Below are 48,181 nucleotides of genomic sequence, written 5' to 3'. Positions count from 1 at the left end.
GTCCCGGGCCGCCGCCGCAGCCGCGGCCCGGCGCTCGCAGGCGGCCACCGCCCCGCTCCCCCGGCCCGAGGCCACACCGGTGACCCGCCCGCTGCGGGAGCGGCCGCACACCCCGCCCCCCGGCCGGCCCGGCACCCGCGACCGCGGGCACCCCCGGGACCGCCAGCACACCCCCGCCCCCGGCGGGCGGCCCGGCAACGCGCGGCAGCGGCTGCTGCGGCAACGGCTCGTGGTCTTCGTCACCGTGACGCTCGGCGTCGCACTGGCCATCGCGGCCGCCCAGGGGTGCGAGAACCGCAGCAAGCAGGGCCAGCGGCCGTCCGGCGGGTCCAGCGCCAGTGCGCCCGCCGCGGGCGGCGCGCAGGCCGTGCCGGGGACCTCGGTGGACGGGGCCGCCGCCGCAGCCCCCGGCACCCAACCTCCCGCCGCCCAGCCTCCGGCCACCCCGCCCGCCGCGGCTGCGGCCGCACACGGCGGCACGGGCGACAGCCCGTTGGCGCCCCCGTACGGATCGGGGCCGGTGGTGGACTGGCCCAACCGCAGCTACCCCGACGGGACCGGCGGGCCCGGCATCGCGCTCCGGGACGGCCGGTCGGTCGGGGCCGGCCCGCAGGTCGTGCTCAGCTCCGTGCTGCCCGCCCGGTACAAGGGCGCCCCGGCTGCGGTCGTCGTCCTGCGGCGGGCCGAGGGCTCGGTGCCGGTCGACCTCGTCCAGCTCTTCTCCTTCATCGGGGACACCCCGGTCGCCGCCACCTCCCGCACCTCAGCCGCCGACCCGCAGGCGACGGCCACCTGGCGGCTCGACGGCGGGACGGTCGTCCGCGAGGAGCGGGTCGCCGCGACCGGCGCGACCACCTCCACCCGCTACACCGTCCGTACCGACGGCACCCTGGACGAGTCCTGGCCCGGCGCCTCCGGCCCCGCCACCCAGCCCCCGGCCGCCGCCCCGGCTCCGCCCACCGCTGCGGCGGGCTGAGCACGGGAGGGCGCGGCACAGGAAGTCGGCCTGGCCGACTTCCTGCTTCCCGCTTTCTACGTGGGGGCTCCTCCGGCGTGAGAGGGGAGGCCGACGTCCCCGTCAGGCGGTGGGGGCGGTGACGGCGTAGAAGGAGACGGCGGCGGCGGCGCCGACGTTGAGGGAGTCGATGCCGTGGGCCATCGGGATGCGGACGGCGTGGTCGGCGGCGGCGAGGGCGGGGCCGGTCAGGCCGTCGCCTTCGGCCCCGAGCATCAGGGCCGCCTTGGGGAGGCGGTGCGGGGCGAGGCCGGCGAGGTCGACGGCGCCGTCGGCCGGGGTCAGGGCCAGCAGGGTGAATCCGGCGGTGCGGACGGTCTCCAGGGCGGCCGGCCAGGGGTCGAGCCGGGCGTAGGGCACCGCGAAGACGGCGCCCATGGAGACCTTCACGGCGCGCCGGTACAGCGGGTCGGCGCAGTCGGGCGAGAGCAGGACGGCGTCCATGCCGAGGGCGGCGGCGCTGCGGAAGATCGCGCCGAGGTTGGTGTGGTCGACCAGGCCTTCCAGGACGGCGACCCGGCGGGCCCCGGCGAGCAGCTCCGCGGCCTGCGGCAGCGGCTTGCGTTCCATCGAGGCGAGCGCGCCGCGGTGGACGTGGTAGCCGGTGACGGCTTCGGCGAGCCCCGGCTCGACGACGTGGACGGGGGCGTCCGCCTCGGCGATGACGTCGGCCATCACCTCCAGCCACTTGGAGGTCAGCAGCATCGACCGCATCCGGTAGCCGGCGGCGAGGGCGCGGCGGATGACCTTCTCCCCCTCCGCGATGAACAGGCCTTCGGCGGGTTCGCGCCGACGGCGCAGTTCGACGTCGGTGAGGCCGGTGTAGTCGCCGAGGCGGGGGTCGGCGGGGTCGGTGATGGTGCTGGGTTCGGACACCCTGCGATCTTGCCAAGGCGGGGCGGGGAAGGCCAAACGGCCCAAGCCGCGGGGCGGGCTGGCCTTGGCCCTGTGCCAGCCATGGTGCAAACATGGCCGTATGGCCCGTTTTCCGGGCCGATCCTGGGCTCCGTCGGCCTCTGGTGCTACTGGTTCCGCCGGCTCCTCCGGTGGGCGCCCAAACGGTCGGCTACAGCTGCCACGCGCGAAGCGGCCGTGGCCCGTACGGCACCGGTCGGTGGCCGGGCAGGTGTTCGCGCTGCAGGTCCTCGTCGTCCTGCTGCTGGTGGCGGCGGCCGCGGTGGCGCTGGTGGTGCAGTCGCGCACCGACGCCGACCACGAGGCCCGCAACCGGTCGGTGGCGGTCGCGCAGACCTTCGCCAACTCGCCGGGCATCGTCGACGCGCTGCGCTCCCCCGACCCGACCGCGGTCCTGCAGCCCAAGGCGGAGGCCGCGCGGATGTCGTCGGGCGTCGGCTTCATCGTCGTGCTGAACGACGACGGCGTCCGCTACACCCACCCCGACCCGGCCCTGATCGGCCACAAGTTCGTCGGCACCTACCTGCCCGCGGTGCACGGGCAGGTGGTGACCGAGCGCGTCACCGACTCGCTCGGCCCGCTGGTCCAGGCGGTGGTCCCGGTGTACGCGCCGGACGGCTCGGTGGCCGGGCTGGTCTCGGCGGGCGTCACGGTGCGCAGCGTCAGCAGCGCGAGCGAGCGGCAGCTGCCGGTGGTGCTGGGCGCCGCCGCGGGCGCGGTCGGGCTGGCCACCCTCGGCACGGCGCTGATCAGCCGGCGGCTGCGGCGCCAGACCCACGGGCTGGGCCCGGCGGAGATGACCCGGATGTACGAGCACCACGCGGCCGTGCTGCACGCGGTGCGCGAGGGCGTCATGATCGTCGGCGCGGACGGTCGGCTGCTGCTCTGCAACGACGAGGCGCGGCGGCTGCTGGACCTGCCGCCGGACGCCGAGGGCCGGCCGGTGACCGAGCTGGGCCTGGAACCCGCGCCCGAGGAGCTGCTGACCGCCCAGCGCCCGGTGACGGACGAGGTGGTGCTGGCCGGGGAGCGGCTGCTGGCGGTGAACGTCCGGCTCACCGACCAGGTGGGCGGCCCGCCGGGCTGCGTCGCCACGCTGCGTGACTCCACCGAGCTGCTGGCGCTGTCCGGCCGGGCCGAGGGCGCGCAGCGGCGGCTGCGGCTGCTGTACGACGCCGGGGTGACGGTGGGCAGCTCGCTGGACGTGACGCGGACGGCGGAGGAGCTGGCGCAGGTCGCGGTGCCCCGGTTCGCGGACTTCGTCACGGTGGACCTGGCGGACCAGGTGCTGACGGGCGAGGAGCCGCCGCCGGGCACCTCGCTGGGGCGGATGCGCCGCGTGGCGCTCGCCGGGATCCGGGACGACGCCCCGTTCTACCCGGTGGACACGGTGCTGGACGTGGTGCCGGCCACCCCGCTGGCCGGGGCGCTGCACAGCGGGGAGTCGGGGCTGGAGCCCTGGCTGGCCCAGGCCCCGAGGTGGCGGGAGCAGGATCCGGAGCGGTCGGCCCGGGTGCTGGCGTACGGGGTGCACTCGATGGTGCGGGTGCCGCTGCGGGCGCGCGGGGTGCTGCTGGGGGTGGCCCGGTTCTGGCGGGCGGACCGCTCGGAGGCGTTCGAGGCGGACGACCTGGTGCTGGCCGAGGAGCTGGTGGCGCACGCGGCGGTGTGCATCGACAACGCGCGCCGCTACACCCGGGAGCACGCGATGGCGGTGACGCTCCAGCACAGCCTGCTGCCGCGCAACCTGCCGCCGCAGAGCGCGCTGGACGTCGCGCACCGCTACCTGCCGGCCCAGGCCGGGGTGGGCGGCGACTGGTTCGACGTGATCCCACTGCCGGGCGCGCGGGTGGCCCTGGTCGTCGGGGACGTGGTGGGGCACGGCCTGCACGCGGCGGCGACGATGGGCCGGCTGCGGACGGCGATCCACAACTTCTCGACACTGGACCTGCCGCCGGACGAGCTGCTGGGGCACCTGGACGACCTGGTGAACCGGATCGACCAGGACGAGGCCGGGAGCGGCGAGGGCGCGGCCCTGACCGGGGCGACCTGCCTGTACGCGATCTACGACCCGGTGGCACGGCGGTGCACGCTGGCCAGCGCCGGGCATCCGCCGCCCGCCGTGGTGGGCCCGGACGGGCGGGTGGTGTTCCCGGAGCTGGCGACCGGGCCGCCGCTGGGGCTGGCGGTGCTGCCGTTCGAGAACGTCGAGCTGGACCTCGCGGAGGGCAGCCGTCTGGTGCTGTACACCGACGGGCTGGTGGAGGACCGCGAGCGCGACATCGGTGAGGGGCTCGAACTGCTGCGGGCGGCGCTGACCGGGCCGCCGCGCACACCGGAGCAGACCTGCGCGGACGTGCTCGGGGCGATGCTGCCGGAGCGTCCGCTGGACGACATCGCGCTGCTGGTGGCACGGACCAGGGTGCTGGCGCCGGACCAGGTCGCGGAATGGGAGGTGCCGCCCGAACCGGCGGCGGTGGGCGCCGTCCGGGCCGAGGTCGCGGAGCGGCTGGCGGCCTGGGGGCTGGACGAGGCGGCGTTCGTCACCGAGCTGATCCTGAGCGAGCTGGTGACCAACGCCATCCGGTACGGCACCGGGCCGATCCGGGTGCGGCTGCTGCGGGACCGGGCGCTGATCTGCGAGGTGTCGGACGGCAGCAGCACCTCGCCGCACCTGCGGTACGCGGCGACCACCGACGAGGGCGGGCGCGGGCTGTTCCTGGTCGCGCAGTTCGCGGACCGCTGGGGGACGCGCTACACGGCGACGGGGAAGGTGATCTGGACGGAGCAGCCGCTGGAGTAGCCGGTCGGAGTGGCCGAGTGGCCGACCAGAGGGGGAAGTCGGAGTGGGAAGTCGACGGGCCCGACTTCCCACTCCGGGCGCTCAGCGCTCGAAGGCGGCCGCCAGGACGTTGACCACGTCGCCGACGACGATCACGGCCGGCGGCTTGATCCGCTCGGCCTCGACGGTCGCGGCGACGGTGGCCAGGGTGGCGTCCACCCGGCGCTGGGCGGCGGTGGTGCCCTCCTGGACGATCGCGACCGGGGTGTCGCCCGGGCGGCCGTGCTCGACGAGCTTCGCGGCGATCGCGCCGATCTTGTCCACGGCCATCAGCAGCACCAGGGTGCCGCGCATCTTCGCGGCGGCCTCCCAGTTGGTGAGCGAGCGCTCGTCGTCCGGGCCGACGTGACCGGAGATCACGGTGAACTCGTGCGTCATGCCCCGGTGGGTGACCGGGACGCCGGCCGCCGCCGGGACGCTGATCGAGCTGGAGATGCCCGGGACGACAGTGACCGGCAGTCCGGCCTCGGCGCAGGCGAGCAGCTCCTCGCCGCCGCGCCCGAAGACGTACGGGTCGCCGCCCTTGAGCCGGACCACGAACTTGCCGGCCCTGGCGTGCTCGATCAGCGTCCGGTTGATCGCCTCCTGGGCCATGAACCGGCCGTAGGGGATCTTGGAAGCGTCGATCACCTCGACGTGCTCGGGCAGTTCGGCGAGCAGCTCGCGCGGGGCGAGGCGGTCGGCGACCACCACGTCGGCGTCGGCCAGCAGGCGGCGGCCGCGCACGGTGATCAGATCCGGGTCGCCCGGGCCGCCGCCGACCAGGGCGACACTCCCCTGGCCCGGCTGGCCCGAGGCGCCGCCGACGCCGTGCGCGCGGAACTGGCGGACGGCCAGCGAGCCGTCCCGCAGGCCGTCCACGATGGCGTCGCGCAGAGCGGCGGAGTGGCGCGGGTCACCGGTGAGGACCGCGACGGTGGCACCCGCGTCGCGGCCGCTGGCCGGGGTCCAGGCAGTGGCGGCGGCGGCGTCGTCGCTGCGGGCGCAGAACACCCGCTCGCGCTCGGCCTCGGCGCTGACGGCACCGTTGACCGCCGGGTCGTCGGTGGCGACCAGGGCGTACCAGGCGCCGGCCAGGTCGCCGTCCCGGTACGGGCGGGCGTGCCAGGTGAGCTCGCCCGCGTCGGCCATCGCCTGCACGGCCGGGGTGGTGGCCGGCGATATCAGGTGCAGCTCCGCACCGGTGGCGATCAGCGCGGGGAGCCGGCGCTGCGCGACCTGGCCGCCGCCGACCACGACCACGCGGCGGCCGGCGAGCAGCAGGCCGACCGGGTACGGGGTACGGCCTTCGGTGCTGGGGTGCGGGGTGGGCGCGGTCATCGGCGGTGCTCCTGATCGGGGGTGAGGGTCCGGGGTGCGGGTGCGGCGTGACGCCGCTCCGCGGACCGGCGCGCCCTCGGGCCGGTCCGCGGAGTGGTGACGGAGGACGTCAGCCCTTCTCGGTGACCCCGGCGGAGTCGAAGGTGGCTACATCGTGCATCGCCCGGGCCGCGCTCTGCACCAGCGGCAGGGCCAGCAGGGCACCGGTGCCCTCGCCGAGCCGCAGGTCCAGGTCGATCAGCGGACGCAGGCCCAGCTTCGCCAGCGCGGCCTGGTGGCCGGGCTCGGCGGAGCGGTGGCCGGCGATGCAGGCCGCCAGCACCTCGGGGGCGATCGCCTTGGCCGCCAGCGCGGCCGAACCCGCGATGACGCCGTCCAGGACCACCGGGGTGCGCAGCGAGGCCGCGCCCAGCAGGAAGCCGGCCAGGGCCGCGTGCTCCAGGCCGCCGACGGCGGCGAGGACGCCGATCGGGTCGGCCGGGTCGGGCCGGTGCAGGGCCAGCGCGGCCCGGATGACCTCGATCTTGCGGGCGTGCGTCTCGTCGTCGATGCCGGTGCCGCGGCCGGTGACCTCGGCCGGGTCGAGGCCGGTGAACACCGAGATCAGGGCGGCCGAGGCGGTGGTGTTGGCGATCCCCATGTCGCCGGTGACCAGCGCCTTGTTGCCCGCCGCGACGAGGTCGCGGGCGGTCTCGATACCGACCTCGATGGCCTTGAGGGCCTCCTCGCGGGTCATCGCCGGACCCTGGGTCATGTCGGCGGTGCCGGGCTTGACCTTGCGCGGCAGCAGGCCGGTGGTGCGGCCCTGCTGGATGGCCTCCGGCAGTTCGGCGGCGACACCGACGTCGACCACGCAGACCTCGGTGCCGATCTGCTTGGCGAAGGAGTTGATCACCGCTCCCCCGGCCAGGAAGTTGCCGACCATCTGGGCGGTCACCTCCTGCGGCCACGGGCTGACGCCCTGCGCGTGCACGCCGTGGTCACCCGCGAAGATCGCCACGCAGGCGGGCTCCGGGATCGGCGGCGGGCACTTGCGGGACAGGCCGCACAGCTGGGCGGAGATGATCTCCAGCATGCCGAGCGAGCCGGCCGGCTTCGTCATCCGCTTCTGCCGGTCCCAGGCCTCGCCGAGCGCCTTGGCGTCCAGCGGGCGGATGCCGCGCAGGGTCTCGGCGAGCAGGCTCTGCGGCTCCTCGCCGGGCAGCGCGCGGTTGCCGTACTGCTCCTCGTGGACCACCCAGGACAGCGGGCGCTTCTTGGCCCAGCCTTGCTGCTCCAGCTCGGGCTCGTCCGGGAAGGAGTCGACGAAGCCGACGCACAGGTAGGCGACGACCTCCAGGTGCTCGGGCAGGCCGAGCTCGCGGACCAGCTCCTCGTCGTCGAAGAAGCTCACCCAGCCGACGCCCAGGCCCTCGGCGCGGGCGGCCAGCCAGAGGTTCTCGACCGCCAGCGCGGCCGAGTACGGGGCCATCTGGGGCTGGGTGTGCCGGCCCAGCGTGTGCCGGCCGCCGCGGGTGCGGTCGGCGGTCACCACGATGTTGACCGGCGTCTCGAGGATGGCCTCGATCTTGATTTCCTTGAACTGCTTGGCCCGGCCCTTGGGCAGCGAGTCCGCGTACACCTCGCGCTGGCGCTCGGCCAGGGCGTGCATCCGCCGGCGGGTCTTGGCCGAGCGGATCACCACGAAGTCCCAGGGCTGGGAGTAGCCGACGCTGGGCGCGGTGTGGGCGGCCTCCAGGACGCGGATCAGCACCTCGTGCGGGATCGGGTCCGGGCGGAAGCCGTTGCGGATGTCGCGGCGCTCGCGGATCACCTGGTGGACGGCCTCGCGTTCGGCCTCGCCGAAGCCGGGCGCGGCCGGGCCGCGGGGCTCGGCCGGCTCCTCGGCCTGCTCCTCGGCCGACGCTTCCTCGGCCGGCTGCTCCGCCTGGTCCTCCGTCGGCGGCTCCGCCGGCTCCTCCGTCGATGCCTCCGTCTGCGGCTCGACGGCCTGCTCGGCAGGCTCGGCCGGCTGCTGCTCGGCGGCGGGGGCCTCGGCTGCCACGGACGCGTCAGCGGCCTGGTCGGCGGCGGGGGCCTCCGGTGTGGCGGCCTCCTCGGCGACGGACTCGGCGGCCACGGGCTCGACGGTGGGGGCCTCGGCGGCGGGGGCCTGTTCGGCGGACTCTGCGGCCGGCTCGGTGACGGGCTGGGTCTGGTCCTCCGGGGTGGCCGGGGCAGCCTCGGCGACCGGCTCGGCGGCGGTCTCGGTGACCGGCTCGGCGGGTGCGGCAACGGGCTCGGTGGCGTCGGCAGCCTCGGTGACCGGGGTGGCGTCCGCGACCTGCTGCGGCGCGGTCTCCGCTGCGGCGGCCTCGGTCTCAGGCTCGACGACGGGCTCGACGACCGGCTCGACCGGGGCCTCGACGGCCTGGTCCACGACCGGCGCGGCCTCCTGCGGCTGCTCGCCCTCGGCGGGCTCGACAACGGGCTCGGCAGCGACCTCGACGGCAGGCTCGACGGGCTCGACGACGGCCTGGCCGGAGGGCATCTCGCCCGTGCCGGCGGCGGTCTCGGCGACCGCCTCGACGACCGTTTCGACGACGGGCTCGACGACCGCCTCCGGCGCGGGCGCCACGGCCTCGGCAGGCTCGCCGGGCTCGACCGCTCCAGCGGCCTCGACGGGCGGGGCGGCCTGGACCGGCTCCTCGACCGACTCCTCGGCCGCTATGGGAGCGGGCTGCTGCGGGGCGACCTCCTCGGCCACCGGGGCCTGCGCGGCCGCCGCGACCGGAGGCAGACCGGTGGGCGCGGCGAGGAATGCGGAGATGCGCCGCGGCGGGCCGGCCGGGGCGGGGGCCTCGGTCTGCTCCGCGGGCGCGGCCTGCGCGGCGGCCTCGACGCCAACCTCGGCGACGGGCTCGGCGACGATCTCGACCGGAGCCTCGGCGGGCGCCGTCACCACGGCCCCGGCGAGGGGCGTGCCGCTCGGGTCGACGACCGGCTGGCCGGACTCCGCCGGGACCGGCTCGGCCACGGCGGCCGGCGCCGCATCCACCACGGCCTCGGCGACGACGACGGCCTCCGGCAGTTCGACGACCTCGATCACCTCGATCGCCCCGACCGTCTCGACGGCCAGCTGGGCCTCGACCGGGTACGAGGCCAGCGGCACCTGCTGGAACTCCTGGGCCTCCGTCGCGGGAACCACGGGCGCCACCGAAGGCGCGGGCGCTGCCGGAACGGCCTGCGGCGCGGCGGCCGGCGCCGGGGCGACGGCCTCGGCCATCGGCGGCCGGCCTACCACCGGGATGCCGTGCGCGGGCGTGCCGCCCTGCGACGGGCCGCGGTCGGCGAGCGAGCGCACCGGGACCTGGCCGGTCATCAGCGACGGGTCCGGGATCGGCGGGCCTGCGTGCAGCGGGCGGCGCGGCGGCTGAGCAGCCGTCATCGCCTCCGTGGCCTGCGGGTGCGCCGGGGCGGCGTGGAACGGCTGCTGCGCCTGCTCGGCGCCGAGCGCCGGCGGCTCCAGCGGCGGCCACGAAGGCTCGACCGGCGTGCCGTCCTGCTGCGGGGCGAGCGGCGTCTGCTCGGTCGGGAGGGGCGCCAGCGGCTCGCCCCAGGAGCCCTGCGGACCGGGCATCAGCAGGACGTCGTCCTCGTCGTCCTGGTCGAGGAAGTGGAAGGCCGGACGCGGGGCGCCCGGGTCGATTCCCCAGCCCTCACCGGGCACACCGGGAGCCGGTACGCCGGAAGCCGACAGGCCGGGGGCCGGTACGGCGAAGCCGGACGCGCCCAGAGGCTGGCCCTGCGGCGGGATGACACCCGCGCCGGGGGGCATCGCACCACCGGCCGGGCCGTGGCCCGGCGCCGTCGGGTTCGGGATCACACCGCCGTCCGTCGCGACGCCCTGGAGGGGTGCAACGCCCGCGACGCCCTCCGGTCCGCCGAGCGTGTCCGGCCCGGCGTTCAGGTGCTCCGGCAGTCCCTCGCCCGGGACGTGGCCGCCATCGGTCATTGTCAAACGCTCCTTCCAGGCCGCTGCCGCGCCCTTGGCGACACGATCACCGACCGCAGCGCCCATCCGCACGGGCCGGGCCTGCACCGGCCCGTCCCTCAACCACACGCGGCCGCCGCGCCGAGGCGCTGCGGCCCAAGTCTTTCCGGCGCACTGCGGCACCCCGGCCTGCGCACCGCCCACACCGGGCGGCGCACCATCTGAAACAACGACAACCCGGAGCAACCGGCACGACCGCACCGGACCCTACGGCATTCTCCAGGTCCGGCACGCGGCCCGTCGAATTGCCCACACTCCGAGCAAAACCGGATTGCACCACGTCAAAAAGGCGACAAACCGACTGAATCGGGTGGGTCGCCGACCGCCGCAGCCGCCCAGGACGCCACACTACCGGCCCAGCACGGTCACCTCTCGAATCGGTGTCCGGATGCGACCTGGATCACCGCCCGGCCCCACCACGACCCCTCAGCAGCACAGCGCGGGAGCAGAATGCGCCCGGCGGATCAGGCCGAATCCACAGGACGCACCCCGGTCCTTCACGCGATCTGCTCACCCCAGAGCAGCAGCACGCCGGTTCCACCCGCCCCCAGAACCAGCCCGCCACCGGCGCCACCGGCGGCCGACAGCGGAGTGGACTGCAGCAGCACACCGTCCGCCCGGTAGCCGGCCTCGGTGATCGCCCGGTGGATCTGCTCCCCCTCCGCGAGGGTCCGGGGCACCGCGACGAACCGCTCAGGACGGCGGGCCAGCACCGCGCGCACCACGTCGAGGCCGCCGGACTCCACCACCGCCACGTCCGGCTCGGGCAGGCCGCCCAGCACCTCGGGGCCCTGCCCGTGCACGGTCTCCACCTCGACGCCGTACCGGCGCGCGTTCACCGCCAACCCGGCGCAGGCCGAGCGGGACGCCTCGACCGCGACCACGGCCGCGCCGAAGCGGGCCGCCTCCACCGCGAGGGCGCCGCTGCCCGCGCCGACCGACCAGACCAGGTCCCCCGGACGAGCACCCAGACGGGCCAGCACCAGGGCGCGCACGTGCGCGGGGAGCGCCTCCGATGCGCCGGGCTCGTCCCCCGCGCGCCCGGCGCCCGCGTAGGCGTCACCGGGGAGCGCCCAGCCGCGGTCCGCGCCGGGGAAGCCGACCGGGCGCCCTGCCAGCCAGCCGGCCTCCGTGTCGACCCCGCCGGCCTGGGGACCGCCGTGGCCGCCGATCACCAGCACCACGTTGGGGTCGCGCCACACGTGGTCGGCGATCCGGTCGGAGGTGAGGACGGTGACGTCCTCGTCCGGGGTGCCGAGGGCCTCGCAGACCACGAAGGTCCGGTGCACCCCGCGCAGCATGAGGGCCAGTTCGCTCGGCCCCGCGCCGGGCGCGGTCAGCACCGCGACCTTGGGGTGGGCCCGGCAGATGTTGGCCGCGCGGCGCAGCCGTCCGCCGTGGGCGCTGACCACCTGGGCGTCCTCCCAGGGCATGCCGGCCCGGGCGAAGGCGGCGGCGACCGAGGAGACGGCGGGCAGGACTTCCAGTTCGAGGCCGTACTCGGGGCGGCGCAGCGCGCGCACGACGCCGAAGAAGCCCGGGTCGCCCTCGGCGACCACGACGGCGGCGCCGCGGTGCTCGGCGATCCGCCGGGCGGCCTGCCAGACGTTGCCGAGGGTGATCCGCTCGGCAACGTCCGGCACCGGGAGGGCGTTCAGTTGGTAGGGGGCGCCGGCCACCAGGGTCGCTGCGGCGAGGGCCGCGCCGGCGGCCTCGGTCAGCGGCGTGCCGTCCCACCCGATGACCGTGATCCGGTCAGCCATCTGCGGCCGTTCTCCCTCGACTCGGTGCGCGGACCGGCCTGCGACCCGGGGTGTCCCTGTGGTGTCACCCGGTGTGCGACTCGGTGCGCCGACAAACCGCGCCGGTGTGCGGCGCCGGTGCAGAGGCTACCGGGTGTGATCCCCTCGGCGCCGACATCTCGTACACATGTCCGTGACGAGCCGGTGGCGGGTGAGCGGCACGAACGGCTCAGGTGGCGCGGGCGGCTCGCGCGATCGGGGCGGCTCAGTCGCGCAGCACGTAGCGCTGGTCGCCGTGCCAGCCGCCCCGCTGCGGCTCGGGCTCGGGCGCGTCCAGGTCCTCCGGGAGCAGGCTCCACAGGATGAGGTCGCTGCGGCTCTCCACCGCGGCCTCGCCGGACCCGCCGGACTCGCCCCGGACTATCCAGGCGCTGCGCAGCACGCCCTCGCTGATGCCGCCGATCTTCTGGGCGACCTGCTGGGCCGCGGTGTTCCCGGCAGCGGTGCGCAGCTCCAGGCGCAGGAAGTCGCGGTCCTCGAACAGCCACTGGCTGACGCCGAGGACGGCCTCGGGCGCGTAGCCCTCGCCGCGAGCCCAGGAGGCGGTGACGTAGGAGATCTCGGTGCTGCGCAGGCGCCAGTCGGTGTTGCGCAGTTCGACCAGGCCGACCAGGCGCTGGGTGAGGTGCTCGGTGACGGCGAAGACGATGCCGCGGCCGGCGGCCCGGTGGGCGGGGGCGAGGGTGCGGGCGAGTTCGGTCGCGTACGCCTCGGTGAAGGGGTGCGGCAGATCGGTCCAGGCCAGGACGAGTTCGTCCGCCATCATCGTGGCCAGGCCGGGCGCGTCGTCCTCCGCAAGGGGCCGCAGCAGAAGCCGTTCGGTGCTGATGGCGGTCTCGGGGAAGCTCGCTGCCATGCCGTCTCTCCTCGCCGGGTCGTGAACACAACACCGTACGCCCCCGCCGTGCCCCGGGTGTCACGCGGTGCGCCGCCCGCACGACGGTACGTCAGAACGCCGCCGACCAGGGCGCCCCGGGTGCATCCTGCCCGACCGGGCCCCCGCCGAGGTGCGGCGGGGGCCCGGTCGGGGTCAGGGCGTGGATCGGACCGCGGCTCAGAAGGCCGGGATGACCGAGCCCTGGAAGGTGTCGTCGATGTACTTCTTGACCTCGTCGGAGTGCAGCAGCTCGGCCAGCTTCTTCACGCGCGGGTCGTTCTCCTTGCCCTTCTTCACGGCGAGGATGTTGGCGTACGGGTTGCCCTCGGCCTTCTCCAGCACCAGCGCGTCGGTGGCGGGCTTCAGGCCGGAGTCGAGCGCGTAGTTGCCGTTGATGACGGCGGCGTCGAGGTCGGCGATGGAGCGGGGCAGCTGGGCGGCCTCCAGCTCCTTCCACTTGAGGTTCTTCGGGTTGCCCGTCACGTCGGCCGGGGTGGCGGCGGTGGTGACGCCGTCCTTCAGCGTGATGAGCTTGTTGTCGGCGAGCAGCTTGAGCGCGCGGCCCTCGTTGGTGGCGTCGTTGGGCAGGCCGACGGTGGCGCCGTCCGGCAGGTCGGCGATCGACTTGACCTTCTTGGAGTAGACGCCGAGCGGCTCCAGGTGCACGGGCTCGACCGAGACGATGTCGGTGCCGTGCTTCTTGTTGAAGTCCTCCAGGTACGGGACGTGCTGGAAGTAGTTGGCGTCGGCCGAACCGTCCTGCACCGCCGTGTTGGGGGTCACGTAGTCGGTGACCTCCTTGATGTCGAGCTTGAGGCCCGCCTTGGCCGCGAGGTTGTCCTTGACGTACTTGAGGATCTGCCCGTGCGGGGTGGGGCTGGCGATGACCTTGAGCGGCGCGTTCGGGTCCGAGGAGGAGGACCCGGAGCTGCCGCACGCGGCCAGCGAGAGGGCGATGCCGGCGGTGGCGAGGATGCTGGTGAACTTCAGGGCGTTGCGCACGAAAAGTGCCTTTCTGCGTGATACGGGGAGCCGTGGTCCGGTGTCGGACCCGGGAGGTCTAGGGGGCGACGAGGTCCTCGTCGGGGGCGGCCGGTCCGGCCGGGGTGCGGCCCAGCAGGCGGGTCCGGCCGCCGGTGCCGCCGCGGTTGGCGAGGCGCCGGACGGCGAAGTCGCCGATCAGCTGGACGGCGGTGACGAGGATCACCAGCTCGGCCACGATGACCCACATGAAGGCGGTCTCGAAGCGCTGGTAGCCGTAGTTGACGGCGAGCGTGCCGAGGCCGCCGCCGCCGACCGTGCCGGCCATCGCGGAGTAGCTGATCAGCGTGATGATCGTGGTGGTCACCGAGGCGGCGATGCCGGGCAGCGCCTCCGGGAGCAGCGTCTTGCGGACGATCGTCCAGGTGCTGCCGCCCATCGCCTGGACGGCCTCGACCAGGCCGCGGTCGACCTCGCGGACGGAGGTCTCGACCAGGCGGGCGAAGAACGGGATGGCGCCGATGGTGAGCGGCACGGTCGCCGCCTGCCAGCCGATGGAGGTGCCGACCAGCCAGCGGGTGAAGGAGATCAGCGCGATCATCAGGATGATGAACGGCACCGAGCGGGCGATGTTCACCACGAAGGCGATCGACTTGTTGACGGCCCGGTTCGCCAGCAGCCCGCCCTTGTCGGTCAGCACCAGCAGGATGCCCAGCGGCAGGCCGAGCAGCACGGTGACGGCCGTGGAGACGCCGACCATCTGGAAGGTCTCCTGCGTGGCGGGCCCCATCAGGGCCCACATCTGGTCCCAGGTCATGCCACCGCTCCGTCCGCCGCGCCCAGTACGTCCACCTGTAGGCCCTGCTCGCGCAGGTAGCCGATCGGCACCACGTTGTCCTGGTGGCCGCCGGAGAGCTCGACCCGCATCCGGCCGACCATCCGGCCGGCGATGGTCTCCACCGCGGCGCCGAGGATGTTGATGTCGATCTGGTAGGTGCGGGCCAGCTGGGAGACGAAGGGCTGGGCCGAGGAGTCGCCCTGGAAGGTGATCTCCAGCACGGTCGAGCCGGGGTGGCCGGTGCCGAACTCGCTGAGCGGGAACAGCTCGCGGGCCAGCTCTGAGCCGGGCTCGGCCAGCAGGTCGGTCAGCCTGCCGGACTCGACCACCCGGCCACCGCGCATCAGGGCCGCGGAGTCGCAGACGGACTTGATGACGTCCATCTCGTGGGTGATCAGCAGGACGGTGAGGCCGAGCTGCTGGTTGAGGTCGCGCAGCAGCTTGAGGATCGAACGGGTGGTCTCCGGGTCGAGCGCCGAGGTGGCCTCGTCGGAGAGCAGCACCTTGGGGTCGCCGGCCAGGGCCCGGGCGATGCCGACGCGCTGCTTCTGGCCGCCGGAGAGCTGGTTGGGGTAGCTGCGGGCCTTGTCGCCGAGGCCGACCAGGTCGAGCAGTTCGGCGGCCTTGCGGCGGCGCTGGGTGCGGTCCAGTCCGATGATCTCCAGCGGGAGCTCGACGTTCTGCTGGACGGTCCGCGAGGAGAGCAGGTTGAAGTGCTGGAAGACCATGCCGATCCGGCGCCGCGCCTCCCGCAGTTCCCGGCCGGCCCGGTTCTCGCCGCCGGACAGCGCGGTCAGCTCGACCCCGTCCACCGTGACGGTGCCGGAGGTCGGACGCTCCAGCATGTTCACGCAGCGGATGAGGGTGGACTTGCCGGCGCCGCTGGTGCCGACGACTCCGTAGACCTCGCCAGGGCGGACGTGCAGGTCGACGCCGGCGAGGGCGCTCACCTCGCGGCCTCGGGAGCGGTAGACCTTCGTGAGGTCCGTGGTGGTGATCACAGCTGCTTCCGTGGGTCGGGGGCGGGCGGCGGGCGGCCGCCCGACCGGGGTGCGGTCGGCGACGTGCACGGCGCTTCGCCAGGGGGATCCGGACCTGCCACCTCTTGATCGTGGCCGCTGCGCGGCCGGGCCGCGCGACGGCGTGGCCCTTACGAGTCATCGGGCGCGAGTCACGGGCACGAGTCGTCGTGGACGACCACCCGCCCATGGGTGGGCAGGCGGGGAGAAGGGGTGTGGCAGGCTGGGCGCGCTCGCACGGACGGGAACGACGCCGGGTCTCGCTTCGGGGCGCGAGGTGGGGGCACCCTCAACCGGGTGCCGGGGGCGGTGGCCCTCAGCGGTGACACATTCGACGGCACATGGCGCGCTCACCTGCCGGCAGGGTGCCGGTGGGGGTCCATTTCGTCGTCGCAGTCATGTGAGCCAGTAAATCAGATGGGTCGATTTGGACCCAATTACTTGGATGTGATGTCCGCAATGCGGACACCCGACGCCGCCACCAGCGACGATACGGCTCGGCGCCGCCACCGGAGTGTCCGGATGGTGGCGGCGCCGTGCGGGCCGGAACGGGCGGAGGGCTCAGGCGGTCGCGGCGAGCGACACCACGGCGGGCTTCTCCAGGTGCACCAGGCTGAGCCGGTCGGTGACCGGCTCGACCGCGGACTGCCGGTAGCCCAGGCGGGTGTACAGCCGCAGGTTGCCGAGGCTGCGGTGGCCGGTGAACAGGCGGTAGGAGGTCACCGGACGGCCGTCCTCGGCGAGGCGGCGCTCCAGCGCGTCCAGCAGCCGGCCGCCCAGGCCGTGCCGCTGCATCCTCGGGTGGACGACCAGGCGCCCTATCCGGCCGACGCCCTCGGCGTCGACGTGACCACGGACGGTGCCGACCACCTCGTCGCCCAGCCGGGCGACCAGGACGTACTGCCCGGACAGTTCGGCGCGCAGGCTCTCCAGGCTCTGCGTCAGGGGCTCGATCGCCCAGTCGCCGTACAGCTCCGCCTCGGGCTGGTAGCCGAGGTACTGGAGCTTGAGGATCTGCTCCGCGTCCTCGGCGTCCGCCGCCGAGATGATCACGCTCATGCCCATGTGCTGGGGCCTCCCCATCGTCGTGCCCGGCGCGCAAACGTGAGGGTGCCGCACCGGATGTCCTGCCGGAGATGTCCCGGCCGGGGATCTGCCCTGACCGGGGGTGGCGCACGAACGTACCAGCCGCGCGGCCCGGAAGTGCCCGGGTCGACGGCGACGCGCTCACGCTCAGTATCCGAGCGATCGCGGCACCGTCAAGAGCTACGTTCGCCAGCGCTCTACCCGCGTGTCAGCTGCTCTCAACCTTCGGGGCGTTCGACGTGGCGAGGGTCACGCGGGGGTGGGGCAGGTGGTGGGGCGGCTGGTGGGCGCCGCGCGCGGGGCGTGGCCGGGGGCGGCGACGGCTCGACGTGGCGAGGGTCACGCGGGGGGCGGAGGTCGGTGGCGGCGGCCGATGGCGGCGGCCGGGCGTGCGGAACGTCACCCGGGCGGCGCCGCCTCCGGGGTGATCCGCATGCGGAGCGTCACCAGCGGCTCACGGGTACCGCTCGGCATGGAGGAGGATCCGCAGGCAGGCGAGGCAGCGGGAGCGGGTCGGCCCGATCGAGCCGCGCGGCATGCCGAGGCGTTCGGAGAGCTCCCGGTAGGTCGGCGGCGGATCCTCGGCGAGGGCGGCGACCAGCTCGGGGCAGCGGCCCGGCAGGCCGGCCACGGTCTCGCGGACCACGCGGCGGCGGCGTTCGGCGAGGAAGACGTCCTCGGCGGAGGGGACGGGCGGAAGGGTAGTGCACACACCGTGCATGACGGGCCGGGGCGGGCCGGGTTACGCCCGACCGGGGGTGCGGACGCCGGAGGGGCGCGACGGTCGGACCGTCGCGCCCCTCCCCCGCAGACCGGCGGTCAGCCCTGGATCCACGCCTGCTGCCGCGCCAGGTCCGCCTTCACCTCGGCGAGCTGGACCGCCACCGCCGACGGCGCGGTGCCGCCGCGCCCGTTGCGCGAGGCGATGGCGCCGTGCACGCTGAGCACCGACCGGACCTCGGGCGTCAGGTGCACCGAGATCGCCGCGAACTGCTCGTCCGTCAGGTCGGACAGCTCGATGCCCTCGGCCTCGCAGACCTTGACGCAGGCGCCGGCCACCTCGTGCGCGACCCGGAACGGCACGCCCTGCCTGACCAGCCACTCGGCGATGTCGGTGGCGAGCGAGAAGCCGGCCGGGGCCAGCTCCTCCAGCCGCTCCCGGTGCACGGTGAGGGTGGCCATCATCCCGGTGAACGCGGGCAGCAGCACCTCCAGCGTGTCGCAGGAGTCGAACACCGGCTCCTTGTCCTCCTGGAGGTCCCGGTTGTAGGCGAGCGGCAGGGCCTTGAGGGTGGCCAGCAGGCCGGTCAGGTTGCCGATCAGCCGGCCGGACTTGCCCCGGGCGAGCTCGGCGATGTCCGGGTTCTTCTTCTGCGGCATGATCGAGGAACCGGTGGAGAAGGCGTCGTGCAGCGTGATGAAGCCGAACTCCTTGGTGTTCCAGATGATCACCTCCTCCGCGATCCGGGAGAGGTTGATGCCGATCATCGCGGTCACGAACGCGAACTCGGCGACGAAGTCGCGCGAGGCCGTGCCGTCGATGGAGTTGCCGACCGAGCCGCCCTCGAAGCCGAGGTCGGCGGCGACGGCCTGCGGGTCGAGGCCGAGCGAGGAGCCGGCCAGCGCCCCGGAGCCGTACGGGGAGACGGCGGTGCGGACGTCCCACTGGCGCAGCCGCTCGGCGTCCCGGCCGAGGGCCTGCACGTGCGCGAGGACGTGGTGGGCGAAGAGGACGGGCTGGGCGTGCTGGAGGTGGGTGCGGCCCGGCATCGCGGTGTCCGGGTGCGCCTCGGCGAGGCCGACCAGGGCGTGCTGGAGGTCGAGCACCAGGGCGCCGATGGTCTTCGCGTGGTCCCGCAGGTACATCCGGAACAGGGTGGCGATCTGGTCGTTGCGCGAGCGCCCGGCCCGCAGCTTGCCGCCGAGGTCGGCGCCGAGGCGCTCCAGCAGGCCGCGCTCCAGGGCGGTGTGCACGTCCTCGTCGGCGACGGTCCCGGTGAAGGTGCCCGCCTGGACGTCGGCGAGCAGCTGGTCGAGGCCGGCCAGCATCGCGGCGAGCTCGTCGTCGGAGAGCAGGCCGGCCTTGTGCAGGACCCGGGCGTGGGCCTTGGAGCCGGCGATGTCGTACGGCGCGAGGCGCCAGTCGAAGTGGACCGAGGCGGAGAGCCTGGCCAGCGCCTCGGACGGGCCGTCGGCGAAGCGCGCGCCCCAGAGGCGGACGTCGGCGGTCTGGTCGGCGTGCTGGTCGGCGGACATCGCGTGGGCTCCTGACGGGGAAGGGGGGTGGGGACGGGAGGGGATCAGGCGAGGTCGCGGCGGGCGGCGAGCTTCGAGGACATCCCGAAGATCTCGATGAAGCCCTTGGACATCGACTGGTCGAAGGTGTCACCGGTGTCGTAGGTGGCGAGGTTGAAGTCGTACAGCGACTGGTCGGACTTGCGGCCGTTGACCACGGCCCGGCCGCCGTGCAGGACCATCCGGATCTCGCCGGTGACGTGCTGGTTGGCCTCGTTCACGAAGCCGTCCAGCGCGCGCTTGAGCGGGGAGAACCAGAGGCCGTCGTAGACGAGTTCGGCCCAGCGCTGCTCCACCTGCCGCTTGTAGCGGGCGAGTTCGCGCTCGACGGTGACGTTCTCCAGGGCCTGGTGGGCGGTGATCAGGGCGATCGCGCCGGGGGCCTCGTAGATCTCCCGGGACTTGATGCCGACCAGCCGGTCCTCGACCATGTCCAGCCGGCCGATGCCCTGGGCGCCGGCCCGCTCGTTCAGCTCCTCGATGGCCTGGAGGACGGTCACCTTGCGGCCGTCGATCGCCACCGGGACGCCGGCGTCGAAGGTGATGACCACCTCGTCGGCCTCGCGCGGGGCGGCCGGGTCCTGGGTGTAGTCGTAGACGTCCTCGATCGGGGCGTTCCAGATGTCCTCCAGGAAGCCGGTCTCGACGGCCCGGCCGAAGACGTTCTGGTCGATCGAGTACGGGGACTTCTTGGTGGTGGCGATCGGCAGGCCCTTGGCCTCGGCGAAGGCGATCGCCTTGTCCCGGGTCATCGCGTAGTCGCGCACCGGGGCGATGCACTTCAGGCCGGGGGCCAGGGAGTTGATGCCGACCTCGAACCGGACCTGGTCGTTGCCCTTGCCGGTGCAGCCGTGCGCGACGGTGGTGGCGCCGTGCTTGCGGGCAGCGGCGGCCAGGTGCTTGACGATGACCGGCCGGGACAGCGCGGAGACCAGCGGGTACTGGCCCTGGTAGAGCGCGTTGGCCTTGATCGCCGGGAGGCAGTACTCGTCGGCGAACTCGTCGCGGGCGTCCGCGACCTCGGCCTCGACGGCGCCGCAGTCCAGCGCGCGCCGGCGGATCGCCTCCAGGTCCTCGCCGCCCTGGCCGACGTCGACGGCGACGGCGATGACCTCGGCGCCCGTCTCCTCGGCGATCCAGCCGATGCAGACGGAGGTGTCCAGTCCGCCCGAGTAGGCGAGTACGACGCGCTCGGCCACGGCTTTCTCCTTACAGCTCTACGTACAGGGTTTCCGTACAGGTTTACGGCGACAGGCATAAGTATGCACTACTCCGTATGAAACACAAAACCCCGGCCGGGGAAGTTCTCCACCGGTCGGGGTTTCGTGTCGTGGCGCGTCGTTGTGCGTCGTGACGCGTCGGGGTCTCGCGTCGTGGCGCGCTACTGCGCCTTCGCCTGGGCGAGTTGCATGAGGTGGTCGGCGAGCGCCTGGCCGCCCGCCGGGTCCCGGCTGATCAGCAGGACGGTGTCGTCACCGGCGATGGTGCCGATGATCTCGAACACCTCCGCCTGGTCGATCGCCGAGGCGAGGAACTGCGCGGCCCCCGGAGGGGTGCGCAGCACCACCAGGTTGCCGGAGGCCGTCGCGGAGACCATCAGCTCGCCGGCCAGCCGGGCCATCCGGCCCTCGCTGGCCGACTCGCCCATGGGCGCGCGCGGCGTGCGGTCGCCGCCCTCCGCCGGGACGGCGTAGATCAGCGCGCCGTCCCGGTTGCGGATCTTGACCGCGCCCAGCTCGTCCAGGTCCCGGGAGAGGGTCGCCTGGGTGACCACGAGTCCGTCGTCGGCGAGCAGCTTGGCGAGCTGGCTCTGCGAGCGCACGGGCTGGCGGGTGAGCAGGTCCACGATCCGCCGGTGCCGCGCGGTGCGGGTCTGCGGCACCTGCGGCGACGGGCCTGCGGCGGACGGGCCGGAGTGGGAAACGGTCATGTGGTTATTCTCCCGGACAACGGTCAGCTCGCATCGGCCGGGGCGCCCTTGCGCACCGCCCGCAGGACGCCCGGCAGAGCGGCGAGGAAGGCGTCCGCCTCCTGCTCGGTCAGCACCAGCGGCGGGGCCAGCCGGACGGCGTCCGGGACGGCCGCGTTGACCAGGAAGCCCGCCTCCTGCGCGGCGGCCTGCACCCGCACCGACACCGGCTCGGTGAGCACGATGCCGAGCAGCAGTCCGGCGCCGCGCACGTGCGAGACCAGCGGGTCGCCGATCGCCTCGACGCCCTGGCGCAGCCGCTCGCCGAGCTTGCGGACGTGCTCCAGCAGGCCCTCGGACTCGATGGTGTCCAGGACCGCGAGCCCGGCCGCCGCGGCCACCGGGTTCCCGCCGAAGGTGGTGCCGTGCTGGCCCGGGGTGAGCAGTTCGGCGGCCTCGCCGAAGGCCAGCACCGCGCCCATCGGCAGCCCGCCGCCGAGCGCCTTGGCGAGGGTGACGACGTCCGGCTCGACGCCCTCGACGGCCTGGTGGGCGTACCAGTACCCGGTGCGGCCGACGCCGGTCTGGATCTCGTCCAGGATCAGCAGGGTGCCCGTCGCCCGGGTGATCTCGCGGGCCGCCCTCAGGTAGCCCTCGGGCAGCGGGATGGCGCCGTTCTCGCCCTGGATCGGCTCCAGGAAGACCGCCGCGGTCTCGGTGGTGACGGCCGCGCGCAGCGCCTCGACGTCGCCGAACGGGACGTGCGTGACGTCGCCGGGCAGCGGGCGGAACGGCTCCTGCTTGGCCGGCTGGCCGGTGAGCGCGAGGGCGCCCATCGTCCGACCGTGGAAGGCGCCCTGGAGGGCGACCAGGTGGGTGCGGCCGGTCCGGCGGCTGATCTTGAACGCGGCCTCGTTGGCCTCGGCGCCGGAGTTGCAGAAGAACACCCGGCCGCCGTCCCGGCCGTCCAGCCGCAGCAGCCGCTCGGCGAGGGCGATGGTCGGCTCGGCCATGAAGAGGTTGGAGACGTGGCCCAGGGTGGCGATCTGCCGACTGACCGCCTCGACGACCGCCGGGTGGGCGGTGCCGAGGGCGTTGACGGCGATGCCGCCGAGCAGGTCGGTGTACTCCTTGCCGTCGGCGTCCCAGAGCTTGGCGCCCGCACCGCGCACCAGCGCGATCCGCGGGGTGCCGTAGTTGTCGGTGAAGGCATGCTGCCACCGGCCGGTCAGTTGCTCGTTCGCGGTCATGCCAGTCCCCCGGTCACGGTCTGTTCGTCGTCCGGCACGACCATCGTGCCGATGCCCTCGTCGGTGAAGATCTCCAGCAGCAGGCTGTGCTGCACCCGGCCGTCCAGGACGCGGGCGGTGCCCACCCCGGAGCGGACGGCGCGCAGGCAGCCCTCCATCTTGGGGAGCATGCCGCTGGCCAGGCTCGGCAGCAGCTCCTCCAGCTCGCTCGCGGCGAGTTGGCTGATCACGTCGTCGGAGTTCGGCCAGTCCGCGTAGAGGCCCTCGACGTCGGTCAGGACCACCAGCATCTCGGCGCCCAGCGAGACCGCCAGGGCGGCCGCGGCGGTGTCGGCGTTGATGTTGTAGACGTGGCCGTCGGCGCCGCGCGCGATCGAGGAGATGACCGGGATCCGGCCGTCGGCGATCAGCGCCTTCACCGCGCCGGCCTCGATGTTGACGATGTCGCCGACCAGGCCGATGTCGACCTGCTCGCCGTCCACCACCGCGTACCGCTTGACCGCCGTCATGGTGTGCGCGTCCTCGCCGGTCATGCCGACGGCGAACGGGCCGTGCTCGTTGAGCAGGCCGACCAGTTCGCGCTGCACCTGGCCGGCCAGCACCATCCGGACCACGTCCATGGTCTCGGGGGTGGTGACCCGCAGGCCGTTGGTGAAGCTGGACTCCAGGCCGAGCCGCTCCAGCTGGGCGCTGATCTGCGGGCCGCCGCCGTGCACCACGACGGGGTGCAGGCCGGCGTAGCGCAGGAAGACGACGTCCTGGGCGAAGGCCGACTTGAGGCTCTCGTCCACCATGGCGTTGCCGCCGAACTTGATCACGACGGTCTTGCCGTGGAAGCGCTCCAGCCACGGCAGCGCCTCGATCAGCGTCATCGCCTTGGGCAACGCGGTGTTGTTGCGGGCCTGTTCGCCCTTGGGTGCGATCTTCACGGGTGTCCCTCGTCCGAACGGGTGTCGCGCATCGGGTGTCGCGGATCAGGTGTCGCGCATCGGTGGCGCGCGTCACCTGTCGGGCATCAGGTCGAGTAGGCGCTGTTCTCGTGGACGTAGTCGGCGGTGAGGTCGTTGGTCCACAACGAGGCGCTCGCCGTACCGGCGTTGAGGTTCGCGGTGATGACGACCTCGCGGCCGGCCATGTCCACCAGGGTGCGGTCCTCGCCGACGCTGCCGTCCTTGCAGACCCAGACGCCGTTGATGGCCACGTCCAGCCGGTCCGGCTCGAAGGCGGCGTCGGTGGTGCCGATCGCGGCCAGCACCCGGCCCCAGTTGGGGTCCTCGCCGTGGATGGCGCACTTGAGCAGGTTGTTGCGGCTGATCGTCCGGGCGACGTCGACGGCCTCCTGCTCGGTGGCGGCGCCGGTGACGTCGATCCGGATGTCCTTGCTGGCGCCCTCGGCGTCGGCGATCAGCTGGCGGGCCAGGTCGGCGCTGACGGTGCGGACCGCCTCGGCGAACTCGGCCTCGTCCGGGACGACGCCGGAGGCGGCCGAGGCCAGCAGCAGCACGGTGTCGTTGGTGGACATGCAGCCGTCGGAGTCGATCCGGTCGAAGGTGGTGCGGGTGGCGCCGCGCAGCGCGGTGTCCAGGGCGGCGGAGTCCAGGTCGGCGTCGGTGGTGATCACGACCAGCATGGTGGCCAGGCTCGGGGCGAGCATGCCCGCGCCCTTGGCCATGCCGCCGACCGTCCAGCCCGCCGGGCTGGTGACCTGGGCGGTCTTGTGCACGGTGTCGGTGGTCTTGATGGCGATCGCGGCGGCCTCGCCGCCGGTCGCGCTCAGCTCCCGGGCGGCCAGCGCGACGCCGGGCAGCAGGACGTCCATCGGGAGGCGCTCGCCGATCAGGCCGGTGGAGGCGACGGCGACCTCGCCGGCGTTGAGCTCCAGCTCCTCGGCGACCTTCTCCGCGGTGGTGTGGGTGTCCTGGAAGCCGAGCGGGCCGGTGCAGGCGTTGGCGCCGCCGGAGTTGAGGACCACTGCGGACACCTGGCCGCCCTTGAGGACCTGCTCGGACCAGACGACCGGCGCGGCCTTGACCCGGTTGGCGGTGAAGACGCCGGCGGCGGCGAGCGCGGGGCCGTCGTTGACCACCAGGGCGAGGTCCGGGGTGCCGGAGGCCTTGATGCCGGCGGTCACACCGGCGGCCCGGAAGCCCTTGGCGGCCGTCACGCCCACGTTCGTACTGTTGCTCACGGTGCGACTCCGTTCACGGGAAGGCCCAGCTCCTCGGGCAGGCCCAGGGCGATGTTCATGCTCTGCACCGCGCCGCCCGCGGTGCCCTTCACGAGGTTGTCGATCGCGCTGATCGCGATGATCCGCCCGGCGGTGGCGTCCAGCGCGACCTGGACGAGGGCGGTGTTGGCGCCGTAGACGCTGCTGGTCTGCGGCCACTGCCCCTCGGGCAGCAGGTGGACGAACGGCTCGTCCGCGAACGCCTCGGTGTAGGCGGCGCGCAGGCTCTCGGCGGTCACGCCGGGCCGCGCCTTGGCGGAGCAGGTGGCGAGGATGCCGCGCGGCATCGGGACGAGGGTCGGCGTGAAGGAGACGGTGACGGGCTCGCCCGCGACCGGGGTGAGGTTCTGCACCATCTCCGGGGTGTGCCGGTGCACGCCGCCGACGCCGTACGGGCTGACGTTGCCCATGACCTCGCTGCCCAGCAGGTGGGTCTTGGCGGCCTTGCCCGCACCGGAGGTGCCGGAGGCGGCGACCACGACGGCCTCCGGCTCGGCGAGCCCGGCCGCGTATGCCGGGAACAGCGCCAGGGACACGGCCGTCGGGTAGCAGCCGGGCACGGCGATCCGGTTGCTGCCCTTCAACGCGGCCCGGTGTCCGGGGAGTTCGGGCAGGCCGTAGGGCCAGGTGCCGGCGTGCGCGGAGCCGTAGAACTGCTCCCAGTCGGTGGCGGCGCGGAGCCGGAAGTCGGCGCCGCAGTCGACCACCAGGACGTTGTCGCCGAGCGCCTCGGCAACGGCGGCGGACTGGCCGTGCGGCAGCGCCAGGAAGACCACGTCGTGGCCGGCCAGCACCTCGGAGGTGGTGGGTTCGAGGACGCGGTCGGCGAGCGGGATCAGGTGCGGCTGGAGCGCGCCCAGCCGGGTGCCCGCGTTCGAGCCGCCGGTCAGCGCCCCGATCTCCACCTCCGGGTGGCCGAGCAGCAGGCGCAGCACCTCGCCGCCCGCGTATCCGCTCGCGCCGGCGACGGCGACTCGCAATGCCATGGCGTTCCTCCTTTGTTGTGGCATGAATATACGCAGCACGGAACATTCATGCAAGGAGCTGCGGTCAGGACCCCGAAGAACGCCCGAAAACCGCCCTGCGTCCGCCCGGCCGGGCCGCCACCGGCCCACGACCGACCCTCCCCCGACCGGGCGGACGCCGGACTACCGCTTGACCGCGCGCAGCACCACGAACTTGGGGTTGCCCGCCACCAGCTGGCAGTTCCCGAAGAGACGCCGCAGCTTGACGTGGTAACCGAGATGGCGGTTGCCGACCACCCACAGCTCCCCGCCCGGCCGCAGCGCCCGCCGGGAACCGGTGAACATCCGCCAGGCGGTGGCGTCCGTGGTGGCCTGGTGCGAGTGGAACGGCGGATTGTTCAGGACGAGGTCCACCGAGCCCGCGGGCGCCACCTCCGGCGCCAGCGCGTCGGCCGTCAGGAACTCCGCCCGGGCGTCCGGGCCCAGATTGGCGCGGAAGGTCTCCTCCGCCGAGGCCACCGCCTGATGGGACTCGTCGACGAACACCAGCTCCGCACCCGGCCCGGCCAGCGCGGCGGCCGTGCCGACCACGCCGTTGCCGCAGCCCAGGTCGACCACCCGGGCCCCGGGCGCCGGGGTCGGCAGGTGGCCGAGGAAGAAGCGGGTGCCGATGTCGAGGCGCTCGGCGCAGAACGTGCCGGCGTGGTTGACCACCGTGCGCCCGGACACCGCTCCGACGTCCGGCGGCAGCGCGTAGCGGTGCGGCCACGGGCTGGGGCCGGGATCCAGCGCCGGATCCGGGGTGCAGAAGATCAGCCGGGCCTTGCGGGCGGCGAGCGAGGTGCGGGTCGGGCCGAGGATCCGCTCGAAGAGCTGGAGCGTGGACGTGTGGATCTCGGCGACCATGCCTGCGCCGACCACCACCGTGCCCGGGTGGACGGCGGGGGCCAGCCGGTGCAGCTGGTCCTCCAGCAGGGCCAGGCTCTTGGGCACGCGCACCAGCAGGACGTCGATCCGCTCCGGCGGGGCGTCCCGGGTGGTCAGCAGCCGGGCCGGGTCGACGGTGGCGCCGGCCCGCGCCAGGTTGGCCAGGGTGGCCTGCCGGCCGAGGTGGGAGTCGACGATCTGCACCGGCTCGTGGGCGGCCAGCGCGGTGGTCAACGCGCCCCAGCGGTCGCCCAGGACGACGATCCGGCGGCCGGCCAGGTCGGTCACGGTGCCGGCGGCGCTGTCCGCCTCGCCCGCGAGGTGGCGCAGCAGGTACTCGTCGGCCGCGTCCCAGGCCCGCAGCCGCTCACGCGGGTCCTCGGGGAAGCGGGTGAGGTCGAAGGCGCCCCAAGGCGTGCTGAACAGGGTCGCCGCGGCGGGCGTGATCTCGGGATTCATCGTGTTCTCAGGCTATCCGACGGCCCGACGGGGAACCGTTTCGACGGATACTGGAAGAGCCCGGCCGAGAGGGGTGAGGGCGATGGACTGGAAGCTCGAAGTCGTGGTGGTCCCGGTGTCGGACGTGGACCGCGCGAAGCTGTTCTACGAGGAGCTGGTCGGCTTCACGGTCGACCACGACACCCGGTTGCGCGACGGGGTCCGGGTCGTCCAGCTGACTCCCCCGGGCTCCACGTGCTCCATCGTGGTGGGCACCGGGGTCATCGGGGCGCCGCCCGGATCCGTGAAGGGACTGCAGCTGGTGGTACCGAACATCGACAAGGCGCACGCCGAACTCGCGGCCCGCGGCGTCGAGGTCAGCCCGGTCCAGCACTTCGAGGCGGGCAGCCGGGTGGACGGGCACGGCGAGGCGTGGAACTCCTTCGTGTTCTTCAACGACCCGGACGGCAACGGCTGGGCGGTCCAGGAGGCTCCGCAGGCGGCCCGGATGGTGCCGGAGGCGGCGTAGCAGGCGCCGCGGGCTCAGGCGCGGGCTCAGGGCGCGGGCTCGGGCTCGGGCTCAGGCGCGGGCTCAGGGCGCGGGCTCGGGCTCGGGCTCGGACTCGGGCTCGGACTCGGACTCGGACTCGGGCTCAGGCGGCTTGGGTAGGCTCCAGGAATGGCTGAACACGAGGGAAGCGTGCGGGTGGACAGCTGGATCTGGTCGGTCCGGCTCACCAAGACGCGGGCGCTGGCCGCCGCCGCCTGCCGGGCCGGACACGTGCGGGTGAACGGCGAGCGGGTCAAGCCGGCCCAGGCGCTGCGCCCCGGGGACGAGGTCCGGGTCCGCGAGGAGGGCTACGAGCGGGTCGTCGTGGTGCAGAAGCTCATCCGCAAGCGGGTCGGCGCGACGGTGGCGGCGGACTGCCTGATCGACAACAGCCCGCCGCGGCCGCCGCGCGAACTCGTCGCGACGGCCGGCGAGCGGGACCGGGGCGCCGGTCGCCCGACCAAGCGGGAGCGGCGCGACCTCGACCAGCTGCGCGGGCACTGATCCCCTCAGCGCGCGGTGTCGGCGCGTCCCGTCAGCGCGCGGTGTCGGCGAGCACCTTGGCGAGGAACGCGTCCAGGTTGCCCACCGTCCGGTCGATCTGCCGCTCCAGCGGCAGCGACTCGTCGGGCCTGGTCACCAGGGCGGACTTCTTCAGCCCGCGCACGTACAGCGAGCAGGCGAGGTCGGCGCAGATGTACGTGCCGACGGTGTTGCCCTCCCGCCCGGCCGCCCCGGCCCGGCGGGCGGCGAGCAGCGCGACGCCGGAGCCGGCGTGCGCGGTGATGCACAGCGAGCAGACGTTGGTCTTGGTGAGGCTGCGGCGGATCGTCGGCACCCGCAGCGTCACGCCGACCGGCTCGCCGCCGTACGACGCCACCAGGTAGGCCCGGTCGGGCGCGCCCTGGTCCCGCCAGCCGAGGAAGTCCAGGTTCTCCCAGGGCAGTTCCGCCAGGCCCCGGGGGAGGTTGAGCCGACTGGCCTCGCCCTTGGAGCAGTTGACGAAGGACGCGCGGATCTCGTTCTCGTTCAGGGGTTCCATGCCGCGGAAGCTAACACCGGCCCGCCCGCGCTGTCGTGCCAATTTCTCCCGGTACGCACCGGGGAGGGTGACGGGCTGTCAGTGGCCGAGCCTAGGGTGTTCGCGAGGCCGGTCCCGGCGTAGGAGGGAGGCGCCGGGGCCGCCTCGTGAACCGGGGCTACTGCTTGAACGCGACGCCCGCGTAGGCGGAGACGTCCTGCCAGCCTTCGGGGAGTTCGGTGGTGGGGACGTGGCCGGGGGTGGGGCGCCAGAGCGGGAGTTGGACCAGGCCGGGGCCGGCGAACTCGAAGTCGCCGAAGAAGGGTTCGACGCCGGCGCGCGGGCGCAGCACCAGGGGGGCGCTGGCGCTGCGGTAGATGCGGGTGCCTTCGGCGGCGCTCTCCCGGGAGGCGAAGTCGGGGCTGCCGTGGGAGAGGATCAGCGCGCTGCCGGGGGCGAGCGCGTCGCGCAGGGTGCGGACGATCTGCTGGGCGCCGTCCTCGTCGCGGATGAAGTGCAGCACGGCGACGAGCATCAGCGCGACCGGCCGGGACAGGTCCACGGCGGCGAGCAGGCCCGGGTGGTCGAGGATGGCGGCCGGGTCGCGCAGGTCGGCCTCGATGACCGAGGTGTGTCCGGCGGGGTGGCCGGCCAGCAGGGCGCGGGCGTGGGTGGCGACGATCGGGTCGTTGTCGACGTACACCACCCGGGCGTCCGGGGCGACCCGCTGGGCGACCTCGCTGGTGGAACCGACGGCCGGGATGCCGGTGCCGATGTCGACGAACTGGCGGATGCCCCGGCCGGCGGCGAACTCCACCGCGTCGCCGAGGAACTGCCGGTTGGTGCGGGCCAGCAGCGGCAGCGCGGGGTAGGCGGCTATGGCGGCCTGGGCGGCCTTGCGGTCGGCCTCGAAGTTGTCCTTGCCGCCCAGGTAGTAGTCGTACATCCGGGCGGTGTGCGGGATGCCGGTGTCGAGCTCGCTCGGCGGCTGCCAGTCGTCCGCTCTGGCCCAGTCCCAGTCGGTGCCGGTGGCCTCGCCGACGGCTGCGCTGTCCTCGTGCATCCTGTTCCGCCCCCCTCTGCCGTGCTCACTGCCGGAAATGGCACCGCCGCGGCGGTCGGCGGGCCCGCCCGGTACGACGGGGGTGACCCGCGTCCGGCCCGGCCACCCTCCCGTGGCGTGCGGTGCGCCGTGATCGTATCCGACGACACGCCGGTGAAACAGCGGGAGTTCAGGTTTACGCAACACCCGGGCAGTGGAGTGTGTGCACGTCAATGGCGGTACCGGGACGCTCCTCGGATCGCCGTGGGTGGCCACCGTCCCTATGCTGACTGCCGATGACTGCCGACCGCCGCACCGTACTGCGCACCGCCGTCCAGCTGGCCGCCCTGACCGCCGCCAGCGGGTTCCTCAGCGCGTGTGCCTCCGGCACCCCGCGCCGGGCCGACGCCGGGGTGCTCGCCGTGCACCCGGGCACCCTCGACCCGCAGCACACCACCGACCCGGCCTGGAACGGCGGCGAGGGCCCGGCCTCCCCCGTGCCGTCCGCCCCGCCGGAGCCGCAGCCCACCGGGGCCGACCCGACCGCGGGTACCGACCCGGCCACCGGCGCGGAGCCGGCCGCCGGGGCCGCGACGCCGCCGACGCCCCCACCCGCGCCTCCGACGCCGCCGGTGCTGCCGCCGCTCGCCGCCGGCACCCCGGTCGAGGTGGTGAACGGGCCGCGCACCAGCAAGTTCGTGGCGCTGACCTGCCACGGCAGCGGCGATCCGAAGCAGGCCACCGCGCTGCTGGAGGCCGCCGAGCAGCGCGGCATCAAGCTGACCGTGATGGTCGTCGGCAGCTGGCTCGACCAGCAGCCGCAGATGGCCCGCCGGATCCTGGACGCCGGCCACGAGCTGGGCAACCACACCCAGAACCACCTCGACCTGTCGACGATGACGGCCGCCCAGGTGCACGACGAGATCGCCCAGTGCGCCGAACGGCTGCAGCGGCTCACCGGCTCGATCGGCCGCTGGTTCCGCCCGTCCGCCGCGCAGTACGCCACCCGGACGGTGCGCGAGCAGGCGAAGGCGGTCGGCTACGAGCACGTGCTGTCCTTCGACGTCGACCCGCGCGACTACAACGACCCGTCGGCCGCCGAGTTGCAACGCCGGGTGCTGAAGTCGGTGCGCGGCGGGTCGGTGGTCGCCCTGCACATGGGCCACCAGTGCACGGTGGACGCGCTGCCGGGCATCCTGGACGGCCTCGCCAAGGCGGGGCTGAAGCCGGTGACCGCCAGTCAGCTGTGCGCCTGACCGCTCTTCGCAGCGCGCCGGCCGAGGGGCCCGTTCAGCCCATCGGGTCGTCCGCCTTGTACGGGCGCATCCGCAGCGTCCGGGCGTCCGCCGCGCGGATCTCCGCGGCCCGGTTGACCAGTTCCTCCAGGTCGTCCCGCCCGGCGTGGATGAACCGGCCGTGCAGGCCGTCGAAGCGGCCGCGGGCGGCGTCCACGGTGACCGCGACCATGTACGGGATGGAGCCCCAGGTCTGCGTGTCCTTGAACATCGGCATGGCGGCGGTCATGTCGGTTTCGACCGCGCCGGGGCTGATGTCGAGGATGACGATGCCGTGGCGGGCCAGCGAGTCCGCCATGTTGTCGGAGAGCTGGAGCAGCGCGCCCTTGGAGGTCGCGTACGCGGTGTAGTGGCCGTCCGGGCGCAGGGCGAAGCCGGAGTTGAGGTTGACCACCCGGCCGCGCCGCCGGGACACCATGCCGGGCAGGACGCAGCGCAGCAGGTTGTAGGGGCCGCGCAGGTTGGTCTCGATCACCTGCCACCACTGGTTGGCGTCGGTCTCCCAGAGCGGCACCTCGGCGCGGTCGACCAGGCCGGCGTTGTTGATCAGCAGGTCGATCGGGCCGAGGTCGCGTTCGACGACCCGGACGGCCTCGCGGACGGCGCCGGCGCGGGTGACGTCGGCGGTGACGGCGACGCCGCGGGAGCCGCGCCGGGCGCACTCCTTGAGGGTGTCGGTCAGCGTCCCGTGGGTGCGGCCGACCAGGCCGACGGCCATGCCCTCGGCGGCCAGGCCGATGGCGATCTCCCGGCCGATTCCCCGGCCCGCGCCGGTGATCAGGGCGACCTGTCCTGTGAGCGATCCCGTCGGCACCGTGTGCTCCCTTCCCGTCCCCGGCCCCCGTCTGCGGCATTCTTCCGGCCGCCGCACGGGCGCGGCCCCGGGCGCACGGGCGGCGGGCCCGGCCTCACCCGTTCGGACGACGGCTCGCACTGGCACCCGGCCGGGGAGGGGGTGACCTACTGGCCGGTACGGAGTAGTAACGTCGTCGGGACGGTGACCGGTGCACCCATTCCGGCACACCGGCCCGTTGACCAGCAGCTCGCTGGGTCACCAGTCGCTGGGCGATCCCCAGCACCACCGAAGGGCAACTGAGTGAGTGACATCGCGCGCGTCGGAGTGATCGGCTGCGGCCTGATGGGGTCGGGCATCGCGGAGGTCTTCGCCCGGGCCGGGCTGGACGTCCTGGTGGCGGAGGCCAGCGGCGAGGCGCTGGAGTTCGGCCGCACCCGGCTGACCAACTCCCTTGACACGGCGGTCAAGCGCGGCAAGCTGAGCCCGGAGGAGCGGGACGCGGCGCTGGCCCGACTGGCCTTCACCGTGGACCTGGCCGACTTCGCCGACCGCGACCTGGTGGTCGAGGCGGTCGCCGAGCGCGAGGACATCAAGGTCAAGATCTTCCAGACCCTGGACCAGGTGGTCGAGCGCCGTGACGCGATCCTGGCCTCCAACACCTCGTCGATCCCGATCGTGAAGCTGGCCGCCGCCACCTCCCGCCCCGAGCAGGTGATCGGCCTGCACTTCTTCAACCCGGCGCCGGTGCAGAAGCTGGTCGAGGTCATCCCGACGCTGACCACCTCGGCGGTGACCACCGAGCGGGTCGAGGCCTTCGCCTCCCAGGAGCTCGGCAAGGAGCCGATCCGCGCCCGCGACCGGGCCGGCTTCGTGGTCAACGCGCTGCTGGTGCCCTACCTGCTGTCCGCGGTGCGGATGTTCGAGTCGGGCGTGGCCACGGCCTCCGACATCGACAAGGGCATGGAGGCCGGCTGCGCCCACCCGATGGGCCCGCTGCGGCTGTGCGACCTGATCGGTCTGGACACCATCGTCTCGATCGCCGAGTCGATGTACGACGAGTACAAGGAGCCGCTGTACGCGGCTCCCCCGCTGCTGTCCCGGATGGTCGACGCGGGCCTGCTGGGCCGCAAGTCCGGCCGCGGCTTCTACGACTACACCGCGAGCGCCTGAGCACCGGCCGGTGGACGGCGGCGGGGCCCGGGAGCGAGGTGCTGCTCCCGGGCCCCGCTCGGCGTTGCGTCAGCTGTTGATGGCGTAACTGTCGCCGTAGACCTTCCACTTGAGCGGCGGGTTGAGGTCGAAGTTCTTCGCGTTGAGGAAGACCGACTGCTCGGTGTCGACCCGGCTGGTGTCGGAGTGGGCCTGCTCCTTCTTCATGACCACCTTGCGGGCGTCCAGGAAGGCCTTGAGGTAGGTGGCCTCGTCGCCGCCCTGGGCGGGGGTCTTGGCCTTCTTCAGGGCGGCGGCGCGGATGCCGCCGAAGCTGTCCGAGCTGTTGCCGGGGCCGTGCATGACGATGGCGTCGTAGTAGGCGAACTGGCCGAGCGCGCGCAGGCCGTCGGACTTGGCCTGGTTGACGGCGGGGTTGAAGTACACCCGGTCGCGCTCGTCGTTCTGGGCCTGCAGGAAGACCGTGTCCTTGGCGGCGGCGGCCCAGTCGTTGACGAAGGGGGTGCCGAGGCCGGCGTGCGAGGCGCTGCCGTTGACCTTCTTCAGGGCCGGCAGGTACTTGGCGAGGACGTTGCCCGGCTTGAGGTCGGTGTAGTGCTGGACGAGGTCCAGCATGTCGCCGGTGCCGGAGCAGAAGCCGATGATGCCGGCGGTGTAGCCGCGCCCGTCGCCGATGTCCTCGATGTACTTGTACTGGGCCTTCCAGTCCAGCGAGGAGTTCTCCGCGCTGGACACCAGCTGCATCGCGATGTCCTTCTTGTGCGGGTCGTCCAGCCCGACTCCCTTGAGCTGGACGGACGTCGCGGACGTCGGCGCGGCGGTGGCGGCGCCGGCGGCCGCGACCGTGAGGGGCGCGGCCACCAGGGCGGCGGCGAGGGCGATGCGGAGGGCACGGTGGTGCTGGGGACGCATACGATGCTCCGTTTCCTCGGGGGGTTAGGAAACTTTCCTAACGAGAATTAAGGGCCCTCCTTCCCCGTCCCCGCAAGGGTTTTGACAAAGTCTCTTCAAGGCTCTTCAAAGACGCAGGTCAGACCGCCCGTCTGCGCACCCACCAGACCGCCGCCGCGCACAGCAGCACCGCCAGGGCCGCCATCCAGCCGAGCTCGATGAACTGGAACGACCAGTAGCGACTGCCCGGTTGGTAGATCTCGTGCGCCGAGTAGCCGCCCTCGCTCACCAGCTTCTGGGCGCCGTAGTAATCGTTCCCCGCGTCGTAGAGCCGCCCGATGCTCATCCGGTTCCCGGCCGGGTCGGTGATCCACGTGCTCCCCTCCCAGCGGTGGTCGACCGAGGCCTGCGCCAGCGTGTGCAAGGTGTCCTGGAGCGGGGCGCGGTAGTCGAACCGCAGGGACTGGGCGACCAGCGTGGACACGACCGAGGCCGCCACCCCGATCCCCACCGCCACCACCGTCCGCCGCAGCACCGCGCCCGCGAGCGCGGACAGCGCGAAGACCAGCAGGACCCGGCCGACCAGGGCGGGCGCGGCGGCCGTGAACAGCAGCGGCGTGAAGCGGCCCGACTGCCTCGCCATCGGCTCCAGCCACCAGTTGGTCACCACGCCCGCCAGCGCCGTCGCGACGGCCAGCACGCCGCCCACGACGGCCAGGACGCCCACCGTCCACCTGGTCCGTCCGGCCCCCTGGGTCCAGGCGAAGCGGACCGTGCCGTGCTCGAACTCCCGTGCCAGCAAAGGGCCGCCGGCGAAGGCGCCGAGGGCGCCGCCGAGGAAGTAGACGATGTTCGCGCCGACCATCAGCTCGGTGCCGTACTCGCGCAGGAACCCCTTCCAGTGCTCGTTGCAGGCACGCGTCGCCATGTCGCAGTCACCCGCGCCGGACCGGTCGAACCCGGCGTGCAGGAAGTACCCGGTGACGGCCAGCAGCAGGACGAGCCCGGCCAGGACGCCCAGCAGCACCCGCAGCGCGGGCCGGTGCCGCAGCCACGCCGCCCGCACCACCCCGGCCCGGGGCAGTGCGGCGGGAACGGCGGTGACGGCACTCATGACAGCATCGCTTTCTCGGACGTACGGACGGACGCGCGGACGGCCCCGCGCGGGCCGGGCAGGGCGGAGGCGGTCGGCTCGCGCAGGTAGGCGAGCACCAACTCCTCCAGGCCGACGCGCTGTTGGCGCCAGCCGGCGGAGACCGGGGCGTCCACGCCGCCGGTCCGCACCAGCAGGTGCGACTGCGCCCCGGCCCTGCGGTCGCGGACCACCGACAGCCGGGCGGCGACCTCGTCCGCCCCGGCGGTCGGGCCGGTCAGCATCCGGTGGCCGGCCACCAGGTCGTCCGCCTCGCCCGCCACCTGGACCCGGCCGCCACCGAGCACCACCAGGTGGTCGCAGCTCTGCTCCAGCTCGTTGACGGCGTGCGAGGAGAACACCACGGACAGGCCGTCCTCGGCCACGGCGGTCAGCAGCACCGCCATGAAGTCGTGCCGGGCCAGCGGGTCCAGGGCGGCCAACGGCTCGTCCAGCAGCAGCAGTTCGGGGCGCTTGGCGAGCGCCAGGGCGAGCGAGACCTGGGCCTGCTGGCCGCCGGAGAGGCGGCCGTACCTGCGGTCCAGCGGGATGCCGAGGCCCTCCAGGTGGGCGTGCGCCCGGGCGTCGTCCCAGCGGCGGTTCAGGTACCGGCCCATCCGGAGCAGGTCGCACACGGGCACTCCGGGGTAGAGCGCGGCGTTCTGGGCGACGAACCCGATCCGGTCCAACGCCGCCGGTGAGCCCGGCAGTTGGTCGCCGAGAACGGTCATGGCACCCTCGCTCGGCCGGGTCAGCCCGGCGGCCAGGCCCAGCAGTGTGGTCTTGCCGGCGCCGTTCGGCCCGACCAGCGCCACCACGCGCCCGGCGGGGACGGCCAGATGGCAGTCCCGCAGCGCCCAGGAACGGCGGTAGCGCTTGCCGATCCCGCCGCAGTCGATCACGGTGTCCGCCGTCATGACGCCACCTCTCCGTTCCGCAGGTCGCGCAGCGTGTCCTCGAACACCGCGACCATCCCTTCCTCGTCCAGCCCGGTGGCCCGCGCCGCGCACATCCAGTCCAGCAATCCCCGTCGCAGCGCGGCCCGTTCGCGCAACGGCACCACCCCGGCGGGCAGTCCGCGCACGAACGTGCCCTGGCCGCGCCGGCCGACGGCCAGGCCGCGGTGCTCCAGCTCGCGGTACGCCTTGAGCACGGTGTTCGGGTTGATCGCCAGCCCCGCCACCACCTCGCGCACCCGGGGAAGCCGGTCCCCCTCCGTCAACCAGCCCATCCGCAGCGCCTGTTCGACCTGCTGCACGAGTTGCAGATAGGTCGGGACACCGGAGGCCGGGTCCAGGCGGAACTCGATCGGAGGGGGCGGGTCGGCGCCTTTATCTAGTTCCATAGTTAATGAGTTAAGTGGACATGGTGACGTTCCGTCAAGCCAAGGAAAGGTGAGGGAAGGTGAGGGAAGGCGAGGGAAGGCAGGAAAAGTCGAGGAACGGCAAAGGGCCCCGCCCGGACCGAGGTCCGAACGGGGCCCTGGGGCCTGACGGGATCAGGCGCCGCGCAGCACCGCACCGGTGCGGGCGACGGCCTCGGCGACGGCCGCCTCGCGGGCGGCGGTCGCCTCGTCGGCGGTCAGCGTGCGGTCCGCGGCGCGGAAGCGCAGCGCGTACGCCAGCGACTTGCGGCCCTCGCCGACCTGCTCGCCGGTGAAGACGTCGAACAGCCGGATGGCCTCCAGCAGTTCGCCCGCGCCGGAGCGCAGCGCGGCCTCCACGTCGGCGGCCGGAACGGCGGCGTCGACGATCAGCGCGACGTCCTGGGTGGCCACCGGGAAGCCGGAGACCGCAGGGCCGTTGACCTTCTCGGCGCCGTCCGCGGTGAGCAGGTCGACGTCGATCTCCATCGCGCTGGTGCGGGCCGGCAGGCCGAGCGCCTTGACGACGCGCGGGTGCAGCTCACCGGCGTGGCCGACCACCCGGTCGGTGCCGGTGACGACCAGCTCGGCGCAGCGGCCCGGGTGCCACGGCGCCCGCTGCCCCTGCCGCACGGTCAGCTCGACGCCGGCCGCGCGGGCCACCGTACGGGCCGCCTGGACGGCGTCCGCCCAGGACGCCCCGGCGCCCTGGCCCCACCAGCCGGACGGCAGCCGCTCGCCCGCGAGGGCGACGGCGACCCGGCGCGGCTGGTCCGGCAGCGCGGCGTCCAGCGCGGCCAGCTCATCGGCGCTGGGCCGGCGGTCGACGGCCGGGCGCGGGGCCACGGACAGCTCGTCCTTGGGCAGGAAGACGGTGCCGGTCTCGTAGATCGCCAGGTCGGTGTTGCCGCGGCCGACGTTGCGCCGCAGCGAGCCGAGCAGGCCCGGCAGCAGCGTGGTGCGCAGCGCCGGCTCCTCGTCGTTGAGCGGGTTGACCAGCTTGACGGTGCGCCGGCGCCGGTCGTCCGGCTCCAGGCCGAGCGCCTCGAAGGCGCTCTCGCCGAGGAACGGGTAGTTGTTGACCTCGACGTAGCCGGCCCCGGCCAGCGCGACGCCGATCCGGCGGTGGACGCGCTGGGCCTCGGTCAGGCCCTTGCCCGGGGGCACGTTGGGCATCCGGGCGGGGACGTTGTCGTAGCCCTCCAGCCGGATGACCTCCTCCGCGAGGTCGTACGGGTCGGTGAGGTCGGGGCGCCAGGTCGGCGGGGTGACCTCCAGGACGTCGGCGCCGGCGACCGAGCAGCCGATCTCCTGCAGGCGCCGGGTCACGGTCTCGCGGCCGTACGCGGTGCCGGCGACCCGGTCGGGCAGGTCGGCGGAGATGGTGATGGTGCGCACCGGGTGCGGGGCGGCGATGTCGGTGACCCCGGCCTCGGCGGTGCCGCCGGCGATCAGGACCAGCAGGTCGACGGCGCGCTGGGCGGCGGCGCGGGCGGCCTCCGGGTCGACGCCGCGCTCGAAGCGCTTGGACGCCTCGGAGGGCAGCTTGTGCCGCTTGGCGGCGCGGGCGATGGCGACCGGCTCGAAGTGCGCCGCCTCGATGATCACCTCGGTGGTGCCCGGGCCGGCGGCCGGGTCGAGGATCTCGGTGGAGGCGCCGCCCATGACACCGGCCAGGCCGATCGGGCCGCTGTTGTCGCAGATCAGCAGGTCCTCGGCGGAGAGCTTGCGCTGCACGCCGTCGAGGGTGGTCAGGCTCTCGCCCTGCTCCGCCCGGCGGACCGTGATCGGGCCGCTCACGCGCTGCTTGTCGTAGGCGTGCAGCGGCTGGCCGACCTCCAGCATCACGTAGTTGGTGATGTCGACGGTCAGCGAGATCGGGCGGATGCCGGCCTTCTGGAGGCGGCGCTGCAGCCAGATCGGGGACTTGGCGGTCGGGTCGATGCCGACGACCGTGCGGGCCACGAAGCGGTCGCAGCCGGCCGGGTCGTTGACCTTGACCAGGTAGCCGAAGGAGTTGGCCGGCGGCACGTCGAGCAGCGCCGGGTCGGCCAGCGGCAGCCCGTACGCGGCGGCGGCCTCGCGGGCGACGCCGCGCAGGGACAGGCAGTAGCCGCGGTCCGGGGTGACGGCGATGTCCAGCACCTCGTCGACCAGCTGGAGCAGCTCGATCGCGTCGGTGCCGGGCTCGAACTCCGGCGGGAGCACGATGATGCCGTCGTGGTCGTCGCCCATGCCGAGCTCGCGGGCCGAGCAGATCATGCCGGCCGAGGTGCGGCCGTAGGTCTGGCGGGCCGCGATCGGGAAGGGACCGGGCAGCACGGCGCCCGGGAGCACCACGACGACCTTGTCGCCGACGGCGAAGTTGGTGGCGCCGCAGACGATCTCCTGCGGCTCGCCGGTGCCGTTGGCGTCGCCGACGTTGACGAGGCAGTGCCGGATCGGCTTCTTGAAGCCGGTCAGCTGCTCGATGGAGAGCACCTCGCCGACCACCAGCGGGCCCTTGAGGTCGCCGCCGAGCTGCTCGACGGTCTCGACCTCCAGGCCGGCCCTGACCAGGCGCTCCGCCACGTCACGGCCGGTCTCGCCGGCCGGCAGGTCGACGTACTCACGCAGCCAGGAAAGCGGGACGCGCATCAGATCTCCATCCCGAACGGGAGGGTGAAGCGCACGTCACCCTCGACCATGTCGCGCATGTCGGCGACGTTGTGACGATTCATCAGGATCCGCTCCAGGCCCAGGCCGAAGGCGAACCCGCTGTAGCGGTTGGGGTCGACGCCGCAGGAGACCAGCACGCGCGGGTTGACCACGCCGCAGCCGCCGAGCTCGATCCAGCCCTCGGAGGAGCAGGTCCGGCAGGGGCGGTCCGGGTTGCCGACGCTCTCGCCGCGGCACACGAAGCACTGCAGGTCGATCTCGGCGCTCGGCTCGGTGAACGGGAAGTACGAGGGGCGCCAGCGCAGCTCCAGGCCGCCGCCGATCAGCTTCTCGACCAGCACCTCGATGGTGCCCTTGAGGTCGGCGAAGGTGATGCCCTCGTCCACCGCGAGGCCCTCGACCTGGCGGAACACCGGGGTGTGCGTGGCGTCCAGCTCGTCGGTGCGGTAGACGCGGCCGGGGCAGACCACGTAGACCGGGGGCTCGCGGTCGAGCAGGGTGCGGGCCTGGACCGGGGAGGTCTGGGTGCGCATCACCACGCCGGAGTCGGCGGAGCCGTCCGGGGCCTGCACGAAGAAGGTGTCCTGCATCGAGCGGGCCGGGTGGTCCGGGCCCAGGTTGAGGGCGTCGAAGTTCAGCCACTCGGCCTCGGCCTCGGGGCCCTCGGCGACCTGGTAGCCCATCGCGACGAAGGTGTCCTCGATGCGCTCGGCCAGGGTGGTCAGCGGGTGCCGGGCGCCGCGCGGGGCGCGGTCGTACGGCAGCGTGACGTCCACCGCCTCCTCGACCAGCACGCGGGCGTCGCGCTCCGCCTCCAGCTCGGCCTGCCGCTTGGCGAGGGCCTTGTTGACGGCGCCGCGGGCCTGGCCGATCAGCTTGCCGGCGGCGGCCTTGGCGTGCGGGGGCAGGGCGCCGATCTCGCGGTTGGCGAGGGAGAGCGCGGAACGGTCGCCGGTGTGGGCGACCTTGGCCTCCTTCAGCTCGTCGAGCGTGCTGGCGGCGGCGAAGGCGGCGACGGCCTCGTCCCGCGCCTGCTCCACCACCTCGGGCTTGAGGGCCTCGACCTCGACCGGGTCGTACGACTTGTTGGGTGCCGACATCTCTATCTTCCCGTGCTCCTGCTCGTCCGTGCTCAGGTAAGGGTGGCTGCCTCTGCGGTACGCCCGGTGTGGCCGGGGCACGGGCAGCCGTTCTCCGTACGACGGGGAAGAGGGATGTCCGCGGCTCAGCCGCACAGGGCGTACCACAACGCCAAAGGTCGAGTGTAGTCGCAGCGCGTAGCGCGGCTGCCTGGAAGCCCGTCCAGCGGGACCCCGGAGCATGCGTTCATGCTCCTTCAGAGCTCCTTCAGAGCATGCCCTGCTTGTCGTTCATGCTCCTTCAGAGCATGAAGTCCGGAACGCTGGCGGGCAGGACAAATCGGAACCGGGCGCCGCCGCAGGGGGCCCGGTCGACCCGGATCGAGCCGCCGTGGGCCTCCACGATGCCCTTGACGATGTACAGGCCCAGGCCGGTGCCGCCGCGCTTGGAACCGCGCCAGAAGCGGGTGAAGACGCGCGGCATCGACTCCTCGGGGATGCCGCTTCCTTCGTCGCTCACGGTGACCGCGGTTCCTTCCACGATGCGGGGAGGGGTGCCCGAGCGCTCCCAGAGGGGCGCCTCGACGACCTCCTTGGCCGGTGCCACCTCGATCGTGACAGTTCCCTCGCCGTGGCGCACCGCGTTTTCCAGCAGGTTGGCCAGCACCTGGTCGACCTTGTCCGGGTCGGCCCACAGGACGGTCAGCGACTCGCTGATCCGGACGTCGAAGCGCTCCTCGGGGATGCCGGTGGCGACCTTGCGCTCGACGTGCCGGCGCACCGCGGCGGCCAGGTCGACCACCTGCTTGCGCAGCTCCAGCCGGCCGGCATCGATCCGGGAGATGTCCAGCAGCTCGGCGATCAGCCGGGTGACCCGGTCGGCGTCGGCGTCCACCGTCTCCAGCATCAGCCGCTTCTGCCCGTCGGTGAACCGCTCCCACTTGGCCAGCAGCGTCGCCGTGAAGCCCTTGACGCTGGTGAGCGGCGAGCGCAGCTCGTGGGCGACGGTGGCGATCAGCTCGGCGTGGCTGCGCTCGGTGCGGCGCCGGGCCTCGGTGCCGCGCAGCGCGACCACCACCCGCTGCGGCGGCCCCAGCGGCACGTCCCGGACGTACCGGGCGGAGACCAGCACCTCGCGGCCGCCGGGCAGCAGCAGGTTGCGCTCCGGCTGGCCGGTGCGGGTGGCCAGGCCGCCGTACGGGTCGGTCAGCTGCCACCAGCGGCGGCCGTCCAGGTCCTCCAGCGGGAGGACGTCCTCCAGCCCGCTACCGAGCGCGGCCTCCGGGGGCAGGCCGGTGAGCCGGGCCGCGGCCCGGTTGAAGCAGACCACCCGGCCCAGCGCATCGGCGACCACCAGGCCGTCCGGTAGGTCGTCCGGGTCTAGCTCTGGCCCGCTGCCGACCATGGGTGTCCTCCCCGATTACCCACCGTGCCGTTCCCCCCACAGAGGCAGACCCTAGCGCCTCGCAGCCCCCTGTAGTAGGCCCTCGGCCGGTGGCGGCTGGAGCGTGCGGGTCAGGCGTTCGAGCGGCAGCCGCCGGGCGAGCGCTGCGCCCGGGCCGAGGCGTACAGGCAGACGGCCGCGGCGGTGGCCAGGTTGAGGCTCTCGGCGTGCCCGTGGATCGGGACGCGCACGACCTCGTCGGCCAGCGCGCGGGTCTCCTCCGGGAGCCCCCAGGCCTCGTTGCCGAACACCCACGCGCCGGGCGCGCCCAGGGTGCCCTCGTCGAGCTCCTGGTCCAGGTCGCGCTCCCCCGCGCCGTCCGCGGCGAGCACCCGGACCCCGGCCGCGCGCAGCTGCGCGACCGCCTCCTCGACCGGCACGCCGACCGCCACCGGCAGGTGGAACAGGCTGCCGACGGAGGCCCGGACGGCCTTCGGGTTGTACAGGTCCACCGAGGCGTCGGTGAGCACCACGGCGTCCGCGCCGGCCGCGTCGGCGGTGCGCAGCACGGTGCCGGCGTTGCCGGGGTCGCGGACGTGGGCGAGGACCGCGACGAGCTTGGGGCGGGCCTTGAGCACCTCGGCGAACGGCGTGTCGATGAAGCGGCAGAGCGCCACGATGCCCTGCGGGGTCACCGTGTCGCAGATGTCGGCGATCACCTCGTCGGTGGCGGTCAGCACCGGCAGCCCCTCGGCCAGCGTCGCCTCGACGAGGGCGGCGTGCCGCTCGGCGGCCTCCGGGGTCACGTACACCTCGACCACGGCGTGCTCGGCCGAGTCCGGCAGCTGGCCGAAGGCGACGGCCTCCCGGACGGCCTGCGGGCCCTCGACCAGGAAGCGGCGTTCCTTGGTGCGCTGGTTCCGCTTGGCGAGCCGGCGGGCGGCGACGACGCGCGGCGAGCGCAGGGAGGTGAGCAGGGGGGTGTCGGTGCTCGGCATGGTCTCGTTCTCTGTGGCGGGCGGCGCTGAAGATCCGGGGAAACGCAGAACCGGACCCGCAGGGAGCCTGCGGGTCCGGTCAGAGCTCAACTGATCTCGGAAGATCAGGCGGCGTCGGCGGCAGCCTTGGGGGCGTTCACGTCGGCCGGCAGCGCCTTCTGGGCGACCTCGACCAGCGACGCGAACGCGCCCGGGTCGTTGACGGCCAGGTCGGCCAGCATCTTGCGGTCGATCTCGACGCTGGCGGCCTTCAGGCCCTGCACGAAGCGGTTGTAGGTGATGCCGTTGGCACGGGCCGCAGCGTTGATGCGCTGGATCCACAGCTGACGGAAGTCGCCCTTGCGCTTCTTGCGGTCGTTGAAGTTGTAGACCAGCGAGTGGGTGACCTGCTCCTTGGCCTTGCGGTACAGGCGCGAGCGCTGGCCACGGTAGCCGCTGGCGCGCTCCAGGATGACCCGGCGCTTCTTGTGGGCGTTGACTGCCCGCTTGACGCGTGCCACTTGATTACTCCTTGGGTTGGACCACGGACTACTTCACGTGGTCCGTCATTCGAATGGGTCGGGAAGGATCAGCTGCCCCGCTCACGGCTCGCGCCGGGCGGGAGGGCGATCACTTGCCGAGAAGCTTCTTGATCTTCTTGGCGTCAGCGGGGGCCAGCTCGACGGTCCCGGCCAGCTTGCGGGTCAGCGTCGAGGGCTTGTGCTCCAGGAGGTGGCGACGGCCGGCGCGCTCGCGGAGCACCTTGCCAGAGCCACTGATCTTGAAGCGCTTGCTGGCGCCACTGTGCGTCTTCTGCTTCGGCATTTCGCCGTATCTCCTCGTCGGTCCCGTCCGCGCCCGCGCGGCCTGCGCCACGCGGGCGTGAACTGGATGGATCTGTGTGACCGGGCGGGGCGCCCCGTCACCTTGGGGCCGGTCTCCCGGGCCGCCCTGGCCGGTGAAGGCTCAGGCGCCCTGGGAGGCGGCCGGCTGCTCGACCGGAGCGTCGGCCTCGACGGCCGGCGCCTCGGCCGGGGCGTCCTGTGCCTCGGCCGCCTCGGTCGCCTCGTCGTCGGCGACCTCGTCATCGGCGACCTCGTCGTCGACCAGCAGGTCGTCGTCCAGCAGGTCGTCGTCCGCAGCGGCGTCGGAGCCGGGGGTACGGCCCTGACGCTCGGCCTTGCGGGCGTCGGCGAGGGCGCGGGCCTCGGCCATCGCCTCGGTCTTCTTCTTGTGCGGGCCAAGAACCATGATCATGTTTCGGCCGTCCTGCTTCGGCGACGACTCGATGAAGCCCAGGTCCTGGACGTCGTCGGCGAGCCGCTGCAGCAGGCGGAAGCCCAGCTCGGGGCGGGACTGCTCACGACCACGGAACATGATCGTGATCTTGACCTTGTCGCCCTGCTTGAGGAACCGGACGACGTGACCCTTCTTGGTGTCATAGTCGTGCGGGTCGATCTTCGGCCGGAGCTTCATCTCCTTGATGACCGTGTGCGCCTGGTTCTTGCGCGCCTCACGGGCCTTCATGGCCGACTCGTACTTGAACTTGCCGTAGTCCATGAGCTTGCACACCGGCGGCCGGGCGGTCGCCGCGACCTCGACCAGGTCAAGGTCGTACTCCTGCGCGAGCTCCAGCGCCTTGGCAAGCGGCACGATGCCGACCTGCTCGCCGCTGGGACCGACGAGTCGCACCTCCGGGACGCGAATCCGGTCGTTGATGCGGGGCTCGGTGCTGATGGGGCCTCCTCGGTTGCACCTTCTGCGATGCGGCCGTCGGACGGCGGACGCACGTAGTGGACTCGACCACTGGGCGGGGCTTCATTCGTGCTGCGCTGCCCGGCACCTGTTCGGCACCGTGTGCACCGCGACACGAAAAAAGCCCCGCTCGGTACAAGCGGGGCTCCACACAATCCGGGGGCAACACCCTGGTGAGGAGCGCTGCTGCGACTCGGCGCCGTGGCGCCCGTCGCGGACCGGGACCCGTCGACCCTGAGGTCGACCAGGTGGGAGACTTTCGCGGTTGCCCTCTCGGGCCTCCTGGGTGGAGCCTCCTCTTGCTGGCCAGGTGCCCATACGGGATCCCGGCCGGTCAGTCTCGAAGCATACAGCGCTGCGGAGTCGAACGCTATTCCGCCCCACCTCACCACCTTTGTCCGCCTCCGGAAGGGCCCTTGTACGCTCCAGGGGTACTGACACCGGCACGACGGAACGAGCCCCCCTTGAGCAGCGAGCCCACCAAGACCCCCGGCGCGGACGACGACGCGATCGGCTTCGACGACCTCACCCGGGACATCGCCGAGGTCCCGGCCGTCGAGGTGATCACCACCGTCGCGGTGCACCTGATGAGCGCCGCCGCGGTCAAGTGCGGCCTGGCCGAGGGCGGGGAGAAGGACAAGGACCTCGACGAGGCCCGCAAGCTGATCACCGCGCTGGCCGGGCTCGTCACCGCCGGCGCCCCGGAGATCAGCAACTTCCACGCGGCGCCGCTGCGGGACGGCCTGCGCTCGCTGCAGCTGGCCTTCCGCGAGGCCTCCATCGTCCCGGACGCGCCGGGCACGGGCCCGGGCGAGAAGTTCACCGGGCCGGTCTACTCCTGACCCGGACGCGACTCGGGGGCGGTACGTCACGCGACGCACCGCCCCCGACGCACTTCCTACGGCTCCCCACCGCTTCCTACCGCTGGTAGAGCGGCTCCCCCGGCAGCTCCGCGCTCGCCGGCAGCACCGCGAGGTCCAGCCCCCGGTCCAGCCGCACCCGCAGCACCGGGTCGGCGGCCACCGCCCGCCCGACCCGCTGCACGGCCGCCTGCAGCCCGTCCTGGTCCAGCGCCGGGTCGAACACCACCGCGAGCACCCCGTCCGAACCCTCCGAGGCCGCCAGCAGCCCGGTGAGCACCTGCGGCTCGGCCGCCAGCAGCCCGCGGACCGCCTCGCGCACCTCCGGGTCCCGGGCCGGCGGCAGGAACGGGCGGTTCTCCGCGAGCGCCCGCAGCCGGGCACCGCTCAGCTGGAACGGCACCGGCCCGGCCGGGTCGACCAGCAGGGTGTCGGCGCGCTCGGAGAAGGCGACCATCGCGGCCTGCGGGGCCGCCGTCGGCGCCGGGCGGGCGTCGGCACGCCAGCGGGCGAGCGAGTCGAGCGAGGTGAAGGCCGGCAGCGCGCGGCGCCCGTCCGGGGCCTCCAGCACCGGGACGGCCATGTCGCTGGTCTTCTCGTGCTTGTGCCCGTGCGCGTCCACCTCGACCTCGCCGAGGATCGCGACGATCGGGACCATCAGCCGGGTGGGGGTCAGCGCCGCCAGCACCTCCGGCTCGGCCGCGCGGTCCTGCGACCAGCGGGCGAGGGCCTCGGCGAGCGCCGGGTCGGCGGTGCCGTCGTCGTCGGAGAAGCCGGGGTTCGGGATGCCCTTGCCGACGAACGCCGGGTTGGAGAAGTCTTTGCGGTCCACCCGCCCGACCCTATGCCACCGCGCGCGAGCCGCCCCATTTCCCTGCACGCGGGGCCTACCCACCGGTAGTGCGGTGTGGCACCCTGCGCCCATGGTGATCCTCGACGCACCCGCGACCGCCCCCACCCCGGTCTCCGACCGCCTCCGGTACGACCGGGCCACCGCGCACCTGGACGGGCCGGTGGCCGTCGTCGACCTCGCCGCCTTCGACACCAACGCCGCCGACCTGGTGCGCCGGGCCGCCGGCAAGCCGGTCCGGGTGGCCAGCAAGTCGGTACGCTGCCGGGCGCTGCTGGACCGCGCGCTGGCCGTGGACGGCTTCGCCGGGGTGATGAGCTACACCCTCGACGAGTCGCTCTGGCTGGCCCGCACCGGCGTGCGCGACGTCCTGCTCGCCTACCCCTCCGCCGACCGGTCCGGGTACACCGAGCTGACCGCCGATCCGGCGCTCACCAACGAGGTCACCGTCGTCCTCGACGACCCCGCCCAGCTGGACCTGATCGACAAGGCCCGCGGCGGCGACGCCGAGGTGCGGGTCTGCCTGGAGCTGGACACCGCGCTGCACCTGCTCGGCGGGCGGGTCCGGGTGGGCGCCCGGCGCTCCCCGCTGCGCACCCCCGAGGACCTCGGCGCCTTCGCCGAACTCGTCCAGCACCGCCGGGGCTTCCGGGTGGTCGGCCTGATGGCCTACGAGGGGCACGTCGCCGGGGTGGGCGACCAGGTGCCCGGCCGGCCGCTGCGTTCGCAGCTGATCCGGCTGATGCAGGCCAGGGCCAGGACCGAACTGGCCGAGCGGCGGGCGGCCGTGGTCCGGCGGCTGCGGCGGGTGGCCGAGCTGGAGTTCGTCAACGGCGGCGGCACCGGCAGCGTGGAGTCCACCGTGGCCGAGCGCGCGGTCACCGAGGTCGCGGCGGGCTCCGGGCTCTACCTGCCCCGGCTGTTCGACAACTACCGCTCGTTCCAAGGCCGTCCGGCCGCGCTGTTCGGCCAGCCGGTGGTGCGCCGCCCCGGCGTCGGCGTGGTGACGGTGCTCGGCGGCGGCTACCCCGCCTCCGGCGCGGCCGGCCCGGACCGCTCACCGGTGCCGTACCTGCCGCAGGGGCTGCGCTACGACCCGATGGAGGGCGCCGGGGAGGTGCAGACCCCGCTGCTCGGCGCGGCCGCGGACGACCTGCTGATCGGCGACCGGGTCTGGTTCCGGCACGCCAAGGCGGGCGAACTGTGCGAGCGCTTCGCCGAACTGCACCTGATCGAGGGCGACCGGATCGTCCGGACCGTCCCGACGTACCGGGGCGAGGGGAAGGCGTTCCTGTGACCGGCCTGCGGCCGACGGCGGCCTGACCGCCCGAACGGCCGTCCGACGACCTTTCCGGAGCCTTAAGCGGGCCCGATGGAACGCCTAACCCGGCCGTTCCGTCGGGCCTTTGCCCTGTTCGGGGGCCTACAGTCCGTCAGGAAGCGTGGCACGCACGACTATTGCCAGCTGGTCCAGACCAATCATACGCTCTGGCCAGGGGTCCGCGGTCCGGGCCGGCGGCCCCCGAACGGGCAGGCGTGTCCGCTCCCCCCACACCCGCCCGGAACGACGGTCAAGGAGTCCCCACCCCATGTCCATCAAGCGAAGTGCCCTGTCCGTCGGCGCGGTCGGCGCCGCGGCCCTCGCGGTGGCCGTTTCCACCGCAGGCACCGCCAGCGCCCACGGCACCATGACCAACCCGGTCAGCCGGGTCGCCGCCTGCTACGCCGAGGGCCCCGAGCACCCGGTGTCCCAGATCTGCAAGGACCTCGTCGCCGCGAGCGGCACCCAGCCGCTGTACGACTGGAACGAGGTCAACATCGCCAACGCGGCCGGCAACCACCAGGCCCTGATCCCGGACGGCAAGCTCTGCTCGGCCAACCGCGACAAGTACCAGGCCCTGGACTGGCCGCGCACCGACTGGCCGGCCACCGCGGTCAAGGCGGGCGCCTTCACCTTCCAGTTCCGCACCACCGCGCCCCACGTGGGCACCCAGACCGTCTACATCACCAAGCCGGGCTACGACCCCACCAAGCCGCTGAAGTGGTCGGACCTCGACCCGACGCCGGTCGCCCAGGTACAGGTCGACCGCACCGCCACCAACGGCTTCTACACCTACGCCGGCACCCTGCCGCAGCGCACCGGCCGCCAGCTGCTGTACACGGTCTGGCAGCGCAGCGACAGCCCGGAGGCGTTCTACAGCTGCTCCGACGTCGACTTCGGCGCGGCCACCGCGGCCGGTGCCCCGGCCGTTTCGGCGCTCACCGCGCAGGCCCCGGCCGCGCCCAGCGACGCGCAGATCGCGGCCGACGCACCCAAGTCCACGGTCGCCCACCACGGCCACGGCGGCGACCCCAACTCCCCGGCCGGCGCCGTGATCCCGACCGCCGCCGCGGCCGTCGGCACGTCGGCCACCGGCCCGCTGCTGCTGGCCGGCGCCGCCGCGATCAGCGTCGGCTGGGCCGGCATGGTGCTCCGGCGCCGTCGCGTCGAGGCTGTTCGACGCGACTCCTGACGCCGGACGCGGGGCCGGGGCGGCCAAACCCCCGTCCGGCCCGGTTCCGCGGCTCCACCCCGTCCGGAACGAACGGCGGCGGCCCACCCGGAGAGTGCTCTCCGGG

Annotated in this window: 41 protein-coding genes and 1 pseudogene; 9 read left to right on the top strand and 33 right to left on the bottom strand. The window is 73.7% G+C overall.

The window, feature by feature from the left end:
* Positions 1 to 976, top strand: a pseudogene (locus ACFWPT_RS33850) (hypothetical protein); the annotation flags it as partial.
* Positions 977 to 1,078: 102 nt separating this feature from the next.
* Here ACFWPT_RS33850 and ACFWPT_RS33845 read toward each other — a convergent pair.
* The gene (locus ACFWPT_RS33845) at positions 1,079 to 1,891 is read right to left on the bottom strand and encodes a TrmH family RNA methyltransferase (protein WP_380486480.1); all 813 of its coding nucleotides are present in this window, start codon (positions 1,889 to 1,891) and stop codon (positions 1,079 to 1,081) included.
* A 238-nt stretch (positions 1,892 to 2,129) separates the two neighbouring features.
* On the opposite strand from ACFWPT_RS33845, the gene ACFWPT_RS33840 reads away from it, so the two are divergent.
* Positions 2,130 to 4,733: a SpoIIE family protein phosphatase gene (locus ACFWPT_RS33840; protein WP_380486478.1), complete on the top strand. Its 2,604-nt coding sequence runs from the start codon at positions 2,130 to 2,132 to the stop codon at positions 4,731 to 4,733.
* Between the two features lie 81 nt (positions 4,734 to 4,814).
* Here the strand turns inward: ACFWPT_RS33840 and cobA are convergent, their stop codons facing one another.
* The 17 genes from cobA to ACFWPT_RS33755 form a co-directional block, all read right to left on the bottom strand.
* A complete protein-coding gene (gene cobA / locus ACFWPT_RS33835) occupies positions 4,815 to 6,092 on the bottom strand; it encodes a uroporphyrinogen-III C-methyltransferase (protein ID WP_380486476.1) in 1,278 nt (425 codons plus the stop codon).
* A gap of 109 nt (positions 6,093 to 6,201) precedes the next feature.
* The gene (gene cobT / locus ACFWPT_RS33830) at positions 6,202 to 10,086 is read right to left on the bottom strand and encodes a nicotinate-nucleotide--dimethylbenzimidazole phosphoribosyltransferase (RefSeq protein WP_380486474.1); all 3,885 of its coding nucleotides are present in this window, start codon (positions 10,084 to 10,086) and stop codon (positions 6,202 to 6,204) included.
* 536 nt (positions 10,087 to 10,622) lie between these two features.
* Positions 10,623 to 11,888, bottom strand: a complete 1,266-nt coding sequence (gene cbiE / locus ACFWPT_RS33825) for a precorrin-6y C5,15-methyltransferase (decarboxylating) subunit CbiE (RefSeq protein WP_380486472.1) — start codon at positions 11,886 to 11,888, stop codon at positions 10,623 to 10,625.
* 244 nt (positions 11,889 to 12,132) lie between these two features.
* Positions 12,133 to 12,783 carry a GNAT family N-acetyltransferase gene (locus ACFWPT_RS33820; protein ID WP_363372849.1) on the bottom strand — a complete coding sequence of 217 codons (651 nt, stop codon included), beginning with the start codon at positions 12,781 to 12,783 and terminating at the stop codon, positions 12,133 to 12,135.
* Between the two features lie 198 nt (positions 12,784 to 12,981).
* Entirely contained in the window at positions 12,982 to 13,806 is an 825-nt protein-coding gene (locus ACFWPT_RS33815; protein ID WP_063346836.1) for a MetQ/NlpA family ABC transporter substrate-binding protein, read from the bottom strand.
* Positions 13,807 to 13,864: 58 nt separating this feature from the next.
* Positions 13,865 to 14,602, bottom strand: coding sequence for a methionine ABC transporter permease (locus tag ACFWPT_RS33810; RefSeq protein ID WP_363372851.1), 738 nt, complete (start codon positions 14,600 to 14,602; stop codon positions 13,865 to 13,867).
* Complete coding sequence (locus ACFWPT_RS33805) at positions 14,599 to 15,624, bottom strand: methionine ABC transporter ATP-binding protein (protein ID WP_063346838.1); 1,026 nt, start codon at positions 15,622 to 15,624, stop codon at positions 14,599 to 14,601. Before ACFWPT_RS33805 ends, ACFWPT_RS33810 begins: the two co-directional genes overlap by 4 nt.
* Positions 15,625 to 16,203: 579 nt before the next feature.
* Positions 16,204 to 16,707, bottom strand: coding sequence for a GNAT family N-acetyltransferase (locus ACFWPT_RS33800; protein ID WP_063346839.1), 504 nt, complete (start codon positions 16,705 to 16,707; stop codon positions 16,204 to 16,206).
* 475 nt (positions 16,708 to 17,182) lie between these two features.
* A complete protein-coding gene (locus ACFWPT_RS33795) occupies positions 17,183 to 17,440 on the bottom strand; it encodes a hypothetical protein (RefSeq protein ID WP_159398377.1) in 258 nt (85 codons plus the stop codon).
* 107 nt (positions 17,441 to 17,547) lie between these two features.
* Positions 17,548 to 18,984 carry an argininosuccinate lyase gene (gene argH / locus ACFWPT_RS33790; RefSeq protein ID WP_380486469.1) on the bottom strand — a complete coding sequence of 479 codons (1,437 nt, stop codon included), beginning with the start codon at positions 18,982 to 18,984 and terminating at the stop codon, positions 17,548 to 17,550.
* Between the two features lie 44 nt (positions 18,985 to 19,028).
* On the bottom strand, positions 19,029 to 20,222 hold the full coding sequence (locus tag ACFWPT_RS33785; protein WP_380486467.1) for an argininosuccinate synthase: 1,194 nt from the start codon (positions 20,220 to 20,222) through the stop codon (positions 19,029 to 19,031).
* Between the two features lie 182 nt (positions 20,223 to 20,404).
* Positions 20,405 to 20,953, bottom strand: coding sequence for an arginine repressor (locus ACFWPT_RS33780; RefSeq protein WP_063346843.1), 549 nt, complete (start codon positions 20,951 to 20,953; stop codon positions 20,405 to 20,407).
* A 23-nt stretch (positions 20,954 to 20,976) separates the two neighbouring features.
* Positions 20,977 to 22,182, bottom strand: coding sequence for an acetylornithine transaminase (locus ACFWPT_RS33775; protein ID WP_380486465.1), 1,206 nt, complete (start codon positions 22,180 to 22,182; stop codon positions 20,977 to 20,979).
* On the bottom strand, positions 22,179 to 23,054 hold the full coding sequence (gene argB / locus ACFWPT_RS33770) for an acetylglutamate kinase (RefSeq protein ID WP_063350977.1): 876 nt from the start codon (positions 23,052 to 23,054) through the stop codon (positions 22,179 to 22,181). Before argB ends, ACFWPT_RS33775 begins: the two co-directional genes overlap by 4 nt.
* A gap of 143 nt (positions 23,055 to 23,197) precedes the next feature.
* The gene (gene argJ, locus ACFWPT_RS33765) at positions 23,198 to 24,352 is read right to left on the bottom strand and encodes a bifunctional glutamate N-acetyltransferase/amino-acid acetyltransferase ArgJ (RefSeq protein WP_380378655.1); all 1,155 of its coding nucleotides are present in this window, start codon (positions 24,350 to 24,352) and stop codon (positions 23,198 to 23,200) included.
* Positions 24,353 to 24,366: 14 nt separating this feature from the next.
* The gene (gene argC / locus ACFWPT_RS33760) at positions 24,367 to 25,395 is read right to left on the bottom strand and encodes an N-acetyl-gamma-glutamyl-phosphate reductase (protein WP_380486463.1); all 1,029 of its coding nucleotides are present in this window, start codon (positions 25,393 to 25,395) and stop codon (positions 24,367 to 24,369) included.
* 162 nt (positions 25,396 to 25,557) lie between these two features.
* A complete protein-coding gene (locus tag ACFWPT_RS33755; protein ID WP_380486461.1) occupies positions 25,558 to 26,760 on the bottom strand; it encodes a methyltransferase in 1,203 nt (400 codons plus the stop codon).
* An 82-nt stretch (positions 26,761 to 26,842) separates the two neighbouring features.
* On the opposite strand from ACFWPT_RS33755, the gene ACFWPT_RS33750 reads away from it, so the two are divergent.
* Both ACFWPT_RS33750 and ACFWPT_RS33745 read left to right on the top strand, forming a co-directional pair.
* Positions 26,843 to 27,268 (top strand): VOC family protein, encoded by a 426-nt coding sequence (locus ACFWPT_RS33750; RefSeq protein WP_063346847.1) that lies wholly within the window; start codon positions 26,843 to 26,845, stop codon positions 27,266 to 27,268.
* Positions 27,269 to 27,418: 150 nt separating this feature from the next.
* Positions 27,419 to 27,793, top strand: coding sequence for an RNA-binding S4 domain-containing protein (locus tag ACFWPT_RS33745; RefSeq protein WP_063346848.1), 375 nt, complete (start codon positions 27,419 to 27,421; stop codon positions 27,791 to 27,793).
* 31 nt (positions 27,794 to 27,824) lie between these two features.
* On the opposite strand, the gene ACFWPT_RS33740 is transcribed toward ACFWPT_RS33745, so the two are convergent.
* Positions 27,825 to 28,331, bottom strand: coding sequence for an FBP domain-containing protein (locus tag ACFWPT_RS33740; RefSeq protein WP_063346849.1), 507 nt, complete (start codon positions 28,329 to 28,331; stop codon positions 27,825 to 27,827).
* A 157-nt stretch (positions 28,332 to 28,488) separates the two neighbouring features.
* On the bottom strand, positions 28,489 to 29,373 hold the full coding sequence (locus ACFWPT_RS33735) for an SAM-dependent methyltransferase (RefSeq protein ID WP_380378646.1): 885 nt from the start codon (positions 29,371 to 29,373) through the stop codon (positions 28,489 to 28,491).
* 275 nt (positions 29,374 to 29,648) lie between these two features.
* Between ACFWPT_RS33735 and ACFWPT_RS33730 the strand changes: the two genes are divergently transcribed.
* Entirely contained in the window at positions 29,649 to 30,608 is a 960-nt protein-coding gene (locus tag ACFWPT_RS33730) for a polysaccharide deacetylase family protein (protein ID WP_380486458.1), read from the top strand.
* Between the two features lie 34 nt (positions 30,609 to 30,642).
* Here ACFWPT_RS33730 and ACFWPT_RS33725 read toward each other — a convergent pair whose 3' ends face one another.
* Positions 30,643 to 31,461 carry an SDR family NAD(P)-dependent oxidoreductase gene (locus tag ACFWPT_RS33725; RefSeq protein ID WP_063346850.1) on the bottom strand — a complete coding sequence of 273 codons (819 nt, stop codon included), beginning with the start codon at positions 31,459 to 31,461 and terminating at the stop codon, positions 30,643 to 30,645.
* Positions 31,462 to 31,743: 282 nt separating this feature from the next.
* Between ACFWPT_RS33725 and ACFWPT_RS33720 the strand changes: the two genes are divergently transcribed.
* Positions 31,744 to 32,613, top strand: coding sequence for a 3-hydroxybutyryl-CoA dehydrogenase (locus ACFWPT_RS33720; protein WP_063346851.1), 870 nt, complete (start codon positions 31,744 to 31,746; stop codon positions 32,611 to 32,613).
* 69 nt (positions 32,614 to 32,682) lie between these two features.
* Here ACFWPT_RS33720 and ACFWPT_RS33715 read toward each other — a convergent pair whose 3' ends face one another.
* The 11 genes from ACFWPT_RS33715 to infC all read right to left on the bottom strand — a co-directional run bounded on the left by ACFWPT_RS33715 (position 32,683) and on the right by infC (position 43,834).
* Positions 32,683 to 33,525, bottom strand: coding sequence for a chitosanase (locus tag ACFWPT_RS33715; RefSeq protein ID WP_380346231.1), 843 nt, complete (start codon positions 33,523 to 33,525; stop codon positions 32,683 to 32,685).
* A 118-nt stretch (positions 33,526 to 33,643) separates the two neighbouring features.
* Positions 33,644 to 34,618 (bottom strand): ABC transporter permease subunit, encoded by a 975-nt coding sequence (locus ACFWPT_RS33710; RefSeq protein ID WP_380486455.1) that lies wholly within the window; start codon positions 34,616 to 34,618, stop codon positions 33,644 to 33,646.
* Entirely contained in the window at positions 34,615 to 35,553 is a 939-nt protein-coding gene (locus ACFWPT_RS33705; protein ID WP_380486453.1) for an ATP-binding cassette domain-containing protein, read from the bottom strand. Before ACFWPT_RS33705 ends, ACFWPT_RS33710 begins: the two co-directional genes overlap by 4 nt.
* Positions 35,550 to 35,981 carry a GntR family transcriptional regulator gene (locus ACFWPT_RS33700; RefSeq protein WP_380378638.1) on the bottom strand — a complete coding sequence of 144 codons (432 nt, stop codon included), beginning with the start codon at positions 35,979 to 35,981 and terminating at the stop codon, positions 35,550 to 35,552. The genes ACFWPT_RS33705 and ACFWPT_RS33700 overlap by 4 nt, the downstream gene beginning before the upstream one ends.
* A 153-nt stretch (positions 35,982 to 36,134) precedes the next feature.
* Positions 36,135 to 38,636, bottom strand: coding sequence for a phenylalanine--tRNA ligase subunit beta (gene pheT, locus ACFWPT_RS33695; RefSeq protein ID WP_380486450.1), 2,502 nt, complete (start codon positions 38,634 to 38,636; stop codon positions 36,135 to 36,137).
* Positions 38,636 to 39,757, bottom strand: a complete 1,122-nt coding sequence (gene pheS / locus ACFWPT_RS33690; protein WP_380378635.1) for a phenylalanine--tRNA ligase subunit alpha — start codon at positions 39,755 to 39,757, stop codon at positions 38,636 to 38,638. Before pheS ends, pheT begins: the two co-directional genes overlap by 1 nt.
* A gap of 280 nt (positions 39,758 to 40,037) precedes the next feature.
* Positions 40,038 to 41,141 carry an ATP-binding protein gene (locus ACFWPT_RS33685; RefSeq protein ID WP_380378634.1) on the bottom strand — a complete coding sequence of 368 codons (1,104 nt, stop codon included), beginning with the start codon at positions 41,139 to 41,141 and terminating at the stop codon, positions 40,038 to 40,040.
* A gap of 110 nt (positions 41,142 to 41,251) precedes the next feature.
* A complete protein-coding gene (locus ACFWPT_RS33680) occupies positions 41,252 to 42,118 on the bottom strand; it encodes a TrmH family RNA methyltransferase (protein WP_380346224.1) in 867 nt (288 codons plus the stop codon).
* A gap of 104 nt (positions 42,119 to 42,222) precedes the next feature.
* The gene (gene rplT / locus ACFWPT_RS33675) at positions 42,223 to 42,618 is read right to left on the bottom strand and encodes a 50S ribosomal protein L20 (RefSeq protein WP_030055649.1); all 396 of its coding nucleotides are present in this window, start codon (positions 42,616 to 42,618) and stop codon (positions 42,223 to 42,225) included.
* Positions 42,619 to 42,727: 109 nt separating this feature from the next.
* Entirely contained in the window at positions 42,728 to 42,922 is a 195-nt protein-coding gene (gene rpmI / locus ACFWPT_RS33670) for a 50S ribosomal protein L35 (RefSeq protein ID WP_030055648.1), read from the bottom strand.
* Positions 42,923 to 43,063: 141 nt separating this feature from the next.
* Positions 43,064 to 43,834, bottom strand: a complete 771-nt coding sequence (gene infC, locus ACFWPT_RS33665) for a translation initiation factor IF-3 (protein ID WP_380346233.1) — start codon at positions 43,832 to 43,834, stop codon at positions 43,064 to 43,066.
* 482 nt (positions 43,835 to 44,316) lie between these two features.
* On the opposite strand from infC, the gene ACFWPT_RS33660 reads away from it, so the two are divergent.
* Entirely contained in the window at positions 44,317 to 44,694 is a 378-nt protein-coding gene (locus tag ACFWPT_RS33660; RefSeq protein WP_063346861.1) for a DUF1844 domain-containing protein, read from the top strand.
* Positions 44,695 to 44,770: 76 nt separating this feature from the next.
* Here the strand turns inward: ACFWPT_RS33660 and ACFWPT_RS33655 are convergent, their stop codons facing one another.
* A complete protein-coding gene (locus tag ACFWPT_RS33655; protein WP_380486448.1) occupies positions 44,771 to 45,544 on the bottom strand; it encodes an SseB family protein in 774 nt (257 codons plus the stop codon).
* 91 nt (positions 45,545 to 45,635) lie between these two features.
* Between ACFWPT_RS33655 and ACFWPT_RS33650 the strand changes: the two genes are divergently transcribed.
* Together ACFWPT_RS33650 and ACFWPT_RS33645 are read left to right on the top strand one after the other, a co-directional pair.
* Positions 45,636 to 46,859 (top strand): alanine racemase, encoded by a 1,224-nt coding sequence (locus ACFWPT_RS33650; RefSeq protein ID WP_380486446.1) that lies wholly within the window; start codon positions 45,636 to 45,638, stop codon positions 46,857 to 46,859.
* Between the two features lie 292 nt (positions 46,860 to 47,151).
* Positions 47,152 to 48,075: a lytic polysaccharide monooxygenase gene (locus ACFWPT_RS33645; RefSeq protein ID WP_063346864.1), complete on the top strand. Its 924-nt coding sequence runs from the start codon at positions 47,152 to 47,154 to the stop codon at positions 48,073 to 48,075.
* The last annotated feature ends 106 nt before the right edge of the window (positions 48,076 to 48,181 follow it).

The organism is Kitasatospora sp. NPDC058478, from assembly GCF_042720345.1.
In the GTDB taxonomy this organism is placed as follows: Bacteria; Actinomycetota; Actinomycetes; order Streptomycetales; family Streptomycetaceae; genus Kitasatospora.
The sequence above is the reverse complement of the archived record's forward strand: the minus strand, read 5'-3'. Positions and strand labels throughout refer to the sequence as shown.

What these genes read in the sequence shown, in the direction of transcription:
- cobA (WP_380486476.1), bottom strand. Translation starts at nt 6,092, where the DNA reads ATGACCGCGCCCACCCCGCACCCCAGCACCGAAGGCCGTACCCCGTAC.
- cobT (WP_380486474.1), bottom strand. Translation starts at nt 10,086, where the DNA reads ATGACCGATGGCGGCCACGTCCCGGGCGAGGGACTGCCGGAGCACCTG.
- cbiE (WP_380486472.1), bottom strand. Translation starts at nt 11,888, where the DNA reads ATGGCTGACCGGATCACGGTCATCGGGTGGGACGGCACGCCGCTGACC.
- ACFWPT_RS33820 (WP_363372849.1), bottom strand. Translation starts at nt 12,783, where the DNA reads ATGGCAGCGAGCTTCCCCGAGACCGCCATCAGCACCGAACGGCTTCTG.
- ACFWPT_RS33810 (WP_363372851.1), bottom strand. Translation starts at nt 14,602, where the DNA reads ATGACCTGGGACCAGATGTGGGCCCTGATGGGGCCCGCCACGCAGGAG.
- ACFWPT_RS33800 (WP_063346839.1), bottom strand. Translation starts at nt 16,707, where the DNA reads ATGGGCATGAGCGTGATCATCTCGGCGGCGGACGCCGAGGACGCGGAG.
- argH (WP_380486469.1), bottom strand. Translation starts at nt 18,984, where the DNA reads ATGTCCGCCGACCAGCACGCCGACCAGACCGCCGACGTCCGCCTCTGG.
- ACFWPT_RS33780 (WP_063346843.1), bottom strand. Translation starts at nt 20,953, where the DNA reads ATGACCGTTTCCCACTCCGGCCCGTCCGCCGCAGGCCCGTCGCCGCAG.
- ACFWPT_RS33775 (WP_380486465.1), bottom strand. Translation starts at nt 22,182, where the DNA reads ATGACCGCGAACGAGCAACTGACCGGCCGGTGGCAGCATGCCTTCACC.
- argB (WP_063350977.1), bottom strand. Translation starts at nt 23,054, where the DNA reads ATGACGCTGATCGAGGCGCTGCCGTGGCTGGAGCGCTTCCACGGCAAG.
- argC (WP_380486463.1), bottom strand. Translation starts at nt 25,395, where the DNA reads ATGGCATTGCGAGTCGCCGTCGCCGGCGCGAGCGGATACGCGGGCGGC.
- ACFWPT_RS33755 (WP_380486461.1), bottom strand. Translation starts at nt 26,760, where the DNA reads ATGAATCCCGAGATCACGCCCGCCGCGGCGACCCTGTTCAGCACGCCT.
- ACFWPT_RS33750 (WP_063346847.1), top strand. Translation starts at nt 26,843, where the DNA reads ATGGACTGGAAGCTCGAAGTCGTGGTGGTCCCGGTGTCGGACGTGGAC.
- ACFWPT_RS33745 (WP_063346848.1), top strand. Translation starts at nt 27,419, where the DNA reads ATGGCTGAACACGAGGGAAGCGTGCGGGTGGACAGCTGGATCTGGTCG.
- ACFWPT_RS33740 (WP_063346849.1), bottom strand. Translation starts at nt 28,331, where the DNA reads ATGGAACCCCTGAACGAGAACGAGATCCGCGCGTCCTTCGTCAACTGC.
- ACFWPT_RS33735 (WP_380378646.1), bottom strand. Translation starts at nt 29,373, where the DNA reads ATGCACGAGGACAGCGCAGCCGTCGGCGAGGCCACCGGCACCGACTGG.
- ACFWPT_RS33730 (WP_380486458.1), top strand. Translation starts at nt 29,649, where the DNA reads ATGACTGCCGACCGCCGCACCGTACTGCGCACCGCCGTCCAGCTGGCC.
- ACFWPT_RS33715 (WP_380346231.1), bottom strand. Translation starts at nt 33,525, where the DNA reads ATGCGTCCCCAGCACCACCGTGCCCTCCGCATCGCCCTCGCCGCCGCC.
- ACFWPT_RS33710 (WP_380486455.1), bottom strand. Translation starts at nt 34,618, where the DNA reads ATGAGTGCCGTCACCGCCGTTCCCGCCGCACTGCCCCGGGCCGGGGTG.
- ACFWPT_RS33705 (WP_380486453.1), bottom strand. Translation starts at nt 35,553, where the DNA reads ATGACGGCGGACACCGTGATCGACTGCGGCGGGATCGGCAAGCGCTAC.
- ACFWPT_RS33700 (WP_380378638.1), bottom strand. Translation starts at nt 35,981, where the DNA reads ATGGAACTAGATAAAGGCGCCGACCCGCCCCCTCCGATCGAGTTCCGC.
- pheT (WP_380486450.1), bottom strand. Translation starts at nt 38,636, where the DNA reads ATGCGCGTCCCGCTTTCCTGGCTGCGTGAGTACGTCGACCTGCCGGCC.
- pheS (WP_380378635.1), bottom strand. Translation starts at nt 39,757, where the DNA reads ATGTCGGCACCCAACAAGTCGTACGACCCGGTCGAGGTCGAGGCCCTC.
- ACFWPT_RS33685 (WP_380378634.1), bottom strand. Translation starts at nt 41,141, where the DNA reads ATGGTCGGCAGCGGGCCAGAGCTAGACCCGGACGACCTACCGGACGGC.
- ACFWPT_RS33680 (WP_380346224.1), bottom strand. Translation starts at nt 42,118, where the DNA reads ATGCCGAGCACCGACACCCCCCTGCTCACCTCCCTGCGCTCGCCGCGC.
- rpmI (WP_030055648.1), bottom strand. Translation starts at nt 42,922, where the DNA reads ATGCCGAAGCAGAAGACGCACAGTGGCGCCAGCAAGCGCTTCAAGATC.
- ACFWPT_RS33650 (WP_380486446.1), top strand. Translation starts at nt 45,636, where the DNA reads ATGGTGATCCTCGACGCACCCGCGACCGCCCCCACCCCGGTCTCCGAC.
- ACFWPT_RS33645 (WP_063346864.1), top strand. Translation starts at nt 47,152, where the DNA reads ATGTCCATCAAGCGAAGTGCCCTGTCCGTCGGCGCGGTCGGCGCCGCG.